A 57,671-nucleotide genomic window follows, 5' to 3' on the forward strand; every position below is an offset into this window, starting at 1 on the left:
TTTGACAAACGAGCCAAGGACCAGAGATTTCTCTCCCGTTTCGGGATGAACGCGCACAACCGGATGCTCCGTCTCATAAACCGTTGACGCAAACGTTTGCTGATAATGTTTGACTGCCTCCGGAGTAGCCCCCGGCTGCCTTGCGGCATAATCGTAAAGATTCGTATGTACCGCCCATAGCTTATCGGCAAGCTCCTGCAATTCAGGAGGGAGACTGTCATAGGCGGCCGCCGTATTGGCCCAAACGGTATCGCCGCCCGAGGCTGGGATCGTTACAGAGCGTAGAATAGAGGCGCTTGGGTACGCATCGATAAATGTAATATCCGTATGCCACGCATTCGCGCGCCCTCCATGATGGGAGTCCAGTTCCAATATGTACCGGCTTCCCTCTTTCGTTTTTACCGTTGGATGGGCGAACGGCTCGCCAAGCAAATCCGCAAACGCCTCTTGCCCGTTGTCGTCCAAATGGTTCTGATTGCGGAAAAATAACACTTTATGCTTCAAAAGCGCGCTGCGAATGACGCCAATCTCTTCGTCGCTAATCGCCCCCGATAATTGAATTCCTTTTACTTCCGCCCCGACACGACCTCCGATTTGAACAACCTCCAAAGACTTAGCGTCTTGCTCTACCTTTGCACTCATCATTACCCTCTCCTCTTCTATTGAAATTGTAAGATTTACTTAAAATCGCATGCGAATAGTAGGAATTAAAGAATAAAAAAAGATTCTTCCAGCCGCTGCGCGCAAGCTGCCGAAGAATCTCTGGTGGACCAGTTCATCCTTATTCCGTTATCGCATTCACAAACTGACTTTTCAATCAGGTTGTTCCTGTGTTACGATCATAACTGTTACCCCTCTAGCTGTCAACCATTTTTTTCTATTTTAGGAATGATGGCTGCAAAAGCTTAAGCAGCGGCCCAACAACCGTAACTTCCGGCTTGCCAAAGCCGCGAATCGGCCATAACGCCATATTGTGAAACGCCGTAATAAAAATGGTAGCGAGCTCGGTAGAGTCCCATTCGGCGATACATCCTGCCTTCTGCCCTTCCTCAATCACTTCGATAATTAAATCCCGATTGGCAAGCACGTTCCTTTGAATTTGTTCCCGCACCCCCGAAGAAAGCACATCCGTCGCCTGTGCCTGCAAAACGACCCAATAAGTCATATCCGATTTTTCTCTCAGCAAAAACTTATGGATCAGCCACTTCAACTTTTCAATAGCATCTCCCGGCTGGAGCTTCATCTCACGCAATAAAAGAGTGTAACCGCTTTGTCCTTGAAGCACCATCGCGCTAAGCAATTCTTCTTTCGAAGCAAAATAAGTATAAACGCTGCCGTGGCTAACCCCCGCATGAGCCGCTATATCGCTCATTTTGGCTGCAGCGACTCCCCTTAGCGTAAAGATTTCTTTGGCGGCATCCAATATTTGCTGCTGCCTTTCCACGCGCTGGATTCTGTCCCGTTCGGCATTTCTAGCCATATGTCCGCTCCCTTCACGCATTCATGACATCCTCTTATTTTAGCAAAACATGTCAATATACGCTATGAAGCGGCCGGTAGATGAAAGGATTAGATAATGCCGAGAGAGCATGCCTCTCCTAAATGGGTGCCCTGCCTTTATGTGAGGCCGTTAAATGACAAAATCCCGCAACAGGGGATTAATTCCCCCCGTTACGGGATGATTATCAATTATTTGCCGCCAGTGCGCGCGAGTTCGCGCTTGTTCGCTTCGAAAGCTGCAAGCAAAGCGTCTCCGCCTTGCAAACCGCTGTCTTCCGCTTTACGGATTTGCTCCAGCATCCGCTTGTAATCTTTAGGGATGATTTTTACAAATTTCGCAAGCGACGCTTCCCAATCGTTCAAGATGCGCTCACCAACCGCGCTTTCTGTATATTGAACATGGCTTTCAATCATGCCGCGAAGCTCCCCGATATCAGACTCCTCTTCCACACGCTCCAGAAGAATCATTTCCAAATTCGTATGGTTGTAGAATTCGCCCTTATCGTCATAAACGTAAGCGACGCCGCCCGACATGCCCGCACCGAAGTTGCGGCCCGTCGAACCGAGAATGACAACGCGTCCGCCCGTCATATATTCGCAGCCGTGATCGCCCACGCCCTCAACGACAACGCTCGCGCCGCTGTTCCGCACCGCAAACCGCTCGCCCGCGATGCCGCGGATATACGCCTGACCGCCAGTTGCGCCATACAGGGCCGTGTTGCCGGTAATGATGTTTTCCTCAGCTGCAAAAGTCGCTTTAGGCGACGGAGCAACAATGATCTTGCCGCCGGATAAGCCTTTGCCGAAGTAGTCGTTGGAATCGCCTTCGATGGACAAGGTAATTCCTTTTGGCACGAATGCGCCAAAGCTTTGTCCCGCCGTACCAACGAAGTGATACCAAATCGTATCCTCCGGCAATCCTTTTGCCCCGTATCGGCTTGTCACCTCATAGCCAAGAATGGTGCCGACTACGCGGTTTGTATTCAAGATCGGGAACGAGCCGCGAACGCTCTCGCCCTTCTCAAGCGCAGGCTGCGCAAGAGGAACGAGCTGCTGCATGTCAATCGAAAGCTCCAGCCCATGGTTTTGCTGCTGGACTTTGTAGCGTTTAGCGCCCTCTTCCACATCCGCTTCGTACAAGAGGCTGGAAAGATCAAGTCCTTTAGCTTTGTAATGATCCTTAAGCTGCTTCATTTCCAGACGATCGACGCGTCCTACCATCTCCTCGATCGTACGGAAGCCAAGCTCTGCCATAATTTCGCGCATTTCCTCCGCAATAAAGCGCAGGTAGTTCACGACATGGGACGGATCGCCCATAAATTTGCTGCGAAGCTCTGGATTTTGCGTCGCAACGCCAACCGGACAAGTATCCAATTGACATACGCGCATCATGATACAGCCAAGCACGATAAGCGGAGCCGTCGAGAAGCCGTATTCTTCCGCGCCGAGCAGTGCCGCAATAGCGACGTCGCGGCCGTTCATCATTTTACCGTCGGTTTCGAGAGTAACCCGGTCGCGCAAATTGTTCAGCATCAGCGTTTGATGCGTCTCTGCAAGTCCAAGCTCCCACGGAAGTCCCGCATGACGGATCGAGCCCATCGGGGATGCGCCCGTGCCGCCGTCGTAACCGCTGACCATAATAATGTCCGCGCGTCCTTTTGCAACGCCTGCCGCAATTGTGCCTACGCCTACCTCGGACACAAGCTTGACGTTGATGCTTGCGCGAGGGTTGGCATTTTTCAAGTCATGAATAAGTTCAGCCAAATCTTCAATCGAATAAATATCATGATGCGGTGGAGGCGAAATGAGACCTACGCCAGGCGTCGATCCGCGCACTTCCGCAACCCAAGGGTATACTTTCAGGCCAGGCAGCTGTCCGCCTTCGCCCGGTTTTGCGCCTTGCGCCATTTTGATTTGAATCTCGTCCGCGTTGACCAAATAATGGCTCGTTACGCCGAAACGTCCCGAAGCGACCTGCTTGATCGCGCTGCGGCGGGAATCGCCGTTGCTGTCCAAAATAAAGCGCGCCGGATCTTCGCCGCCTTCGCCCGTATTGGATCTTCCGCCCAAACGGTTCATCGCAATCGCAAGGCTCTCATGCGCTTCCTTGCTGATGGAGCCGAACGACATCGCACCCGTTTTGAACCGTTTCACGATGGATTCAATCGATTCCACTTCTTCAAGCGGCACGGATACTCCATCTTTTTTGAAATCGATCAAAGAACGAAGCGTAAGATGTTTTTTGTTTTCCCCTTGGATAAGGGACGAAAACTTTTTGTACAGTTTATAGTCATTGGCACGGGATGCCATTTGCAGCGTATGAATCGTTTGCGGCGTATACAGATGGTCTTCGCCGTCTTTGCGCCATTGATAATCGCCGCCGGAGTCCAGTTCCTTCTCGGAGCCCTCTTGCTCGGCAAAAGCACGGTTATGCGCCTTAAGCGCTTCTTCCGCGATTACGTCGAGGCCGATGCCGCCGATGCGGGACTGAGTCCACGTAAAGTATTCGTTGATCACGTCTTCGCGCAAGCCGACCGCTTCGAAAATTTGAGCGCCGCGATAAGACTGGATCGTGGAGATGCCCATTTTGGACAATACTTTTACGACGCCTTTGGTAGCCGCTTTAATAAAGTTTTTGACCGCTTTGTCATGCGTTACGCCTCTGAGCATTCCTTGCTTGATCATGTCGTCAAGCGATTCGAACGCCAGATACGGATTGATAGCATTGACGCCGTAACCGAGAAGCAGAGCAAAGTGATGCACTTCGCGCGGCTCGCCGGATTCCAGCATGATGCCTACTTTCGTACGCGTGCCTTGGCGAATCAAATGGTGATGCAGCGCCGATACAGCCAGCAGCGCCGGAATAGCCGCATTCTCCTTGTCGACGCCGCGGTCGGACAAGATTAGAATGTTGTGGCCTTTCGCAATGACACGGTCCGCCGCCTCGCACATGCCTTTCAGCGCAGAGCGCAAACCTTCTTCCCCTTCGCTTGCCGTGAAGAAAATAGGCAGCGTAATGGACTTGAAGCCTTCGCGGCGAATGTGGCGCAATTTCGCAAATTGCTCGTTGGACAAAATTGGAGTTTCCAGCTTGATATGACGGCAGCTCTCCGGCTCCGGATTCAGCAAGTTGCGCTCCGGTCCGATTGTCGTTGCGGTCGACGTAATGATTTCCTCGCGGATCGCGTCGATCGGCGGGTTCGTTACTTGCGCAAACAGCTGCTTGAAATAGTTGTACAAGCGCTGCGGTCTCTCCGACAATACCGCCAGCGGAGCGTCGTAGCCCATGGAAGCGATCGGTTCCATCCCGCTGCCCGCCATCGGCTCCAGCACTTTGCGAATGTCTTCGAACGTGTAGCCGAAAGCTTGCTGGCGCTGCTGTACCGTATCGTGGCTCGGGTCCGGCAGCTCCTTCGCTTCCGGCAAATCATCGAGGCCGACCAGATGCTCGTCAAGCCAATCGCGGTACGGATGTTCAGCCGCAATCGCCGCTTTTACTTCCTCGTCGGAAATGATCCGGCCTTGCGCCGTATCGACCAGAAGCATCCGACCCGGACGCAGGCGGTCCTTGTACAGGATATCCTCCGGAGGAATAACAACCGTGCCAGCCTCAGAGCCCAAAATAATATGATCGTCTTTGGTTACGTAGTAGCGCGCCGGACGAAGACCGTTACGGTCGAGTGTCGCACCGATTTGCGTACCGTCCGTAAAGCCCATCGCTGCCGGTCCGTCCCATGGCTCCATTAGCGTGCTGTGGTATTCGTAAAACGCCTTGCGCTCATCGCTCATGCTCTCATGGTTTGACCAAGGCTCTGGAACCATCATCATAGCGACATGCGGCAAAGAACGGCCCGACAAATGAAGGAATTCCAGCGTGTTGTCGAACATCGCCGTATCAGAGCCGTCCGGGTTAATAACCGGCTTTATTTTTTCAAGATCGTCTCCAAACAATTCTGTCGCAAACAAAGTTTGGCGCGCATGCATCCAGTTAACGTTGCCGCGCAGCGTATTGATCTCGCCGTTATGGATCAAGTAGTGGAACGGGTGAGCTCTCTCCCAGCTTGGGAACGTGTTCGTACTAAAACGGGAATGCACTAAAGCAATAGCAGAAACAACAGATTCCTGCTGCAGGTCCAAATAAAAGTCATTGACTTGCTCCGTCGTAAGCATTCCTTTGTACACGATCTTTTTCGTAGACAGGCTGGAGAAATAGAACATGTTTCCGCCTTCTTTGCCAGCATAGCGAATAGCCAGTTCAGCGCGCTTGCGGATGACGTACAGCTTGCGCTCAAAAGCAAGCGTATCTTTCAGCTCTCCGTTTTTGCCGATAAACACTTGGCGAACATATGGCTTAACAGCAAGAGCAGATTTGCCCAGTTTGGCATCGTTTGTCGGGACGGTGCGCCATCCGATCAACGACTGTTTCTCCTCCGCAATGATGCTCGCAAGCTCGCGTTCAATCGCGACTCTTGCAGCTTCCTCTTGCGGCATAAAGATCATGCCTACGGCATATTCCCCTTCAGCCGGAAGCTGAATACCCTGTTCTTTCAATTCTGCAGAGAAAAACGCATGTGGGATTTGAAGCAGAATACCCGCTCCGTCCCCGGTGTTCGGCTCGCTGCCTTGACCGCCGCGATGCTCCATATTTTCGAGCAAAGACAACGCCTGACGGATCACCTTATGAGATTTTACTCCTTTAATACTGGCTACAAAGCCCATTCCGCAAGCATCTTTCTCGTTTTGCGGGTCATAAAGTCCTTGCTTAGGCGGCAATCCCAAAATATTTTCTTTCATTGTGCGCAACCTTTCTATCAGAAGATTTTTGGGTAAGCAATGTAGAATTGAAAATAAACCGGCTTGATCACTTAATTGGCTTCATTTTTGGCTAGTATTATCATAGAATGGTAGGGGGCGAGGCACTGCGGCCTGCTCCTTGCCGTTCCTTATGCCATCTACCGTTGCTAAGCGATTATTATATGATTTTAACATTAGGGCAAATCGGAATCAATTTAATATTTTTATAATTGCGATAAGGATTGTTTCGCGGGCGGCAGATCGTGTGCAGAGGAATCGAAAGGACAAGTCTTTCATTTTTATCTATTTTATCAAAAGGATGTGTTGGCATTGTATAGTAATTTAAGGAAAACGCTAGGACGAGCTGCGGCAGCCGCCGTCATCGCCGGCTGTTTGCTGCAAGCCACGAGCGTATCGCTCGTTAAAGCGGAAGCGCCTGCGGCCGGAGCGAGCAGCAGCTATGATATCGTCGTATTGGGAGATTCCATCGCCGCGGGTTATGAGCATGGTTTTACGGAGAAGTCCGTCCCTTACGGCTTCGGCGAGCATGTGTATGAGCAGGCATTGTTTCAAGGCTATCGCGCCGAATACAGCAATTTCGGCATTTTGGGGCTGAAGTCCGAAGGGCTGAGCAAATGGCTCCTGGCTGCGGAAGCCGGTAAAACGGTCACGAAGTCCGATATTCAAGCCAGCCTTGCAGATCCTCGCGCGGAATCGTTTTTTAAGGCAACGGATAAGCTCGGATCAGAAATGAGGGAGGCTGAGCTCGTACTCGTTTCCATCGGCGGCAATGACTTTTTGCAATTGCTGGCCAAAATGAACGCGAATACGGATTTCGCCGCATCTCCCAAAGCTGCACAAGATGAACTTTCCGTTTTTTTCTCTGATCTGATCGCCAACTACGCCAAACAATTGGATTCCACTTTTGCTGCGATTCAGAAGCTTCAGCCTAAAGCCGAAGTCGTCATTGCCAATCAATATTTGCCGGTGCCGTTTCTGACCGTAAACGGACAAATTACATATCTGATTCCGAATTCAACGGCTCAGTTTCTAGTCAACGGGCAGAAGAATCTGCTCGCACAGCTTCAGGATGTCGTGAGCAAATACGCAAAGCAAGGGCTGGACGTCAAAATCGCCGACGCGGCATCCGCCATCGAAAAAAGCATTCTTTCCTATACAAGCATCAATGCAACAGACAGCGAGGGCAAGCCGGATCCTGACTCTCATCCGACGCGTGCAGGCTACGCGCAGCTTGGCGCAGCTTACACGGAGCCGCTTTGGGGCGCTTACAAAAAGGTGCAAGAGCGCAAGCCGAATGTACCGATTTCCGTCGTAGTCGGCGGCAAAGAAATTGTAACCAAGTATGCGCCGACCATTCGCAAAGGGCGCACGTTCATTTCGATTGCGGACATTACCGACGCCATCGGAGCGAAGCGGACTTGGAACGCCAAGACGCAAACGGCTTCTATTCAATTAGACGGACGGACCGTTGACATTACAATCGGCGCCAAGACGATTCGCATCGACGGAAAAACGGTTCCGCTCAATGCGGACCCCGCTTTCTTGAACCAGTTCCCCGGGGAGAAAAAGACCTACATTCCGCTAGCCGCTTTATCCGAAGGGCTTGGTCTTCAAGTCGTTTACCGGGATACGTTAAAAACCGCTTTTATCAACCGATAATCGATAATTAAAGAACCAACTATTGATAATCTTTCTGCAAATGTCTTAACAGCTCCAGTCCTTGGGCCGACCATCTATTCAATCGGTCAAGCGACTCGATCTCCGCTGCTATCGCGGCGCGAAGCGATTCCTTGTAATCCGGCACCTCGCCGACATATCGCTTTACGTCGCGCAGCAGCACATTTGTTTTTTCCGTATAGCTTAAAGCCCGGCGCTCATGGAACATAGCTGCATCCGGATTGTAAGGCTGATGCAAATCACCCTGCTCCGGATGCTTGAGCACCGCAACGACTTTTACAAGCGCACGGGGGCCGTTCAGCTCAAGCAGTTCCGCTGCATATTGACCAGACCGCACCTCAACTTTCACAATATCTCCAGGCTTCAAATCAAAAGACTCTGTGTTCGTATTCATCATGGCTCTAGCCCCTCCGTTATTTTCTTTATGATGGCAATCCGTATATTTGCTTTTACCATTTATGAGAATACTGTAAATGAACCTTATTTTATTGGCAACCCTCACTTATAAGCTTGTGTTCACCTGACATGCGAAGTAATATGGAAATAGAAAAGTAGGTGAGAATATGCGCAAGAAGAGAGTGCTGTTGCTCTCGGAGGGGTTTGGCGCAGGCCATACCCAAGCTGCCTATGCGCTTGCAATGGGACTTAAACAGCTATGTCCGACTATTTCCGCCAAGGTGATCGAATTAGGAAAATTTTTGAACCCCGTGCTCGGTCCCTTGATCGTATCCGCCTATCGCAAGACGGTTAGTTCTCAGCCTAAAATGGTAGGGTTTATGTATCGCAGCAATTACAAAAGGCCGACTAACCGTTTGGCACAGTATGCGCTTCACCGGGTGTTCTATATGCAGACTGCGCAGGTCATCGCCCAGCTTAAACCGGAATTGATCGTCTGCACGCATCCCGTCCCGAATATGGTGGTGGCAAGGCTGAAGAGGCTCGGTCTCGACGTTCCTTTATATACGCTTATCACCGATTACGACGCGCACGGCTCTTGGGTCAGCCCTAATGTGAATCAATATTTGGTTTCCTCTTCGGTCGTCAAAGCCCGGCTCGAGGAAAAAGGCATTGCTCCCGGCCGCGTGGAAGTGACGGGCATTCCGATCCATCCAAACTTTTGGAAGCCTAGTCCCAAGGAGACGGTTCGCGAGGAATACGGCTTGTCCGACATGCCGACCGTGCTTGTGATGGGTGGCGGCTGGGGCATTTTATATGAAGACAATGCTTTATCCTACATGACCAAATGGCGGGAGAGCACGCAGCTCATTTTTTGCGTCGGCTCCAACGAGGCCATGAAGGAAAAGATGCTCGCCGACCCTATGTTCCAGCATCCGAACATTCGAATTATGGGCTACACTCGCGATGTACATAAGCTGATGGATGCAGCCGACCTGTTAGTAACCAAACCTGGGGGAATGACTTGCACCGAAGGCATGAGCAAAGGACTGCCTATGCTGTTTTACGAGCCGATTCCGGGTCAGGAAGAAGAAAATTGCGAATACTTCATACATAACGGATTTGGGGAAATGCTGGATTCCAACGATACCGTAGACAGATGGTTTCAGCTCATTCACAACAGGGAGCAAATGGCTTTATTTAGAGAACAGCTCCTACAAAAGCGCAATGAGCAATACGACCCTCTAAAATGTCCAAAGGCCGTTCTGCAGCTTATGCAGTGACGGCTTTGCTTTTTGGATACTCGGGCAAGGTGAGCTTTTCAGACATATACACTTGAAGGGAGATTGACATCATGCAAACACATATGACTGACGGGAAAACGATTATTATAAGGCTCGAAATCGACACGGCGCTGGCTCAATTCAGCAAAGCCGCGACCGCGATCGAAGCGTTAAAAGGCGACGTTGTAGCGATTGACGTTATACATACGGATAAGAACAAAAGCATCCGGGACATCACGGTTAAAATAACAGAACCAGGCGCGGCGGAGCGTCTGTCGGAGGCGATCGCTACGCTTCCGGGAATAAAGGTTCTTCACATATCCGACCGAACATTCCTTCTTCACCTGGGCGGTAAAATTACGATCCAGCCCAAAACGCCGATCCAAAACCGCGACGACTTGTCCAGAGTTTATACTCCGGATGTCGCCCGGGTTTGCCAAGCCATTGCTGCGGAGCCGTCCAAAGCTCATACGCTAACCATTAAACGGAATACGGTCGCCGTCGTCTCCGACGGAAGCGCCGTTCTCGGACTCGGCAATATCGGCCCTTACGCCGCAATGCCGGTAATGGAAGGCAAAGCGCTGCTGTTCAAGCAATTTGCCGATGTCGACGCTTTCCCTATCTGCCTGGATACACAAGATACCGAAGAAGTCATCGCCGCTGTGAAGCAGATCGCTCCAGCTTTCGGCGGCATCAATCTGGAGGACATCTCCGCTCCGCGCTGCTTCGAAATCGAACAGCGTCTGCGTGCCGAGCTGGACATTCCAGTATTCCACGACGACCAGCATGGAACAGCCGTCGTTCTTTACGCAGGTTTGCTTAATGCGCTCAAGGTAACGGGCCGCAACCTTAGCGATGCGCGAATCGTTGTATGCGGGATCGGCGCTGCGGGTACAGCCTGTACGAAAATGCTGCTTGCCGGAGGAGCGCAACATATTGTAGGGGTCGACAGAGCTGGCATTTTGAATGCGGACGAGACGTATGAAAACGCGATGTGGCAATGGTATGCGGACAACACAAACTCTGAAAAGCAAAAAGGCGGTTTGAAAGAAGCGCTGGAGGGTGCGGACGTCTTTATCGGTGTTTCGGCAGGACGCTTGTTGACACGCGAGCATGTGCTCAGCATGGCCCCGGAGCCGATTGTATTTGCGATGGCGAATCCTGAGCCGGAAATCCGTCCGGAGCTGATTGAAGATATCGTCGGCGTATTTGCGACCGGCCGATCCGATTATCCGAACCAAATCAATAACGTCCTCTGCTTCCCGGGCATTTTCCGGGGTGCGCTCGACGCCAGAGCTTCCTATATTAACGAAGAGATGAAGCTGGCCGCTGCCGAAGCCATCGCCTCCGTTATTAGCGAAGACGAGCTTAATCGCATGTATATTATTCCAAGCGTATTCAATGCGAAAGTGGTCGATGAAGTGAAGCGGAGAGTAATCGCCGCCGCACAGCAAAGCGGAGTTTCCCGCCGTAAAATACGCGATTAAATGGCAAACAGCCGCAAGCCCATTCAAGGCTTGCGGCTGTTTTATGCTCTGCATCGGCATCATTTTTTTGAAACCATCGCCCTTTTCGTCCGTACTTCTAGTTATGGGTGTTGCTAGCCCTTTTTACTGACTCATCCAGACGCCACACTTACGAAATGTGACTTACGTCCTATTCCTCAAGACGACGAACCATCAACTGTGTGCTATACTTACTTAACGGGTAAGTTGAACAAAAAGGAGCCTACTTAATGTTTCAAGCTATCATCGATTTTTTGAAGGATTATGGCCCCTGGGGATTGGTCATTCATTCTTTTCTGGACGCAGTCATCTTCCCGATTCCGGCTTTTTTCCTACAAGTAACGCTAAGCATTGCGAATCCTGCCACAGCCCTCTGGCTGGCAACCATTGGATATATTGCCTGTTTGATAGGAACTCCTGTAGGCTACTTTTTAGGCAAAGTCATGGGCAAGTCGGTGTTGTACCGTTTCCTTAAGCCGGAATGGATCGACGCCGCAACGCAAAGGTTTCAGAAAAATGGCGAAGCCGCCATATTAATCGGGTCTTTTACCCCTATTCCATTTAAAGTATTTACGATTTTGTCCGGCTGCTTGAACTTTCCGCTCTGGCGGCTCATGGCTTATGCCGCTCTCGGCCGCGCCGTTAAGTTTTACGCGGTGGGCGCGTTGTTTTATTTTTACGGCCGCGCTGCCGAATCGATGGTGAAAGATGTTTCGCTTTATATTTTTGCCGGCGGAGTTCCGTTGATCATTCTGTTTCTATTTATCCGGAGCCGAATACGCAAAAGAAAACAAGCACAAGAGGCGGAGAATGATACAACGAAAGCTGCTCCCGTCCTTGCATCGGATGCTGCCGAAGTTAGAAGCGATATCTAAAACATGCATACCGCAATTATTAAGCCAGTCGTTGACTTTGAGTCATTGGCTGGTTTTTTTAATGCCATCATCAAAATGAGATGGCCCTAATCCAAAGAAACTTTGGACTAGGGCCATTACTTGTTCAACCTATTAAGTTTAGAATCATCGCTCTAAAGGGCACTTCCGCCGAAGAGGAAACGTTTCTCCCAATGAGTGCCTGCGATGCTGTTTGTTCTTACGCCGCCGCTTTCTTTGGAGTACGTATGAAGAATTTGCCCGTCTCCGAGGTAAATGCCGACATGCGTAATTTTAGCGTTGGCTTTATTTGCGCTGCTGTAAGCGGAAGAGCTTGTCCCGTTATAAGACATAAAGAACATAAGGTCTCCGCGCTTAAGCTTGCTAATATCCGTCGTGACGTTACCTTTTTTCTTGACATAGTCGCCCTGCTGCCTAGAATCGGCAGGCAGTGTAATGCCAAGCGCATCTTTAAATGCCGTTCTTATAAAATCGGAGCAGTCAAACGTTGTAGTTGTGTTTCGGTTGGAGCCAAACTCATATGGCGTACCTAAATATTTCATGCCAGCCGCAATCACCTTCTCCACAGATGCATTTGTTGAAGTAGAAGGATTCCCTTGCTCAGTTGAGGAATTGCCGGAACCGGAAGAGCTAGTACCGCCCCCTGTGGAGCCGTTGCCGCCGCTTCCCGAGCCGGAGCCGCCAGTGCCGCCTGTTACCTCGCCGCTAACGGTTACATATTGCGCGGAGCTCGATACAAAGCCTTTAACGCCTTTGGAATCTTGCACCTCATACCAGCTTCCGCTTGGCTTCCCTAAAATTTGAACGGTTTCTCCCGCTTTCAAATAACGCATTCTTTCCGCCGAAGTCGACGGACCTGTGCGGAACGAAACCGACTTTTTGACCACTCCCGTTTGAGCTGACACTTCTGGAGTCGAAGGAGTGGAGCCAGTCCCCGCGGAGCCCCCGCCGCTTGTAGCAGCATTCACTTTTGTATATTTGGACGAGGAAGAAATATAACCCGTTTTGCCGCTTGCATCGCTTACTTTATACCAGCCGCTGGACGCTTCTTCCATAATCGATATGCTTTCGCCTTTTTTGAGCATGCGGACGACTGTGCTGCTTGCAGACGGAGCGGTTCGCATGTTGACTCCCCACGTCACTTCCGCAGATTGTGCGGCATAAGCTGCCGGTGCCGGCAATACGGCTGCAGAGCTTAATAATAGAGCTGCCGTAATCGTGACGGTTGCGACTTTGTTTTTCATCGTATTTTTCATCGAATACGCCTCCCATGATGTAGTTGCTGTTTCTGTGCCGGTTATCGGCGCTGAACCCATTGTAAGCTTGCCGGTTAGGACAAGCATCGACCGTTGTTCCTAAATGGGAAACCGCAACTTGGGAGTATGGAATTACATAAAAATGCTAAGAAAAAATTAATAAAAGGCGCCTCCAACGATGGAGACGCCTCATTTTGTTTAGTTAAATATTCAATTTTCCAGCTTCCGCTTGGATTGGTAAGATGAGCATCCTCTCATCTGTCATTAACTCTTTCTCATAAGGGGATCGGGACTAAAGACTCATTTTCGTAAAACAGCCTTGCGATTGGTGTCAATTACCAACTGCCGGAACAGCCTTTTTTGCGATTAAGAGCCGGTTTATGTAGCCGGAATCGGTCCGTCCAGCGGCTCCACATGGACATGCACGCTCATAATATTATGCTTCCGTCCCATTCTCCGCTCGATTTCGTCGCATATTCGATGGCTTTCGATCAGCGTAAGCTCAGGGTCCACTTGCACGATAACATCTACAAGCACGTGGCTGCCGTGAACCCGTGCCTTAATGTCTTTAATTGTTTGTACGCCTTTTGTTTTGGCGATGGTCGCCCTAAGTGTCGTAAGCTCCTTTTCGTCGAAGCCGTCTGTCAAAGCATGAGTGGAGCTATAAAAGATTTCCCACGCCGTTTTGCAAATAATGACGCCAACGACTAACGCCGCCACGGGATCAAGCCATGGCATGCCGAACTGCGCTCCAATAATGCCGACTGCTGCGCCTGTACTGACAAGCGCATCGGAGAGATTGTCCTTGGACGCCGCAAGCAATGCTTGGTTGTTAATTTTGCGGGCCAGCCTGCTATTGTAGACGTAAACGCCAGCCATACACACAGCTGCAAATAAAGCGACCCAAGCCGTTATCAGGTTCGGCGTCGCATGATTATCCGCAAACAACGATTTCACCGCCGAAATAAGCACCTGCAAGCCTACGCTCGCCATAATAAAAGAAGCGACTAACGCTGCAATCGTCTCCGCGCGAAAATGGCCGTATGGATGGTCTTTGTCGGGTGGTTTTTGCGAAATGCGCAGCCCGATAAGGACCGCCACCGATGCGACGATATCCGTTAAATTGTTATAGCCGTCTGCGACGAGCGCTCCTGAAACAAACCAATAACCGATTCCAAGCTTCAGTGCGGATAGGACCAGATAAGCGGCAATGCTTACCCAAGCGCCTTTTTCACCCTGTTTAATATCATCATACTGTGTCAAGTCATGCCCTCCTGCCAACTACTAGAAAACGTCTATCGGTATCATACCCGACCGATCCCGTGTGGGTCTAGAGAAACAGTGTTGACCCTATGCGCACTTTTATGCACAAGGGCAAAAGAGTAGGACAAGAGCCAAAATAAGCGGCTAAGCCACAAAACGCCAAATCATCAAGCGGTTGCAAAACCGAAGTTCCCTTATCTAGATCATTATCTCCGCCTGACGCCCAGTCCTATACCTAAAAAAAGAACGCTCCAGGATTTCTCCCGAAACGTTCTTTAGCTCCATTCACTGAAACGATGGCTTATACGGAGTACAAGCGCTCGCGAATTTCTTTCACTTCGGCGCTCTCCAAATATTCATCGTATGTCATCATACGGTCAATGACTCCACCGTTAGGAGTAAATTCGATAATGCGGTTTGCAACCGTTTGAACGAACTGATGGTCATGCGAAGTGAACAGAATCGTACATTCCGTATCGATCAGACCATTGTTCAGCGCCGTAATGGACTCAAGATCCAAATGGTTCGTCGGCTCATCCAAAATAAACACGTTTGCGCCTTCCAGCATCATTTTGGAAAGCATGCAGCGAACTTTCTCGCCACCGGACAATACGCTCGCCTTTTTCATCGCGTCGTCGCCGGAGAACAGCATGCGGCCAAGGAAGCCGCGCAGGAACGTTTCGTCCGGGTCTTTGGAATATTGGCGCAGCCACTCTACCAAGTTCATATCAACGCCTTCAAAATAAGCGGTGTTGTCTTTCGGGAAATATGCGCGAGTTGTAGTTACGCCCCACGAATACGTGCCCGCGTCGGCTTCCACTTCGCCTGCTATGAGTTGGAAAAACGTCGTTTTCGGCAAGCCGTTAGGACCGACAAAAGCGATTTTGTCGCCTTTATTGATCGTAATCGTCAAGTTGTCAAACAGCTTTTCGCCTTCGATCGATTTCGTTAGCCCTTCAACAAGGAGAAGCTGCTTGCCCGCCTCGCGCTCGCCTTTGAACAGGATGAACGGATATTTGCGGTTGGACGGACGAATGTCGTCCAGCGTAATTTTGTCCAGAAGCTTCTTACGGGAAGTCGCTTGCTTGGATTTCGATTTGTTGGCGCTGAAGCGCTGAATAAACGCTTGAAGCTCTTTAATTTTGTCTTCCTTTTTCTTGTTCTCGGAACGCATAAGCGTAAGAGCAAGCTGGCTGGACTCGTACCAGAAGTCGTAGTTGCCGACATACATTTGAATTTTGCCAAAGTCGATGTCCGCGATATGCGTACAAACCGTATTCAAGAAGTGACGGTCATGGCTGACTACGACAACGGTGCCTTCATATTTAGCTAAGAAATCTTCCAGCCAGCGAATCGATTCGATGTCCAAATGGTTGGTAGGCTCATCGAGCAGCAAAATGTGAGGAGAACCAAACAAAGCTTGCGCAAGCAAAACGCGTACCTTTTCGTTGCCGCCCAGTTCCGACATATGCTTATCATGCAAATCCGTGCCGATACCGAGACCGTTCAGCATTTCCGCCGCTTCCGACTCCGCTTCCCAGCCGTTCATGTCGGCAAACTCAGCTTCAAGCTCGCCCGCACGCATGCCGTCTTCATCGGTAAAGTCTGCTTTAGCGTAAAGCGCATCTTTCTCTTTCATAACTTCATACAGCTTTTTGTGGCCCATAATGACCGTTTCCAACACTTTGAACCCGTCGTATTCATAATGGTTCTGCTTGAGCACAGCAAGGCGCTCGCCCGGCGTAATATGAACGTCTCCCGACGATTGCTCCACTTCGCCGGAAAGAATTTTCAGGAAAGTCGATTTGCCGGCGCCGTTCGCACCGATAAGGCCGTAGCAGTTGCCCGGCGTAAATTTAATATTTACATCTTCAAAAAGCGCTCGCTTCCCGTAACGAAGCGTAATGCCACTTGTGCTAATCATGTTCAATATCCCGTCCTTTATACCAAAATCGCATATTCTCGAACTATTATATCACAGGTTGCCGCCAGAAGTTGAACTTAATCTCATCTTTGTACCTGCCAAAGGGGCAATGCCGCAAAAAAACTCCGGGAGCAAGAGACCAGTCCGCTTTCCCGGAGTTTTGTTCACTCTATAGCATTTTGACGCGATGTCCCACGGCTCCGCTTGCTACCGCCAGCTCAGCTTCACTTCGCCGCCCGTGCGCGACGACTCGTAGATTGCATCCAAAATACGGTTGTTCGTATAGCCGGACATCGCCGAAGCGATAGGTTCCTTCCCTTCCAGAACGCAGGATACAAAGTGCTCCGCCATCAAAACGCGATCTTCTTCGCCATCCAGCGGCTCGATTTCGCTTTCCGTCACTCCCTCTTCCGTATGAGTGACGTAAAAGGCTTTTTCGCCAACAATGGCGACGCCGCCTCTAGTTCCCATCAAATGAATAAACGGAGCTTCCGGCAAACCTGCGGAATGGGCCGCCCAGCTGACGTCTAGCGACAACGTTGCTCCGTCCTCCAGCTTGATCAAAGCGGATGCAAGGTCCTCCACATCATATCGGCCCTCCCAATTCGGAGTTCCCCAGGTGCCGATCCCTTCCTTATTCGGCCCAAACTCCGCATAAGTGGAGCCGTATACCGATACCGGCTTCGGATTGCCCATCAAATAGAGGGACAAGTCCAGCATATGAACGCCAATATCGATCAGCGGGCCGCCTCCGGATTGATCCTTTTGCGTAAACCAGGAGCCCCAGCCTGGAATGCCTTTTTTCCGCATCCAGCCTGTTTTGGCGTTGTAAATGCGCCCGACATCCCCATTTTGGATACGCTGCAAAACAGCGCGGCTTAGCCCTCTCCATCTCATCTGATGGGCCAGCATTACGACTTTGCCGGATTGCTCCGCCTGCGCAACGATAGCACGGGCGGATTCGGAATCGATGGCCATCGGCTTCTCCAGCAGCACATGCTTGCCGCGCTTAAGCGCTTCTATCGCAAGCGGCGCATGATATTGATTTGGGACGCATATGGAAACGGCGTCGATGCTGTCGTCCTCCAGCAGCTTTTGCGGGTCAGCATATACAGTTGCAATAGAGTGCTCCTCCGCTCTCTGCTGCGCCAGCGGTAAATATGCGTCCGCGACAGCTCTTACTTCGACTCCCTCCACTTTGGCGAATGTCTCAATATGCACATTGCCTATGCCTCCCGCTCCGATAATGCCGATCGATAACTTGTTCTTGCTCATTGTAATCCTCCTAGTATCAACAAAAGATGAACGTTGCTGCGGCTTAATGCCATTGTTTCCCGCCTAACTAAAACTCGATTTAAAGCCGATCCAGCTTCCACGTCTCCCCTAAAGGAAGCACCATTAGGCGGTCTTCCTCCATACATCTGCGGCAGCGCTCCGCCTCCAGCCGATCAAGCGCTTCGCGCGGCGTATCGTCCGCCAGTTTGAATGCGCCGTAATGCATAGGCACGAACCGCTTGGCCCCGATATCCTCAAAAGCTTGCAACGCTTGTTCCGGCGTCACATGCTGGGGTCCCATAAACCATTCCGGCTCATAGGCGCCGATAGGCATGAGCGCCACATCAATGTCAAAGCGACGGCCAATTTCTTTAAATCCGGGAAAATAGCCGCTGTCTCCCGCAAAATAGACGGTCGGAGCAGCAGCCATCCCCGAATGGCCGATTTCCTTCGCCTCCGCTTCCGCAGGCGCGCCTTGCCCCGCATCGCCGGACGAAGCGTCGGTCGAAAATGCCGCAGCCGACGATGCCGCAGCCGTCTCACGGGCAGCGAGCGCTGCGGCATCGACACTATTGCCCACGAGCCCTCCGCCGTGTTTGCCCGAGGCGGATGCGTTAGACGCTTCGCCTGCCGCCGCACTGGCTGCGGCTTCAACAATCCACCCGCCCCAATGGGACCTGTTCGTATCCCACGGGTTGCGCCGAGTCCAGTGCTGAGAGGGAACAAACGTAAAAGTGGCGCCTTTGACCGTCACCGACTCCCACCAATGCAATTCCTTCACTCGCGTGAAACCTTTCAGCTTAAGCTTGCCGCTAAGTCCGGCGGGCACCAGAAGCTGCTTTTGCCCCGGCAATCGTCTTAACGACTGGATATTCAAATGATCGTAGTGGGAATGCGAAATTAATATAATGTCGACGGGGGGCATCTCTTCGAGCGGAATGCCTGGCGCCGACAGCCTTTTTTGAAATGCCATCTGGCCCGCCCATACGGGGTCCGTCACAATATTGAGGCCCGCTAGTTGGATCAGAAAGGTGGAATGCCCGATCCAGGTTATCGTGGGACAGCTTCGATTGCCTTGCAAATAAGGGACGTCCGGCTCTACGCTCGGAACTCGGTAAGAATAATCCTTAAGCTTCAGCTTACGGACTCTCTCCTGCCGCCATCTCTTGAATTGCTTCAAAGAATTGTGCTGCTCGACCTGTTCTTGGTTCGAAAATCTTTTGATCCGCAAAACGAGTCTGCCTCCTCACATGTTCCTGTCCTACCTATTAAAGATACCAAGTTGGCGGGATGCAATGCAAATAACGGCCCCTATCCCGGAGCTCAAAGCCGTCTTTCCATTGTACTCACCAAAAGGCGGAGGGACATCGTTCGCTGGGATTATCCGCATCTGTCATGGTATAGTAGAAGCAGCGCCTAGGGAGAAACGCTTGCAGAACTTGCAGCCCGATGACTGCCAGAGGCCACTTCTATTTTTACAATCAAGGAGGCAACTTCCGATGAAGCTACTATCGATAGAGCCGACGCCAAGCCCCAACTCCATGAAACTTAATTTGGACGAGTCGCTGCCGCGCGGACGAAGACTGACCTATAAATCAAACGAGGCCGAAAGCGCGCCGGAACCGCTTAATGGACTGCTTTCAATTGACGGAGTGCGGAGCGTCTTTAGAACGGCGGATTTTATCGCGCTAGACAGAAAGCCGGGCGCGGACTGGGCCCGTATTTTGGCTGACGCCAGAGCGCTGCTGCAAGGGGACAGCGAGGGAGAACATAAAAACGAGGAGGGCCTCTCCACCGGATTCGGCGAAGCCGAAGTGCTCGTCCAGATGTTTAGAGGCATTCCTATCCAAGTTAGAGTGCGGATGGACGGCGGCGAAGTCCGCTCCGCCCTGCCGGCTAAATTTGTAGATGCCGTCACGCAAGCGGCAGGCTCTTCCATGATCCGGGAGCGCAAGCTGGAGGAATTCGGCATCCGTTACGGAGAGCCGGAAGAAATCGCCGCTGAAATCGTGTCCGAGCTGGATGCGTCCTATACGGACGAGAGACTTGCGGCTCTGATCGCGGCGGCTCGCGAAGCTGGGTCAGAAGAACAGGCGGTTCCCGCAGCCGTTAGGCCGCCAGCCATTTCGCTGGAGGAGGCGCTTGCGGCCTTCCATTCGGATGATTGGCAAACGCGTTATGCCGCGCTTGAGCGGTATGTCAGCGCTCCAGAAGGGATAACGCTGCTGGCCAAAGCGATCCGCGACGACAATGCCTCCATCCGCCGGCTCGGAGTCGTTTATTTGGGCGATCTTCGTTCGGCGGAAGCGATGCCGCTGCTATTTGAGGCGTTGAGGGATTCTTCTTCCTCTGTGAGAAGGACGGCCGGAGATACGTTGTCGGATTGGGGCGACCCTGCTGCAACAGGCCCGATGATCGAAGCGCTGACGGACAAAAACAAGCTTGTCCGCTGGAGAGCAGCCCGATTCCTGTACGAAGCGGGCGACGAGTCCGCCGTTCAAGCATTGGAGGAAGCGGCGAAGGACGGCGAGTTTGAAGTGATGCTGCAAGCACAGATTGCGCTGGAGAGAATTTTGCGCGGCGAAGAGGCTGCCGGTTCGGTTTGGCAGCAGATGACCGCAGCACGAGGTCAGAAGCCGCAAGGATAAGAGGCCGCCTCTGCAACACGACAATTGGCCCGATGGACAGAAGCCCGGTATGAACCGCCAATATGCGGCTCGTACCGGGCTTCCTTTTTTTTGCTGCAACGATTAAGGGTAGTTAAGATGAATATTGACGATCAGCGATTGTCCGCCGCCAAACGGCTCGTAGCTCGCTCTATAGCCAACCGCCACCCCAATTCCTTCAAACGCCGCTTTGAGCTCATCGGGGAACGACTCCCCGTCGGGATAACGGAATTGCAAATGGCTGGTGCGGGAGCGGACCGCCGAATGAATCGACTCTCGAAGCTCAGTGCTGTCCGCCACGGTATGAGCGTCCTCAAGCCAGTGGAGCCCTAGCGACAGCTTCAGCTTATTGTAGCGCAGCGCTTCCTGCTCGCCGCTTTGCTGCTCTAAAACGTTAAGCGTTTCAGAGTAGGTTGTGCTCGCAGCAGGATATGTTCTGGTCCAATTATGATCGGCGCGCAGTTCCTCGTCCGTTTTTAAATAATAAGTATATCGAATGCGATTGTCCTTCGCTCCAACCGGATCATCCCATGTGAGGTCAAGGTGATACCATTTTCCGTCCAGCTGCACCATGTTCCAAGCATGCTCGCCTGTATTGACCGAGCCTTCCGCTATTCGCACTGTAATGCCCGCTTCCTTCAGCATACGATAGCCAAGCAGAGAGTAGCCCTGACATACCGCCTTGCCTAAAGAAACCGCATTATAAGCCGTATAATAGCTTAACGATTGGTCGTATTCGACTTTAGTGACGATCCAGTCGTGAATCGCTTTTACTTTTTCATGATCGTTCATGCCGGGCCTTAAGATGTCCGCCAGCGCTTTCCCTACTGCGGCATCCACCTGCGCCGTTTCTTCTATCGTTTCTCTGTAGCGGGCCTCCACCGTCACGGTTGATTTGTTGCCCCAGCTTCTAATCGTGTAAACATACGACTCCAGCACATAAGCGGAGTAGTCGTCATGCGTAAGCGCGGCTCGAATAATCGATGTCATATTGTCCGACAGCTTCGACTTGTCGCCTGTATAGGAGGCAGAAAACCGGTCCGAACGCGCTTTGAAGCCTTCCGCCAGCTTCAGCTCCAGCTCGCTGTACGGCCCTTGAACCTCGGTTGGACCTTCCAACTTCTCCCTCATAGTCTCGTCCCCCTGGACAAGCTGAGAGGCTTCCTTCGTTTCCGCTGTCGCCGGAAACAGGTCCAGCTTCAACTCCAAGCTATATGCCGCCGCAATGATGACAAGCAATATAAGCAGCCTTGCCGCAACTTTTCGCATACGTGCCTCCTCGCCATGAATAAACCGCTCCAATACAAGCGATTATTCCTACCATCATATGCTTGTATCAAAGAATGATGCCAGTGGCCCTATCTTTAGCCGCGCACCGTTCCTTTGCCGATGGTCGCTTTCAAATAAGGCAGCACAGCTCCCCAGAAAGCAGGCTCCGTCTCGGAGGAGCTGTGTCCTTCCGTATGGACATAAACGGTTGGCACCAGTCCTTTTGGAAGCTGCCGCTCAAGACCATGCAAATCCTCGGCAGGAATGAAGTCGTCCCGCTCCGAATGAATCATAAGTACAGGCTGCTTGCCCTCATCTGCCGGGCCGGCATTGCCGGAAAGAATGGCGGGAATGTCCGCTTTGCGATATTCCTCAGTCGTAATCCCAGCTCTGATCAGCCAAATAGGCGGAATCAGATAGGCGAGCGGGAATAGCGGAAGCTTTTTGCGATTCAACTCCGCGCGCAGCATCGTCTCAAACCGGACAGGCATAGAATCGGTTACGACGGCGCCGACACGCAAGCCTTTATCCAAAGCAAGCAAAGTGCCGAAGCCTCCCATAGAATGGCCTAACACCGCGATTCGGCCGGCTTCCGCTCCAGGAAGCTTGCGCACTTCCTCGACAGCAGCCAGCACATCGTCACGAAACATTAATGCGGAAGGAGCTTTAATCCTCTCGCTATCGCCGTGGCTTCGAGCGTCGTACATCCATACGCGATACCCCGCTTCAAGCAGCGGAGCGGCATAACGCAGCACTTTGGTCCGATTGGAGCCCCATCCATGAGCGATTACAACAATCGGACAATCGTCCCGCCGCGTTCCGTCTGGCGTCGATCCCGCTGCCGCCGGCTCCAGAAGCCAACCTTCTATTTTCGAGCCGTCGCTCGTAAAAGAAACCGGCTTACATACCGCCGCATCGCCAACCTCCGGCATTCTTTCGTTCGGAATCATTTTCGGCTGCTGGCTTTTCGCGCTGACTTGCCAAATCGCTATGGCTGCCAAAGCGAATACGGCTATTGCAATCAACCCAATGATCATCACAGTCCCGCCTTTCTTTAAAGTTCCTTAACGGCATCCGTAAACGCACGGGCTCTTTCCGTCACAGCGTCGAAGCGGCCCTGCCTTACCCATTCCAAATCAACGAGCTTGCCACCCATGCCGACCGCGTTAGCCCCGGCGCGGAAATAGTCCGCAATATTATGAAGGTCGACCCCGCCCGTTGCCAAAATCGGAATATCGTTCAGCGGCCCGCGAATTTCTTTCAAATAGCCTGTCCCGAGCGTCCCCATAGGGAAAAGCTTAACGGCGTCCGCCCCCGCCTTCACCGCTTTCACAATCTCCGTCGGCGTCATAACGCCCGGCCAGACGGAAACTCCGCTCTCGCGACCGAGCGCGATTACATCTTCGTCCAGATTGGGCGAAATGAGAAACTGCGCTCCCGCCGCAATCGCTTCTTTCGCCAATTCCGTATCGATGACCGTCCCGGCACCGACAGCCGCCGCATCGCCAAACTTTTCCCGCCAGCGATAAATCATCCCGGCCGCGCCTTCCGTATTCATCGTAATTTCCATCATTCTGACTCCGCCGTCGATTAAAGCCCGAGCGGTATCATCAGCTTGTCCATCCTCAATGCCTCGCAAAATGGCTACTATTTTGTGCCGCAGCAGCTTGTTCAGCATATCGCTCATTTCCGCCAACCCCCAAAATCGTTTAAAATTTTTAAAAACAAATTAGGAAAAGGCAGCTGCTCCATCTCCTCCGGGGCAATCCACCGATAAAGCATTCCGTCCTCACTTCCCGTTTGATACGCGGCTGCCGATTCAGCGGCCATTAAAGACTCTGAACTGGCAATCATATCGCCGAGATCAGCGGTGTATACACGCATTTTCCAATGAATATGGCTGAAAATATGGTCGGCGTCGAGCAGCCAGCCTTTGGGGCGGACAAGCAGGCCCGTTTCCTGCTCCATCATTCGAACCAGGCTTTCCGCGAGCTCGGCCTGTTCCTTCGGGGCTTCCGGCGCATACCATACGCTCTTGTCGCTAGGCAGAAGCAAATGCGGCAGCTCCCACATTTGGGCAAGCAGACCTTTGTCCGGGCGTTGTCTGACGAGAATTTTCCCCTCATTGTCCCCGCTTCCTTGGACGATAACCGCCGCTCTGTATTCTTGACGGGGAGCCTTCGCTTTTGTTTTAATTGGCAGCTCCGTTTCCCTGCCCGCCATTCTCGCCTCGCAATGCTCCATGACGGGACATGGCAAGCAGCTTGGCGACTTAGGCGTACATACCATAGCTCCGAGCTCCATCAGAGCTTGATTGAAATCGCCCGCCGCTCCTTCCGGGATAAGCGACTTGGCCAACTTTTCAATGCCGACTCTTGTAGATGGCTTCGCTATATCTTCCTCTAGGCAAAAGTACCGGGAAAGCACCCGCATCACATTCCCGTCCACAGCCGGTTCAGGGCGGTCGAAAGCAATGCTCATAATCGCGCCTGTCGTATACGGGCCTACTCCTTTCAGTTTGGATACCGACTCCGTGTCGTCCGGAATGATTCCGCCGTACAGTTCCATTACCATTTTGGCCCCGGCTTGCAAGTTTCTAGCCCTGGAGTAGTAGCCCAGTCCCTCCCAGCTTTTCAGCACCTCTTCCTCAGGTGCCTCCGCGAGCGCTTGTACAGTCGGAAACTTCGTCATAAACGCCAAATAATAAGGGATGACCGTATCCACTCTAGTTTGTTGAAGCATAATTTCCGATACCCAAATCCGGTACGGGTTTTTGTTTTCCCTCCATGGCAAATTTCGGTTTCCCCGTCTGTACCACGTCAGCAGTTCTTTGCTGAAATAGGTTTTAGCCTGTTGCTGTGTCATTTCGTCTTTCCTTTCCGAATAACCACTCGTCCATTTATTTGTCGATTGTTTGTCGTTGTTTGTTGTCTCGCTTTATTCTATTATACGAATTATATCGGGATATGCCTATGAACAGTATATGAATGTGTAAGGAGGGACTGAATTGCCAAACCACGTCTATGCAAATAAAGCTTTGAAGCTGACCGCGGCGGGAGCCGTTGTTTTGCTGCTTGCCGGATGCGGCGGCGGCACCGGGGCGCCAGCCAAAGGCAATGCGCTTAAAGACGCTCCCAAAGAAGTCGCTGCTTTGTACAAGGCCAGATGCATAAGCTGCCACGGCAGCGAGCTTCAAGGCAAAGTGGGCGCGAATACCGATTTGACTAAGGTAGGCTCGCGAATGAGCGCAGAGCAAATCGCCGAACAAATCCGAAGCGGCAAAGGACTAATGCCGGCATTTGAAAGCTCGCTTTCCGACGAAGAGATAAAAGGATTGTCCGATTGGCTGGCGGCAAAAAAATAAGCGCGGGGATGCGCGGAATAGTAAAAAAGCTGCCGTAGCCGGCAGCTTTTTAATATTAATAGCCTATATAATGTCCGTTCGTTTTAGGAGATTTGGCCATAGAAATCGGGCTGGCCGCAGGACCGGCATAGTTCCAGTTCGTCTCTCCCATTTGCGGATGGGCGGGAAACAAATCTCCTTGCACAAGCAGCAGATCGTCCCCCCAATCGTTGGAATAAAGTCCGTCATACTGAACCCATTGTCCCGTCTTGAAGCGCCGCTTTGAGCCTTGCCCTTTTCCTCTGCTCATGGCCATTCTCCTTTCGCCGCATACCTGCTATTATTACATTCAAGTATGGGCCAAAGGTTACAACTTTATCCTTTCAACAACGGCAAAAGCCGAAGCAAGCTCTCTCTCATGCGAAATCGTAATATGAATGGATGTTTCCTCCCGCGACAAACGGAGCCTGCCCCACGCCTCGCTGGACAGCTCGCAAACCGGCTTTCCGGAACAATCTCTGCCGACTCCAATATCCGTGAACCAGAGCTGGGAGCCTAGCCCGCAGCCGAATGCTTTTGCAACCGCCTCTTTCGCCGCGAACCGTCCCGCTACATACTGATGCAGCCGAACGCCCTCGTAACTGAGGGCCGTCTCCAGCTCCTTCTCCGCCAAAATTCGTCTCAAAAACCGGTCGCCCAGCTTGCCTTCCAAAATGCCAGCTATCCGTTTAATATCCGTAAGATCCTGACCAATCCCGATAATCAAGTCCGTCCCCCCTCTGTCAAGGAGACATTAGCATTTGGCTAGGCGTAAGTCAAGAATTACCGCTATCCTGCGGAGACAGAGTTTTTTCATAATTAAATGTTTCCCCGCTTTGGTTTGTAATTTCCACTTGCAGCATCCCTTCGAATTCAGCGTTCAAATAATCGCCTTCCGCCAAATACGTATACTTCGTAAATCCAGGGAAGCTGAACGGATCTTTTTCCAAAGGCTGAAGACTAATCGGAATTTCCAGACCAGACGGCGTGAGCCGAAGAGATGCGGAGGCGGGCTCGCCCGATGCTTCGGGGAGCCATACGTACAAGCGGACTAGTTCCTCGCCTTTCTTTTCCCCCGGATCGATTTTTAAAGTCATATGGGCTTTGTCGCCCATCACATGCCAATAGATCGGTTCCGCCGCAAGGACTGCCTTCTCGGGTGGCGGCGGCGAAGTGGTCGATAGCCATCCAGCCACTGCAAACAAAGCTACTGCAAGCACAATTTCTGCCCGCACCCCGATGACTGCCGCTTTACTGCCGCTGTTTTTGTTTCTGAGCAAACGATGAGCAGCGGCGATGACGACAACGAGAAGAAGAAGGGCCGATTTGGCAATGGCAAGCTTGCCGTACTGGCTGCTCCATAGAGAAGACCATGAAGGAAGCTGCGTTGCAGTCAGCCAAATACCGCTAATGACAATAACGGTGATGCTTGGCAAAGCATATAGCGAAAAACGGTTCGCAACCGGCATAAGCCGCCCGGATAAGCTTGATCTGCAAGACATGGACCAAAGTCCCGCGAGCCCGCCAAACCATATCGCCGCCGTCGCCATATGGATCGAATGCGCAGCAATCGCGGCAGATACACCTTGAGATAGAGCATAAGCGTGACCCGTAATCGGGAATGTTATCACCACCCCTATGGCTAGCAGACCATTAACCGGAACCGCCCAGTCCTGCTCCCTTTGCGGCGCAAACGCCAGCAAAAGCATAACGATGAACGCCGCGGGCCGAAGAACCGCCATTTTGCCGACCATAGTCGAAGAAGCGATGTCGCTCCACGGCACTCCTTCGAATTGATCGGCGAGCATATCCAAACGGCTGAGACCCGTAATGGCAAAAATAAGTACAGCGGCCGCAAGTACGATTCTTTCCCCATTTTGCGTGAATCCTATTGGAGGGGCTTCCTGCTCCTTCCTCCAAAGCGCATACCGGAAAAAGAAGACGGCTCCCACCGCAATAATGGTAACCACCTCAATTATTCGCAAAACAACCATTAAACGCTGGCCGCCATCATGATCGTGCTCGAAATCATCGCTAGGCAACGCCGAAGCGTCATTATCGTTCTTTGCTTTCCCGGAAGACTTGGAATCGGTAGACGTTTCGTGGCCCTCATGGCCTTCATGACCGCCCGCGAGCAATAGCTCATTCGGATTTGAATAAGCCAAAGCCGATGGTACCGCTAAACCTGATGATACTATGAACAATACTATAATTGCGGCAATAACGGTCTTGATTACAGACCTGTAAGGCCGTCCGCAACGTTCAGATTCTGTTCGATAAGACATGCCGATATCAGCCTCCATTTCTGTTTTTTGAACTGACCACATTGTAACAGCGGCCTACTGATCTTACATGACTCGATAGGGCTATCCCTTGTGTACGAAATGTGAAGCGGCCCCGGCACTCACAGCAAAAAAAGACCGTCTACAGACATGAAGGAACAGAATCCTTAAATCTGACAAACGGTCTTTCTCACTCTAAAAAAGCTTGTTTTTTAAATTCCCGGAATCGGCGAGCGCTTATGCTCTGTTTTTAAATATTGCCGCTCCAGCTTATCGCGAGTTTCGGCGGCAATTTCTTTGCCTTCCAGATAATCGCTGTTTTCATCGTATTTAATGCCAAGCTCGTCTTCGTCCGTTTGACCTTCCCAAAGACCGGCCGTCGGAGCCTTTTTCAAAACGCTGTCCGGCACTCCAAGATGAGCGGCCAGCAAGCGAACCTGACGTTTGTTCAGCGTGCTGAGCGGAGTAATATCGACCGCGCCGTCTCCCCACTTCGTGTAGAAGCCGGTAATCGCTTCGGAGGCATGATCCGTCCCCACAACAAGCAAATTCAGATCGAACGCCAGCGCGTATTGCGTAACCATACGTGTTCTCGCTTTTACATTGCCTTTACCGCCGCGGCTTATATGACGGTGAATACCAAGCGATTTGAGGCTATGCTCCACTTCAAGCGCGATTTCGTCTACCGCTTCGCCAATATTCGTTTCTACCTTATGCGTAAGCTTAAAAGCTTCCGCCACCGCATAGCTGTCTGCAATATCGGATTGTTCTCCATAAGGCTGAAACACTCCGAGCGTTATAAACTCCTTGCCGCTTTCCACGCTAAGCTCATCGGTAGCCAGTTTGCAAAGTCCGACTGCTACAGCGCTATCGATTCCGCCGCTTATCGCAATAAGCAAGCCGGTAGTTCCCGAGCTTGTCACATATTGCTTCAAGAAATCGACCCGTTTGCGAACTTCCTCCGCCGGATCTATGCTTGGCTTCACGCCAAGCCGCTCAATAATTTGTTGTTGTAAGGTCATAGTCCGCTCCCGTTAGTTGCAGTACTTGTCGAATGCTTCCGTCAAATCGGCAGCGATCTCCGCTGCGGAACGATTCTCAATTTGATGGCGCTCGATAAAATGAACGAGCTCTCCGTCTTTCATCAAAGCGATCGATGGAGACGATGGCGGGTATGGCGCAAAATATTCGCGAGCCTTCGCCGTCGCTTCTTTATCTTGCCCAGCGAATACGGTAAATAAATGGGTCGGAAGGTTTTCGTTTTGCAAAGCTTGCGCTACGCCTGGACGGCATTGGCCCGCAGCGCATCCGCAAACGGAATTGATCACGATAAGAGCCGTTCCTTCTGCACCCGGAACGTTAGCCTCAACCTCATCAGCCGTTCTTAATTCTTGAATCCCCAGCTTCGTTAGATCGTCGCGCATAGGTTGAACCATATCCAACATATATCTTTCAAATGACATCGACATTTCAACACACTCCTTGTAAAGCATTATTTTTGCTATTATTATAACGTCCCTTACGAAAATAAAGCAACCAGGGACATAGCTCCGGTTGCTCTCTTTTACAGGTTTTATTGCGGCTCTGGCTTCTCCATGCCGGAGGAAGCATTTTTTTCGGGATGAGAAAACGTTCCCGCCTCCGGGGCTATGCCCTTTTCAAACCAATCTCGATTCTCTGCTGTGTGAAAGCCAATATCTTTGAAAGGATGCACCCACTGCTCTCCTGCCATAACAGCGGGATCCGTCTCCGTGCTCCATTGCTCCAGCGGAGAATTTGCCGATTCGTAGTGATGGTCGCCAATGACGACACCAAATTTGTTAACAAATGGCGCCCTGTCGCCTCTTCCCTTGCGGAACTGAGGCAAAAACTCAATTTCATAGGGGTCGAGCTCAGGATCGTCCCTGCCGGTTCCAGAAGGATTCAAAACATACAACTCCCTTATGTTGAAGGCCGGTTAGGTCCATTTAACTTTTTGTCGATCCCATTTTGGCCAGCTTCACTTTCTTTCGTCTTTGCTTTATTGCGAGCTGCTTGCTCTTTTTGCTCAATTGAGCTGCCGTTTCCTTGCTCATTACCCATATCGATTGCCTCCCTTTGAACGGCTAATTGGCTATACGCAGCCTTTTGCCTCATCATGATCAAAGGTTATTATGCACAAACATTTCTTCCCTTATGTTAAAGGTGACAACAAAAGTTGTCCCTTCGCCTTCCTTGCTCTGGACATCAATTCTGCCGTGATGGCGCTCCGCGATGCTTAGGCAAAGCGGCAGGCCAAGCCCCGTTCCACGGGTTTTCGTCGTAAAAAACGGCTCGAACAAATGCTTCATTTTCTCTTGCGTAATGCCTACGCCTTCATCCGAAATATGGACGCTGATTTCTCCATCCTCGTAAGCCGTTTTAATACGAAGAACCCCTTTTTCCTCCATCGCTTCCATACCGTTTCGTGCCAAATTAAGCAGCATCTGCTTCACTTCCCGATCATTGAGCATCATGTCTGGAAGCTCCTTGCACAGTTCAACCTCAAGCGATTGTCCACGCAAGTTGGCGTCCGCGCTGAGAAGCGGCACCAAATCGTTAATACTGTTGTTAAGCGAAGCGGCCTCCATCTTGAGCTCCCGGTTTTGGGCAAGCGACAAAAAGTCGCTAATAATGAGATTGGCTCGATCAAGCTCCTCCATAATAATGCGGAAATATTCATATTGGCTTTGAGGGCTTCGCTCCTGAATCAGTTGAACAAACCCTCGAATGACCGCCATTGGGTTGCGAATTTCGTGCGTAATGCTGGCTGCCATCTGTCCAACAAGGCTCAGACGCTCCATTCTCCCCAGTTCGTCGCGTAGTTGTCTTAATTCGGTTACATCCTGTGCGATTAACGCAGCCCCTATCACGTAATGATTGGCTACATCACGAAGCGTTACGGTAGTAAAAAGGTGTACGCCGCCGTCTTTCATTTCCATAACCGTCGATTCCGACTCCCCTTGCAGAGCCAATTCAAGCAAGTGGATGCAAGTGTCCCCCATCTCCGACAGAAATACGGCACGAAAGCTGGACAGCTTCAATTTATCGATGCTTTCCGGGCCAGGCTGCATGCCGAGCAGATTTAGACATTCATCATTTACTTGAGTAATCATGCCATCTCTATCAACCATCATAACGGCAATAGGAGCTTTGCCAATAAACTGATGCAGCTTCTCTACCTCGTTTCGATAGCTGGCCGAAAGCTGGATGACTTTATAGTGCAAAAGCTGCTTCTCTTTAATACTCTCGATAATATAAATAGAAAGCCACACGCCAAGCATCATACCGATCGCCGCCATCGCCGCATCCATAATGAGCGCAAATGACATTAAAACATCGTTTTTCATCATCAGCACACCCATAAACCCGTAAGAGCATGCCAGCAAAACGCCGATAATCAACAAACCGATCTTTTCTTTTTTTGCTGTCGCCGCCAACTGAAACGGACGGATGGATACCCACAAAAGCAATATAAAAAGGAAGAGAAAAATAAGAAATCCTATTATTTCTTCCGAGTGGTCCAAAAATGGGATACGAACAAATATGTAAAGCAGCGTAAGGCCCGCCATAGCGCGGTATCCCCCGTATAGGGAACCTATTAAGTAAGGAACGATTTGAAAATTGATTTCATACTGCTGAAAAGTAGCCGTTGTCAGCAAACATAATATAATCGATATACTGCTCGTGATGGCAATGAAGGGCTTAAAGCCCTTCCAGCCCCTTTCTTTGTCATGCCAAAGCAAAAATGTGAACACTGGAAGTACAGATAAAAAGAATTGGAGCAGCATATCCTTCAGCACAGAAAATTGGGCCTCCTTCATGAAGCATGATAGGCTATGTTAAAGAAGTTGTCGTTCCATCCAATCTACAACCAAAGCCACTCTTTCTCTTCCTCCCGCATCATTGTGAAGCTCATGCAATCCGTCGTCCATTGAATGCCACTCGCACTTTCCTGGCAAGCTTTCGGCAAGCTCTTTACTTGCGCTGTAAGAGGTGACCCTATCGCTCGTTCCATGCATGAGCAACAAGGGGACATGCAGCTCTTTTCCATGACGGAGTGCCCATTCTCCAGCGGCTTGAACTTCCAAATACGTTCTAGGAGTAATTGTGGTATGGTTTAGCGGGTCCTCATGAAGAGGGCGGATTCCAAGATCGCTTGGACGGAACAAATCATCCGGCTTCAGGCCCGAAGACATCGGAAGCGATGGAAAAACAGCGGCCACTCCTCGGCCGAGCCATTCTTTGATCGCGTTCGGCTTAAAAGCGAGACGAAGCCAAGGACTTGTCAAAATAAGCCCCTTTATTTCCGGCTTGCGCCTAATCGCACAGTTTAGAGCGATGTTGCCTCCCATGCTGTGTCCGTACAAAAAGAACGGCAGGCCCGGATGCCTTTCGACCGCTTCGTCCATAATTCTAATCACATCGTCTATTGCGGCGCTCATCGCGCTCATATGTCCCCGTTTTCCTTCCGAACGCCCATGACCCAATTGGTCTAACGCAACCACTGCAAAATCGGCTGCCGTAAGCTGCTCCGCCACATACTGATAGCGCTCTCCATGCTCTCCATGCCCATGTACAATCAACACTACAGCTTTTGGACGAGTGCTCTCTGGCAGCCATTCCCTAACGTAAATATTTTTTGCTTCCGTGCCTAATGCTACCCATTGTTCGCGCAACATAGTGCAATCGCCTCCTTGCTCCGAGTATACTAATTAAATTATACTGTAAACCATGAATTTGAATAGAGAGAATGTTTTATGCTATATTTTCAACTTTTTTGAGAAATTATTAATGATTTGGGAGTTTGAATAAAATGAACTATGATGTAATTGTAGTGGGCGCAGGCTCATCCGGCCTTATGGCAGGCGTGTCGGCAGCAGAAAACGGGGCAAAAGTGCTTCTTCTCGATAAAGGGGACAAGCTTGGTCGCAAGCTAGGTATTTCCGGCGGGGGGCGCTGCAATGTCACCAATGCAAAAGAATTGGACGAGCTGATTAAACATATTCCGGGCAATGGAAGGTATTTGCACAGCGCCCTGGCAACGTTCAATAACAGACATATTATTGCCTTCTTTGAGGAGCTTGGCATTGCGCTCAAGGAGGAAGATAACGGCAGAATGTTTCCTGTCAGCGATAAAGCGAAAACCGTTGTCGACGCTTTAGTCGGCAAGGTGCGGTCGCTTGGCGCAACTATCCGAACCAACAGCCCAGTAAAGCGCGTCCTGTATGAAAATGGGGCTGCAGCGGGAGTCGTTCTCGCCTCTGGCGAAACGATCCGGGCCAAATCGGTTATAGTCGCTGTCGGCGGAAAGTCCGTTCCGCATACCGGCTCTACAGGAGACGGCTACGCTTGGGCGGAAGATGCCGGACATTCGATAACGGAGCTTTTCCCGACCGAGGTGCCGCTAACTTCAAAGGAGTCGTTCATCCGCAGCAAAGAGCTGCAAGGGCTCTCCTTGCGATCGGTTTCCCTGTCGGTATGGAACGCCAAAGGAAAACGTGTAATCGAGCATGAAGGGGATATGATTTTTACCCATTTCGGTCTGTCTGGACCCATCGCACTGCGATGCAGCCAATTTGTTGTAAAAGGATTGAAGCAGTCCGGAGCGGGTTCCGTCCTTGTAACCATCGATTTGCTGCCGCAATTGTCTACCGATGAGGTTTATTCGCAATCTCTGACACTGTGCAAAAACGAATCGCGCAAAACAATTAAAAATGCGCTAAAAGGATTTTTCCCAGAACGTCTTATTCCGCTTCTGCTGCAAAAGGCGGGGCTTTCGGAAGACATCACCTTCGACAACATTCCAAAGCAGGAATGGCTGGAGCTTGCCAAGCTTGCCAAAGTGTTTCCGGTTCAAGTATCCGGAACTCTTTCCATCGAAGAAGCTTTTGTGACAGGCGGCGGAGTCAACCTGAAAGAAATCGACCCAAAAACGATGCAATCCAAATTTATGAACGGCTTATATTTTTGCGGCGAAATATTGGACATTCACGGATATACCGGCGGCTACAACATTACCGCCGCCTTTACAACCGGCTACAGCGCTGGTAAACATGCTGCGGAAGGCCGCTTTATGTAAGCCAGGCATACGCAGCTTTTTCCTCAGAATTGATTTTAGATTTTTAGGAAAAAGACAAAAGGCGCTCCCAAGAGGGGGCGCCTTTTGTCAAAAGCGGTGTTACAAAAAGCTCAACTAAATGTGTACATCACCCGAAAAATGATTGTACTCCTCCTGGCCGGGAATCCACCGCTCACCTTCCGCCGCCTCTACGGTGTCATTGTTTAAAACCTGCTGTTCTTGCCGTTCTTCCTTATCAATCCAATCCTCGTTTACGACATGGGCGGGAATGGTGATCGCTTGCAAGGCGTAAGCGGAATTTGTAATCGCTTCTTCCGCTATTTGCGATTGCTCGATGAGCCTGCCCCCATGGGATTGAGCGATTTCGAGCGCCGATGTCAGATCATTGCGATCCACATGAATGTGCAGTAGATTATCGTTGTGCATAACAGGATCATACCCAAGCTCTTGAAGCATATCGCGTGCCAGATCGGTGCTCCGATTGTCCAGAAACTCGAACATGATAGCCGAATGATGTGTCAAACCCATCTTCCTTTCTCAGCCCAATTTGGTTCATGCTTATAGCATGCCAATATTGGTGAGCTTTCATGATATTTCTAGAAGCAATGTTATTTGACGCGATGAACGCCGATCATTTGGGAGACTCTTCCCAGTACTTCAATTTCAACTTCCGATTTTTTAACAGTTCCGTTATTGTAATAAGCACTAAATGTGAAGACAGCAGAGCCGTCCTTCAGCTTTTCAAATGATTCGTCCCACAGCTCTCCGCCCCATTTTGAACGGTTGGCGTCAAGTGGAGATAAGACAACCGTATGTTTCCCAAACTCGACTTCAACCCGATCGGCACGAGTCAATGAATTGGTTACGGTCGTATCAGCCTTAAATAAAAACTTCTCTCCTGCCCAAAATACATGGTAACTGCGAGGGGTTTCCGCATTCCCTGATTTTTTCAAATTGTAATTCCGACGATGCTCATTCCATAGCTCTGTGTGCAAAACGGATCCCACAACATAAAGCTCATTCACCTTGATTGTTTTAATTGCTGTTACAGGAGCTGCTTTCCCGTCACTCACCGTCAGCTTCATTTGCCAAGAGCCAATTTCATTTAATCGAATACGAAGATCGGGCTGGACGTATGGAGGATGAAGAGTGTAGGTGCGATACTCCTTGTCTCCGCTAGGACTGATTAATTCGTAGCGCGCATGGAGCTGATCCCCATCCGGGTCGCCAGCAGCAGCTATAAAGCTAACCGTATCTCCCTCAAATACCGGTTGCGGCTCCCAATGAAAATCGGCATGAGGCGGACGATTGCTGGATAAGGTCACTTCCTGAACAACGGTTTCAACATTTCCGTTTGGAGTTCTAGACCTCCATTCAAATTTATAACGCCCATCCGGCACGCCAGAGGCTGAAAACATCCCGTGCCAGTTTTTTTGCCCAAAACCTTCAGTGGACACGGTTGTAGAGGTGAGCGTGACCGTTCTTTGATACGCCGTTCCTTTAAATAAAGTGACGGTCGCCGCATCGGGATTGACAGCTTGATCGGGATATTTGCTTGTCGTCGCTTCAAGCCGATACAACTTCCCTGCTATAATGTCTTTCGTGTTCGTTTCAGAGCCATCGGCTGCATTTATCGACCCTTTTAAAGTGATAGGCGTTGCGACACGTATTTGAAATGACTTCGTTTCTAGCGAGCCATCCACTGATCCCATTCCAGTAACGGTAAACGTATAGGCCCCATCCGGCATCGTATTCGGAATAATAAACGATTCGTCATGCCAAAAAATATCGTTTCCTTTTTTTACTCCCGTATAATAGGGAACGGCTCTATTGAATAGTCCGTTTATTTTTAAATGGAGAGAAATAGCATACGGATACCTCGTCCAAAGCTCGTGCGCAATAATGCTTTCGCTAGCTGGAAGGCTTGCTAAAGAGAATCCGCTGTAAGCGGGCTTCAATTTGGATTTCATTTGGACGGGAACGGAACTCGGCAGCACGTACGTTTTCCTCAAAGGTTCTGACCATGCCCCCTCCAAATCTTGAACAATGTAATCCAACACGTATGTACCCGAATCTAACGATTGAGGGATTTTTGTATATACTTCCCCCGTTTCCTGATTGGAAAGTTTAATAGAGCGGGCCTGAATGCCCCTGTCTGTCGCGGCACGAGTGATATTATGATCCAGATCATAGCTTAGATCGGTCCATTTCGTCTGATAGCGATTCGACATCAACAGATAGTCAAAGTCCAGTTCTATGTCAGGAATCGGTTTTCGATGAACGAGCACTTGAACGGCGGACACATTTGAAAAATAGCGGTATTGTTCAAAATGGAGATCGGAAACCGGCAAATCTTTAATAACCCGATAGAAGGTATATTTGCCCGGCTTGTCAAAAACCAATTTTGCTTGAAATGGGTGCCAGTTTCCACTCGTTTTTTCGGATATTAATGGCTTGCCGCCAAACGATTCAAAACCGAAAGAGTTATCGAAATGGTAGGGATCTTGAACCACTTGGAGCAAATGATCTTCTACCGGTAGCATGTCCCCTTCCGCATCAAAAGAAGCCGTTCTTAATTCGATTTCTTCTCCCGCTAATCTGACCGTCTTGGGTACGGCTGGATTCCCTTCCGCCATATACTCAATCGCTTTATCTATCATTTCTTTTATCGGGCGGTTGTTCAAAATAAACTTTTCATGGTCGATTTGTTCTTTCATACTCTCACTGCCGATTAAGATTACTTTTGCATGATGCTTATCCATAACTTGCAGCAAATCTGTCAATCCGGATATAGAAGTGTTCGTGTCCGCAACATAAACAACATATTTAACTGGTGCCGTTGACAAAAATGAAGGATCGTATGGCTGTCGTACGTCTTTATAGATAGTCCCGCTATAATAACCTGTATAATTATTTACAATCCGAATATCCGGTACCCAAACCTCACGGGTCCAATAAACCGTTCCTGCATAATGAGCCGTCCAGTTTCCTGTGCATGAACTGTTTGGAGTAGATTTGGCAGGGCATCCGCTTCCGGTCTCGCCTGTTCGATTCAAAGTACCCGCATATTTTCCGTCGCTATAAGCTACTGCCCCCGGACAATTGCCGCTGTCGGATACCAGTCTGTAATTGCCTTTGCTGTCGTAACTATATCGTTTGGTGTGATTGCATGAGTCCGTTTTGGTTGCGGAGTCTGTTTTGGTTTGGTATTGTCCCTCATCATAAGAATAAGGAGCATTGGTTACCCGTTCTCGTTGCAGCGTTCCGGCGTAGCCGCTTGAATGATAGTTAATGGACGTGTCGGGATAACTGGAGCCTGTATTTCTTAAGGTGTTTGCCGACTGGCTATGCCTATACGTTTTCATATCCCAAATATCCAAATTTGCGAGGACGTTCGACTGGGTCAATTGGTTGGTCAAACTAATTCTGTTGTGCCTTATATAATCGGTTGCAGCTTGTTCCAGCTTCGCATCCAGCATCATAAAAACATCGACGCGCTGCTTCTCTGCAGGTACATCCACATATAAATCACTGGAAGGAGCATAATTGTCTACAAAAAAGTATGACTCTATTTGATGCTTTTGATCATCATTGGGGGCGCTATGCTCCAATAGCTTTTCTTCATTTGTTCCTTCTAGCGCGCTCGCTATGATTTTGTATTGACCTAATTTCGAAAAAAGCGGCAGCTCCGTGACATCCCCGTCCGATTGAAATACAATCTGATCCATCGCTCCATCATTATTGGAATCGTAATAAATTTCCAGTTTTTGATTTGCAATAAAATCTCCGTCCGTACTTTGAACATCGTAATAAAGCTGAAGCGGATCAAGACGGCTAATTTGGGCGTTATATGCGTGAGCAATAATAGCCGGGCGGTGATCAGGCATAATTTCGTATTCAATTAGATAAGGGTCGGAATAACGGACGATTGATTGGCCGTCTCCATAGTGAATGACTCGTTTGGCGGCTATGCTCATTTTGTATACGCCCGGTTGTTTGTACATAAACATTTTTTCAGAGAGATTGTTTTCACAGTAGCCGGTTCTACACTTTAGATGTTGATCGTCCGGGTCAACGAAACTGAAAGTCGTAATTTCCAAAGGGGCTTTTTCCTCAACCCATCTGTCATTGCTTTCAGCCGAGCGGTCGAAGGCGGACATTTTGCGATTTTGCTTAAATAATCCTTCCAGCTTAATGGACACACGCGGTTTAGAGTCATGTACCACAATATGCTGAATTTTATAGGATTCAGAGCCATCCGGTGCTGTAAAAGTCGCTTTGACCTCCCTTAATCCTATGAGCGCTTCTCCAAATGTATAGGAGCCCGAATAAAAAGCAGCCGCATCAATTTCTACTCCGTCAATGTAAACCCGCTTGTCGAATTCCGCATAGCTCGGTGCTTCCTCGCAGTTTCTGCTTGGAATCCGTTCAGGCTCCTCCTCCGATACGGGCAAAGGAACAACGTCATACCAGTCCAGCGGCCAATCCGCCTTAGGTGAAATGTATTGCTTGGGCCTCTGCAAGGACGAATCCGATGGCTTACAGGAAGCGGGCGGAGTTTGAACGACCGTTACACGTTTGCTGGATTCAGACGAGCGGTTAACGTCGGCGTCACGATCGACTATTTTTTGTATAATCGAAAAGGTTTTAGTAACCGACTCTCCTCTAAGCTCTTCTTCTGCAAATGCTGATGCCATAAAGTTAAATAAATAGGAATTGACTGCATTTTGATCTAAAAAACCTTTTTTGGGAGCTTTTATTTCCGGAATAGCCGGATCAAATTTTTTGACTAAAGAGGTGCCGTCTTGTTCATTTGTAATGACGAACTCGTAAAAATCGGCATCTTGTCCGTATGAAAAGTCTTCATAGCCCACATTCGCTGCGGTAAATTGCGACTTTTTCTCAAATTGAATAGCGGGAACGATACCGAAGCTGCTTAACATTGACTGCTTTTGCGTGGGTTCAAACGGAATGGTGAGGTTGCAATATTTCATGGAAAATGCCGGATTGCTCGAGGTGTGATCGTTAAAGTAAGTAAATACACCGGCATTGCTTGTGTAGGTCCAAACTTTATCGCTTGAGCGGTCTAATTTGCTAAGATCGACTTCAATTGTAAATTCAGCAGAGGCTTCATTGCCTGCCCGAACAATTCCATCCTTGCCGCTCGCTGACGACTGTTTGATGTATTGTCCGGTTTTTGGATCGATTAAATCAAATCGCCATTCTTTAATATCTTTGCGATGATAATATTTGCTTTCGGAAAGCCGATCCCCAAAGACCAGGGAATCCTTAAGCATTCCTTGCACTTTTACATCCACCGATAATTTAGTACTTTTGCCGATTGGAATGGGCTTTGAGCTAACCGGCTCGACGATACAAGCAGCTTCCACAGGCTGCTTTCCTTTTAATTTTGGCAATGAAAAAGTATGATACCAAATAGAATGAGTTTCCCAACTATAATGGTAAAGGTTGCCGAAGCCTCCTTCTCTGGTCGTCGGTTCTTGGTCTATGGACATGTAGTTTCGGGGGTCTTGAAATCTGCGCTCATTCGGCAGCACAGTATATTTATCCTCATATTTAACACCTTGTGTAATCTTAAATCCTAAACCTTGGTTTATCCATTTTTCTAAATGATCAAATTGTGGCGACATGACGTCGGGTCTTGGATTTTTATAGACTGCACCTGGTGTTTTCGGCTTATATTTATAATTTAACGGTAGTTCCATCCATGGTTGATAAATCCAATGTTTTGTACCAAGTTCATTCCCTGACCAAGAATCTACAATAAAATGAATATTTGAAAATGGATTACCGTCTCTTGTAAATCCCAAATATCTCCATTCACCTCTTGATATTTCACCCGAAGAAGAATCCTTACCCTTAAAGTGACCTTCATTTAAGATTTTGCTGTCGACATTTTCTGATTGCCATCCCTTTTTAAATTGTTGGATAGAGCCAACCTTACTTGGCTCTCCATAAACCACTAGGAAGCGCTGACCAACGGTTTTAGTGCCACTATCATTTAATGGCCATATTTTTCGTGAGAAAAATTCACTATTAAATTTATATCCATTGGTTGAGCAAGGGGGGATTCCTTCTGGAATATAACCGTCTACTGTGGGGCTATAACCACACTTATTAATAAATCCGTTAATGTTTGCCGGTGGTTTGCTTAAAATCGATGCATCGATTTTCGTGACAGACCAAACGTTACACCAATCAATAAAAATGATAACAATTAACGCTAATGCTATATGCTTTAACTTCAAAACATTAATCACCTCTACTCAAATTAAACTAGTAATTTAGATGTAAATAATATCTTTCGGTGGCAGCCATAAAAGTAAACTTTTTTCCATTGAAAATAAAATCTTTTGTATTTCCTTCTTCAATTAATGAAAGCAGTTTCTTCTTCAATTCGTTTCCTTTACCTACTCCGGCAAGAAGTTCATATAACGCATTTGTATATCCTTCACTAACTTCAAATTTTGATTGCACCGGAAAACTAAAACCAACAGCTCGATGATTACCGTAAGAAACATCAACTGCTAACTGATCTTCAGGACGTGATTCGTAATCTCCTACCAGACTAAAATAGTTAAATTTCTCGTAATCAACTTTGTTTTTAAATATTAAAATCGCATGACCACCCTGCTGAAAAATATGTCCTTTAGTCACATTTTTTTTTGCAAGCTCCAAAAATTTTAAATACATCTCATGCTTGAACTTATCAGAGTGGAGATAAATTCGATCATTGTTTTCTATGTAATACTTCCCTTTCAAACTAGGCTTAAAGGGCTTGCGCAACGTTTTGTCTCTTAATCTGAGCACCATAGTAAGCGCTTCGGCTCGTGTTACGTATCTTTGAGGATAAAAATACTGGTTTGGATACCCGTTCATAAGACCCGACAACAACACAGTAGCGCGATAAATGCCTGACGTTGTTTTCATCTGGCTAAAATCTTTTAACCCGCTGTTTTTAATTGCTAATGCCTCGTATTCACCGTCATAAGGATCTTCTACTTTTGAAATCCAAGCTCCCAACAAATAAGAAGCTTCCTCGCGCTTGATTTGCTTCTGGAATACCTTGTATTCCTTAGGAAACACTTCGTCGTAGGATAATAGAAACGGAATCTCGTATATAAAATCGATATAAGGCTTGGCCCAATATCCGCTGGAGGCGTTCTGGAATTGGAACTTTTCGCTGCTGACGGCAAACTTGATCGCTTTTAGATGGCCCGGCCGTTCTTTTTCCAATTGGGCGAACCAGGCGGGGTCAAACTGCGTTTTCCCATCCTTCGTCACACTGTGGGCGCGCAGCATCATCACTACAAATTGATCGGCTCTAACGACATCGTCCGGCCGAAACTCCCCTCCGGGAAAACCTTCTGCCAACCCGGTTTCATAGGCTTTAATAATGTTGTCCTTTGCCCAATGATTCCCAATATCTGAAAAAGGAAGCTCTTGTCCCCCTCCCTTCTCATTGACCTCCATTGCTGTAGCGCCGTTTGAAAAAATACCGAAAAACAACAAAATTGAAATACAGATAGCCATTCCTCGCTTCATTTTCTACTCTCCCGTCTTATAGTGACTTCATATATTGTTCAAGCTGGCTAACAGCTTTGACCGCCTCAGCTCGTGTAACCTCTTTCTCTGGTTTGAATGTACCGTCAGCGTAACCGGAAAATACCGATTTATTTGCTACGATATCAATGGAGTTCCGATATTTCTCTCCCAATTCTCGCGTATCAATAAACTCCAAATGGTTTGGCTTTTGGGCGTCCACCAGCTTTACTAGATCGGAAAAGAATACAGCAGCGTCCTTGCGGAGTACCGAATCTCTCCTAGCTGCTTCTATCCCGGTTTCGTCCATCCCTAAATGAACGGCAGCTTGTAAAAAGGGAGCAAACCACTCCATTGGATCGGTCGTATAAAAGCTATAATTTTCCCATCCCAACTTCATTGCTAGCTGCTCGTCCAGCACCTTCCATTTCAATGCCCGCAGCCATTGCCGCTTTCCATTCGGCTGTTCTTCCGTCAACGCGAATACGGACATTTTCACAAGTGCTTCAAACGAAACGAAGTCATCGGGACGGAATGTCCCATTGCCATACCCGGAAACGATGCCTCGCTTGGCATAATCCTCAATCCATTCTTTCGCCCAATGGCCGTTCATATCGCTAAATAGAGATATCTCAACCTGAAGATTGAAGTAGCCCGCCTTCGCTGCCGTTATTTCAAAACGATACTTTCCTTTTGGAGCCGGTGATACTGAATACGTGCTGCTCCAAACCTTTCCACCGTCGCTTTCCTGTCTAACGACTCTGGTCATATTGCCGAGGATGACATGACCGCTTGGCAATATCAACTTCGACTCAAGAGAAGCTTGACGGCTTTCCAGCGAAAACACAATTTGTGCGGCCGGTTCCTTCAAATCAAATGTTTTAGTCGAGGCAGCCTTTTCCTGGGCTTGTACCGGCACTCCTGCTAAAAGAAACAACAAGATGCAGCAGCACGCCATTCCAACTCTTTTGCCAAAAAACATGATTCTCACTCCCACCCCTTAAAATGTGGCACCGCGTCAGCTTCAGAACAACAAAAAAAGCACGCATCTCCCTGTTTCCAAGGAGTCCGCGTGCTTCGCTCAACTCAATCTTTAATCATTATTCGTCTATGTTACTCCAACATTTTGCAAACTGTCAACTATTTGTTAAAACGAGCTTGTTCAAAAATCCGCCCGCGCCACACGCCAGCTCACCGCCGATCAAAGCTAAACGGCTTCTCCCGCCTGGCTCGCTTGAATTGCAGGTTTATGTTTGAACAGCGGCACCAGAAGAAGCATGCCCAAAAACATCAATCCCCCGGCAGCGCAATAAATGCCTACCAGCGGATAATAAACTTTCAGCTTGCCCGCAACAAGCGTCATCACTAGCATCGTTCCCATAAACATAGGGGACAGCACGCCATTGACGCGGCCAACAAACTTCTCTTCCGTCCATTGCAAAATGAGAGTGCTGATGCCGATCTGAATACATGGCATGCCAAGGCCGCTAATAAACTGTAAAACCAAAGTGAGCGGCACGCTGGTAGACAGCCCCATTCCCGCCATCGTCAACGAGCTGACCAGCATGCCGAGCGCAAGAAGCTTCTGAGGAGCGATTTTTTTCGCAATGGTCATCACAATTCCCCCGCCCAGCAGCATTGCGGCACCATTGACCATAAGCAAATATTGCAAAAACTCCTTTTGTTGCCCTAACCGTTCAATGACGACGAACAGACCGAGCGTCTGAGCGATCCCAACGGCGATGCCCGCCAGCGCAAACGTTCCTCCCAGCGACTTCAAAACGGGACTGCGCCATACGTATTTGAGACCGTCGCCAAGCTCTCCCCAAAAATTGCGTTTCTCCGCTTCGCTTTTTTCCACTGGACGATCGCGAGGGATGCGGTACAGAACAAGTGCCGACAGCAAAAAGGCTACGCCCATCACTCCGACTGATACTTCGATGCCATAACGCTGATAAACGATGACGCCAAGCGATGGACCTACGACCATAAAAATCGCAATGAGCGACTGGAACATCGCCATAGCCCCTTGAAGCTGCTCCGGCTCAATATGCTGTTTGAACAGCTTCATGGCCGACGGCTGCGAAAATTGCGACAAAATAGCCGATATAAAGGTGACTAAATAAACCATGTGCCAAGAGCCGACCATAATGGTAATTAACACGGCAAATACGGATACGGCTGACAGCAGATCGCACCAAATCATCGTCAGCCTTGGCCGCCAACGATCCGCAAAAGTCCCCCCGATAAAGGAGAATACAAAAATAGGCAGCAACTCGACAAATCCCATTAAGCCTACGGCAAAAGGATCGTCATTCGTCATATCCGTTACATACATCAAAATGGCGAAATTGCGAACCCAAATACCGATTTGAAGCAGCACATTGGACAAAATGATCGTTTGAAAAAACTTGTTTCGCAACAATGAATTCGGCTTAACCGATTCTACTTCCGTAGACACTTTAGAACCCTCGCTTTCTTAAAATAAGCTGTTAATGATAACCCCGTTCACCGTAAGGATTCAGCTCGAGCAGCCATTTCTCCTTCAGCTTCTCCACTTCCCGCTTATAGTTTTTAGCTATGCCAGGCAGCTCCTTTCCGTCCTCGTCATGAACATCGTTATAATCATATCGAATCGGATTTTCCAATTTAACGGTCTCCAGAACGAGATAAGAAAATTGTTCAGCCCCATATTCCTTCCACTCCCGCTGCAATTCCTTGTTTTGATGGGAGCCGAGGTTCAGCATAAACGTTTCTTTATTCCACAGCCCCTCCAGATGGGTAGAGCCTCCGATAAAAATGCGCCCGTTCGTTTTGTTGCGAATTTCGTAGACGCCCATTGTTCTCTCTTTTTCTTGATATTCCGCCGTTAACGCTTTGCGAGCCGCCTTATCGGGTTTTGCCGAAGACTTGCTTGTTTTTGTTACGGCCTCCGTCGTTTCGGCCTCTTTTTTCTTATTAGCTTCCATAGCCGCATCATCCTTCCTCTTTACTGGAACCCAATATTCCGAGCCGTCATTTTTTCGGTCCAAGTATCCGTATTCAATCAAATACCTTCTTATCGTGACGTAATCCGTATCGGAAAAGCTTTTTAGCCGCTCATTTATTTCCGCTTCCGTATATGACTCTCCTAGTTTGAAAAAAGTAGAAATGTGGCGGAGCACCGCTATTTTTCTTTTTTCCTTGCTCGGAAAAGAATCCAGCGGGCCTTCGGGACCATCCGGCAAATATTGCTCAATCAAACTCTCGTATTCTTCCTCGGTCAAAGCAAATCGCTCATCGATTTTAGTCGCCGTACGATGTATCGGCACAAATTCCGGATCGTTCCGGACCCCCTTCTCCATTAGCTCCGTTATGGCTAGCAGCAATTTGGCCTGCTTCGCCTTTTCCTTCAGCACAAAGCGATGGTTGCGTATCGTAGAGGAGCTCCCGCCTGTTCGCTTCACGATATCTTGATCGGACCGCCCTGCGGCGAAATCCTGAATCAGCTCTTTTTGCAAATCGGTCAGACCTGTCGCCTTTTTGTCTAGGCCAAGCAAATAGTCCAGCATGGAGCCATGCTTTTCGGCAACGTGGAAGCCGGCATACTTTTTCGCATCATAAAATCGGCCCGAATCGGCCGCTCTAAACACTTCTCCATTTTGAAATTGTTCTCCGCACAGCAAGCAGCAGTAGCTTTCCTCTGCTTCGTCATACAGGAAGCCTTGCTTCGTTTCTTCAATCGAAGCTCCCCAGAAACGTTCGTCCAGATGAACGGACATGTTCAACACCCCTTTATTTCAAACAAAAATCGGATTCGTTTGCTTATTAATCAAACATAATAAACATTCGTTTACTTATATAACAAACATAATATCACTTCGTTTGGTTTTTTACAACCATTGCCTAATCAATATCTAATCCGCAGTACTCAAAATAATGAGACCCTAAGGAGGCTATCACCTCCGGTTGAACACCGAGTGGCGATAGCCTCATATTCACTTTATCTGATTAGCTCACTACCATTTTGCAGTTACTGAATTACAACTAAATACGTGTTTGGTGAATACGGCCCAATTTGATTGCTTATCTCAATGTTGGCAAATGCACCAGGGTCCAATATGATATCAAATCGATAGAAGCCATAATCCTGAATAACCGGAATTATCCTTCCATTTCCTCTTATGCTTATGTGCGAAGGCATATAGTTAGTTCCATCCGGGCTATCGACAATTAAAGAGTACGCTCTAGAGTATGAGAACGTGTTTGTAACTTTGAAATAGTCCGTATCTCCTGGTGTCAAAGTAGGGAAAGACCAATCGCCAGCATTAAAAATATGAGGATTGGACGGACTGTCTGTTTCAAACGGTGGAATATACGATGCTGCGCTTACACTTGATGGAATGATTAGTGCTGCAATTAGAAGAAATGCGCTTAAAAGAGCAATAGAGCTTCTTTTTAATCCTTTAATAACCATTGTTAATCTCCTCCTAAATTGTTAGTTGCAATCCTCTTGATTAACCTTCTAAATATGGTAATAATTAGTTAAGGGCCCTTGCTTTCTATAATAAGAGATTCTATTCCCCATTTACATAGACTCGTGAAAGTAATTGTTACATTTTACTTTAGCCATGAAAGGGAGTAAAAATATGATTGACCATATTGATCTAGAGATTATTAGCTTGCTTCGGCAAAATGCTCGAATGCAATGGAAGCAAATCGGAGAAGTCGTTCATATGACTGGAGCAGCAGTAGCCAATCGCATACAGCGGCTTGAAGATTTCGGAATAATAGAAGGATATTCGGTAAAGATCGACGAGAAAAAGATCGGAAATATTTACACCGCTTTTGTCATCGTCATGATGAAGGACTATCAGCACACAAAGTTTCAGGAATTCATAAAGGAACGGGAAGAGATTAAAGAGGCGCATCGCGTGAGCGGAGATCCTTGCTTTATTTTGAAAGTGGAGGTAGCCGAGCACCTTCAGCTCAGCAGACTGCTTGATGAAATATTGATTTACGGAAACTACAGAATAAACATTTCAATGGGAAAGTTCAAATAAAGCACTATACGCATTTTATTTTATAAATAGAAAGAGGGACTTCCAATAGTCATCAATTGATAACTTTTAGGATAGCCCCTTCAACATTTAGTGAAATTTTCCGATTATTCCCGCCGATCCTTCGGCAAAAAGATCGCGAGCGTGCCAATGAGAGGCAAAAAGCTCGCAAGCAACATGACAAAACCCATCCCTTCGGTATCCGCTATGCTGCCGAATACGACGGAGCCGAGCGCGCCCATGCCGAACGCAAGCCCGGTAATAAGTCCCGATGCTGTTCCTACTTTGCCAGGCATTAATTCCTGGGCGTATACGACGCTGACCGAAAAGCCCGATTGCAAAATAAAGCCCATGACGGAGATGACGGGATACACCCAAAACAACGGAAGATGAGGAAGCAGCAGAGCGAACGGTGTCGCACCCAAAATAGAAATGAGCATCATATTTTTACGGCCGAACCGATCCGCCATAATCCCGCCCATAAATGTGCCCAGTACTCCAAATACCATAAACAAAAAGAGGGGGACTTGGGCAGCCGCTACCGATATGTCATACGTTTCTTTGGCAAAAAATTGATAGAAGCTGCTAATTGCCGCTCCATACCAGGAACGAGCAGTCACAACAATAAGCAGCAGTGTCAGCGCAAACGCCACAACTTTGCGATCGATGACCGGCGCTGAGCTTGATGCCGCTCCGGCCTTCTTTTTCGCTGGGGCGCCATGACTAGCGAGACCTGCCGCATACCAAGGCACCACTTTAATAAGAATGGCAATAGCCGCCACCCCAAGCAGCATCCCCCATACCGCCCCTCGCTGACCGAGCGGAATAAAGATAAACATCGTCATAAGCGGGGCAAGCGCCTGCCCAAAATTGCCGCCAACCTGGTAAATCGACTGGGAGAACGCTCGGCGATTTCCTGCCGCCAGATGAACGACTCGCGACCCTTCCGGGTGAAAAACCGCCGAACCCAATCCAACAAACATAACGGCCAGCAGCAGGAGCGGATAACTTGGCGCATAGGCGAGTCCCGCCATTCCAAGCGTACTGCTGATCATTCCCGCTATAAGCATCCACGGTGTGGGCCGCTTATCCGACCAAAGCCCGACGACCGGCTGCATAACGGATGAAGTCATATAAAGGGTAAAGGTAATCCAGCCCACTTGTGCAAACGATAGGTTTAAAGACTCGTGAAAAACCGGAAGCATGCCCGATACGACCGATTGCATGGAATCATTTAAAAGATGGACCGCACTAATGGCGATAAGCATGCTGTATACGGTAACCGTACGCATATCGTTAGCTGAACTCGCCGACAATGCTTTAGCTTTCACGATGCAGGACCTGCCTTTCCTTACTTCATCATAAAGCTTGATGCGCAAATCTACTCTTGATGGGCAAACCGAATGCAAACAGGGATTTTTATTTTCAAGTGATGATCCGTTGCCGTTAGCGTGCCTTTTTCCTGATCTCTACGGAATACGACAATATTGTTGCTGTTTCCATTGGCCGCGAGCAAAAAATTTCCGTCAGGCGTGATGCCAAAGTTACGAGGCAGCTCGCCGCCTGAGCTGATATGTTGAATAGGTGTCAGCGTCCCGTTGCTCTCATCTACCGAATAGACGGCAATGCTGTCGTGTCCTCGATTAGAGGTGTACAAAAACTTTCCGTCAGAAGAAAAATGAATATCAGCGGAATCGTTGTATTTTGAATAGCCAATTGGCAATGTGGAATAGGTTTCGCCCGGAGTAATAAGCCCCGTTTCTCTGTCCAGGTTCAGACGCGTTATGCTGGAAGCCAGCTCATTGGTCACATATGCGACGGCAAGCCTTGGATGAAAGGCAATATGCCTCGGTCCCGTTCCGCCTTGCAGCGATGCTTCCTGCTTTTTGACAAGGGTTTGCGACTCCTCGCTGTGCTCATAGACGACAACAGCGTCCATTCCAAGGTCGGCCGCATAAACAAACGGCGTTCCCGGCCATGAAGCCACGAAGTGTGCATGCGGCTTTTGTTGACGATCCTCCACCGGTCCCGGCTCGCTTTCATGCTGCATCACAGCAACGGCTTCCGCCACGCTGCCATCTTTAAGCAAAGGTAAAAGTGCGATGTTGCCTCCTTTTTTTCCTCCTGAATAATTGGCTGCGTATAGTGCGGTTCCCTTTTCGTTCACGCTGACATAACACGGATGAGCTCCAACTGTGGAAGCGATGCTAGTAACCTCGCCAAGCAATCCGCTTTCCGGATCGACAGCTACCGCTGCAATTTTGCCACCTGCCGTTCCATCCGCTTTTCCGATTTCTTTAGCCGCGTACAATGTTTTTCCGTTCGGATGGAGCGCCAAAAATGAAGCATTGTCCACCCCTCTTACCTTTTGGACAATGCTAAGCTCACCTGTCTCCTTATTCATCTGAGCCGTATAAAGGGTTATTCTCGCCCGGTTGCCATAACATCCTATATAAAAGATGCCTTGTTCCCATCCGGCAAATCGCTCGCTCATGCCATGATCCCAACCTTCCGTTCCTTTTTTCTTAAGTCTGTTCCGTTCACAATAATGTGAACATAGCATAAGCCGGCGAGTCAGACAACGACTTTTTTGTATACGGGCTTCACAGGACCATACGGCCATGCTATAATGTAAGCGCTAACATTGAATATTCACATTTCTAAGGGGGATTCGGAATGATGAATGTTTTACTAGACGAACGCAATGTGTATGAAGATTTTGATATGGAGAACAATGTCCTCTACTTCAAAATTGGCGTGCAAGGCCTCGTCAGCTTCCATGGCAGAAACTATAATAGAAAAAAAAGAATGACTGCCGAAGAAATTCAAACGTTAACGACGAACGCAGCCTTTTACCCAATCAACTCCCACTGTTACATCAATCTTGCCAAGATCAAATCCGTCTCCGGCGGAACTGTTTACTTCGGTTCGGAAAATAGCTTCGACTCCAAGCATCTTCCCGTCAATCGCCGCAAGCAGGCCTTGATCGAGCAAAAGTTTCTGCAGTTGACCAAACGATCGGGCTGAACAACCTGCAGCCGCTCGGCTCTCTAACGGGAGCCGGGCGGTTGTTCATTTTCCAAAGCCCTGTTATTCTAGTGGCATGCCGCATTTCAACTACGCTTTTACATACAGGAGGATTTACAATGACAGCGCAGAGACAAGCCGCTTATGAAGGCAGCTTTTACGATGAGAGAGCCGTCTGGCTGCAATGGGGCTCATACGAAGCTGCTATGCTCCCCAAATTAGGAGCCAATTTAATTGCATTCCGCGATCTCGATCGCGGCATCTCTATGTTGAGAGAGCCTTCGGCAAAAGGGATGGACGACTTGCGCCTTAATCCCGTCGTGTACGGCATTCCCGTTCTATTCCCTCCTAATCGCTACGAGGACGGCACCTTCAACTGGAACGGGCGGACATATGCTTTTCCTATTAATGAGCCGCATACCGGAAATCATATTCACGGCTTCCTTCATTCGTCTGAATGGGAAGTAGAGCAATATGGCGTTCTGGAGCATGAAAGCTTTGCGGTTATGAACATAACCATCGATGAAACCCATCCTATCTACGCTTATTTTCCTCACCGTTTCACTATAAAGCTCCGGTACTCGCTTAGCGCTAAGGGGCTGGCGCAGCATGTCACCGTTCAAAATGAGGGCCAGGAGGCGATGCCTTGCCTGCTTGGATTCCATACGACGATCAACGCTCCCTTCGTTCCAGGCAGCGGGCCTGAACATTGCCGCTTTACGTTGACCATGGACAAAAGATGGGAACTAAATGACCGGATGCTGCCGACAGGCCGCACGGTGCCGCTGAGCCCGGACGAACAAGCGATGAGGACAGAAGGCATTTCCCCATTCCGCTCGCCGCTTGACCATCATTACAAAAGCGCGGCTCTAGACGGACATAACCGAATGGTGCTGACCGATACGCGGACGGGAATCGAGCTGGTTTATGAGGCGGGAGCCGCCTACCGGCAATGGATGATTTGGAACAATGGCGGGACGCCGGGCTTTATTTGCCCCGAACCGCAAATTAATATGGTGAACGCCCCGAACGTCGCCTTGCCGCCTGAAGAAACAGGACTCCTATCGCTCGCGCCGGGCGAACTATGGGAGGAAACGAGCCGGTTATTTTTACGGCAAACGAATTAGATTAACCGTACAAAAAAAAGGGACTGAGCCAACCGGCCAGTCCCTTCCTCGTGGAGCGGGATAAAAACTAATATGCCGTTGTTAATTGCTCTCGCCTTCCTCGGGAGGCAAAATGACGATTTTGCCATCGATTAGCTCCAGCCGCACTTTGTTGCTGTTTTTTAACCCGATCGTCTCCAAGTAGTTTGAAGGCACTTGCAGCCGTCCCGCTTTATCCAAAATGGCGTATTCCACATGCGATTCGCCGGCCAGCTCAAGCTCCGCGAGTTCTTCCGCATAAGAGCGCCTGCGCAACATTTCCGAGGAAATTTTCCCATCGCGTATAGCTGCCACTCGGTCCACCTTTTTGGCTAGCTCGGGGTCATGCGTGACAATGACGATCGTAATGCCAATAGAACGGTTCAATTCGCGGAACAAATCCAAAATTTGATTGGACATATTGCTATCGACCGATCCCGTAGGCTCGTCCGCGAGCAGCAGCTTAGGATGGTTCGCAAGCGCAATGGCAATGGCTACCCTCTGCTGCTCGCCGCCGGACAGCTGATACAGCTTGTTGTTCGCACGGTGGCTTAGGCCAACCGCCTCCAGCAGCTCCTTCGCTCTCCAACGCTTCCGGCTGCCCGTGAGCAGAATGGGAAGCTCAACATTTTCTTGCGCAGTCAAATAAGGAATCAAGTTTCTGGCGTTGTTTTGCCAGACGAATCCGACGCTTTTTCTTTTGTAGTCGACCAAATCGCGCTCTTTAAACTTCAGCATATCTTTGCCGTCTACCATTAGTTTGCCTGCCGTCGGACGATCCAGACCACCAAGCATGTTAAGCAGCGTCGATTTGCCGCTGCCGCTGTTGCCGATAATCGCCATCAGCTCGCCAGACTCAATTTGAAGATCAAGTCCTTGCAGCGCAAATACTTCCAAATCCGCCGTTTTGTATATTTTGACTAGTCCTTCGCAATGAATCATCGTTTAATCCTCCCCGAGCTTGAGAGCCTGATGTACACGCAGCTTCGACAGCATATAGGCCAAAATACCGATCCCTACGGTCAGCATAATGCCCACCATCCAATAAATGCGCGTTAGGTCGCCCTCATCGATCTGGACAAGGAACGGCGGAACGAGGCTGTTCGGATTAAACACGATTTGGAAATTGGGCACATACAGCAAGCTGGTTACATTTCCGACAATAATGCCGAGAACAACCGCAATGCCGGAGGTTAGCGCTTGTTCGATGGCCAGCATCGCAATCAAATTGCCTACCGACAAGCCAATGGCGCGCAATATGCCGTTTTGCAGCGTTCGGCCGCGCAGCGACAAAACCCAATACAACAGGAAGCCAATAAAGCTGACTATAAGCGAAATGACAAATCCCAATGTCAATAGGCCGTTTAAAGCGAGCAGGAACGGATCGTTTTTGGCCAGTGCCAGCTCTTCTTTTGTATTTATAATTTTGTTTACGGACACGCCGCTTTCCTCTATACCATTGTACAGCTCGGCTGTTGTCGCTTCAGGCTTCAGCTTCAGCCAAACTTGATAAGGCTCAAGCGCAAGCTTCAATTGAATTTGCGGCAAATGGCCGACAATAAGCATGGGATCTTTGTTGGCGCTTTTGAAATTAGCCAAGCCTTCCTCCGGCAACGGATTAAACGTTGGGAAATAATCTATAATGCCAAATACGCGGAACGGCTGATGAGTAACCCCCTCCCAGCCTACCTGCAACGTGTCGCCGACTTTTACGTTTTTTTGTTCGGCGAGCGTTCGGGAAATAAGGACCGCATCCAAATGGGTCGCCATTACATTTAAATAATCATTTAGCGGATAATCGAGCAGCGTATCCCTAAACCAAGTCGTCATGCCAAATTGGTCCGAGTCTATGCCGATCAGTGTGGCGGGACCAGTATCTTTTTCCGTGCTGAAGGTCACTTCATTTTTTGTAAATACTTTTGCGGCATAATCGACCCCAGGCAGCTTCTGAAACGGATCAAACGGAGGCTCCAAATAATTAATTTTGCTGTTAGTAACGGGAGCGGCTTGCGGCGCTCCACTGCCGAATACGGGCGGCGGAGCGTCGCTGACCCAATTTACATTCAGCACAACGTCCGCTCCATTGCTATAGCGAATTCGATCCTCCGAATTGATATTGATCGTTCGAGCAGCCGAAGCGCTAAATACACCCGTCGAAATGGTCATAATGAGAAATATCATTAAAAACTGATATTGATTGCTTGATCGGCCTACTTGAATAAGCGTCGCATAGGCGGCAGGAGGCCACCATTTTTTCCCGAGCCAGTAAACAAGCCGGAGTATCCATGGATATAACCTGAGTAGGAGCAGTCCTGCGCCGATCGTAAATAAAGCCGGTACAACAAACTGCAGCGGATCAATATTTAAATCTGTCGACCCCAGCCCAAGAGACTGCAAATCGGCCAGCTTCTTTTTGAAAGCATACAGTCCGTAAAACGCTGCCGCCAAAGCGATGACATCCAGAAACAGCTTATGCCAAAGCGGCGTTTTTACAAGCCGGGCCATCTGCTGCTTATGATCGACAATAGAAACTCTTGTAGCGAAGACAATCGGGATCATCACAAGAAGCAAACAAACAGCTCCAGCCAGCACCCCATACAAGTAAGACTGTTCCGTTATTCGAACGGGGAGCGAAACGCGCTGAACAAATTGCATAAATCCGCTCGACGCCCCAAGCACTTTAGTCAGCATTGCGCCAAGGAAAGGCCCCGACACTACAGCCGCTGCGCACAGAATGAGCGCCTCTACCAAATAAGCGGCGATGACCTGCCATCTTGCGGCGCCTCGGCTTCGCAGCACGGCAATTTCGGTTTTTTGGCGGCTCGCAATCAAATTCGCTACCATAAACATATAAAACGCCATCATAATTAAGACGGGCACGTTCAAAGCCCACATAAACAAGTTCAAATTAGCAGCTTTAATCAAATAATATTCGATTGTATCGAAAGCAACGGCTTCCACTTTCATTTGATACAGGGTCACCTGGCTTAGCATTGCGTTCCGTATTTGATCATGCGTTTTCAAAAAGGCATCGACATGGCGGAACTCCATTTTTGAATAATCCAGCACTAGATACCAACCGGCGCTTGCAACGGGAATACTCTGATCCTTCAACATATGCTGCATGGCTGTTTCATACGGCAAAATAAAGCTGGCGCTCATATCATTCAAACTGCCGGATCGGAAGTACGTATCGTCATCCACGCTTTTTTCAATGATGCCAACCGGCTTGAATCTCATTTCGCCATTCGTTTTGCTGTTGCTCGCAACAAACTCCGTCCCGAGCACCGATCGGTACTGGATCAGCGTTTTTTCCGTGACAAGCACCTCATAAACGCCATCAACAGGAGCTTTGGCCGGCATTCGGCCATCCTTCAGCTTTACATGCTTCTCCAAATTCGAAAAAGCTTTAACAGTCATCGTTTGCGAGTTGTTATCCGTGATAGGCTCAGGATCGCTGGCCAGCTTCATTCGAAGTTGCCCAGAAGCCACATCCTTGACTAATTGCTGAATCGGAAGCTGAAAGTTTTGCGAGCCCTCTCCTTTCATCAAGCTATCGATATTGTTAAACATTCCGTTATGTTTACCCGGAGAGCTTGAAGGAAAAGAAAACATCGAATACACTCCGCCGGGATATTGACCCGAAACCGTCTGCCATCTTTCTAAGTCCTTTTTGAGCATCCTCGACAAAATAGCCTCAGAATAGATCGGCATGCTGCTGACGAGAGCCACAGACATAACTATGCCAAGCAGCAAGCTGAACACTAACCATTTGTTCTGTATCATTTTGCGGACTATCATGACAAACAAAGCCATGCAACTAACCCCCCAAATCCAAGGCATTCCGTATCGGCCGATCCCCTTTAATGCTCGCTCATGTCCGTTATAACTACTGCAACACGATTAATTGGCCTTCTTCCAAACCTTTCGCAATTTCGACTTCGGTTGAGCTAATAATGCCCGTCTCTACGTCAACCTCGCGCATTTTGTCTCCATCCTCCAAAATGCGGACGAAGTTGCGGCCCAAATAATTTCTAAGCCCGCTCCGCGGAATGACAAGCGCCTCCGCTCTTTCCTGCAACCGAATGGAGACGTCGATACGATCTCCGATTTCTGCGCCTGCCGGAATTTTATCCGTTTCAACAAATACTTGGGTGGCATATTTTTGAGCGAGCACCTCATCATCGGTTTTTGGCGCGCTAAGCGGCGTTTGGGTCACATTCCCTTCAAACTCCCCGCCGGAAGCCTTTAAAGAGGCTTTAAATCCAACCTCGATTTTGCTGGCATCGGAAGAAGTGTCGATCAGGAACGAAACTCTCAGCTTGGACGGATCGGAAATCATAACAATCGTCTCAAATGCCGGTACCGGATCTCCCTCTTCAAGCGAAGCGACAAACGTAACCGTGCCGCTCATTCCGGCAACCAACTGCTTGCTATTGTAAGACTCCAGCAGTCTATTGTATTTAATTTGGTCAATTTCATATTGCAGCTCGGCAACACGAAGTATATCGTCGTTTTCCGACAGCTTCGCCTCCCGCAGCTTCACTCTTGAATTCAGCATGTTCAGCTCCAGCTCGCGCAGCTTAATATCCATATCGCCAACGTCAAGCTGGACAAGAACGTCGCCTTTTTTAACCTCGTCACCCGCCCGGACCAGCATCTTTTTGATTCGGCCGCCCTCGGATTTGAACTCCGCCGCTTCGGAATAATAGGATTCCAAAATGCCGTTTCCTTTGATCTCTTGTGCAATCGGACCTTTTTTGACCGGAGTCGTTTGATAGATTTGTTGCGGCGGTTTGACTAGAGGTGGCTTAAGCGGCTCCTCCTCCTGCGGAAGCAGAGAGCAGCCCGTCAACGCTGCCGTCAGCACGAGCATCATCGTCCATATCGCTTTGGATTTAAGTCGAAGCCACAATTTGTCCATCCTCCAATTCATAGACGCGGTCTACAATCTCCATAATGGCGGGATCGTGAGTCGTCATAATAATGGTCATGCCAGCCGTCTCAACCAAATGGCGGAATACTTTCATAATGTGCAGCCCCGTCTTGCTGTCCAGCTCTGCGGTTGGCTCGTCAGCGAGCAGCAGGCTCGGCTTATGCGCAATAGCTCTGGCGATGGCGGTACGCTGCTGTTCTCCGCCTGACATTTCAAACGGACGGTGATGCATGCGCGGCTTAAGCCCCACTTGATCGAGGGCGGAGATAGCAGCCGCTTTGCGTTCGGAAGCCGGATAGCCGGAAACTCTCAATATAAACTCGACGTTCTCATATGCGGACATTAACGGGATAAGAGCAAAAGATTGAAAGATTAAGCCCATTCTCGTTCTTCTGACCCCATCGCGCTCTCGGTTCGACAATTCCGATAGATTCCGGTTTTCGAAAAGAATAGAGCCTTCTGTAGGGCGGTCAAGCGCGCTTAGAAGATTAATGAGTGTCGTTTTGCCCGAACCCGACCTGCCTTTAAACGCAACCAGCCCTCCCGAAGGAATTTCAAGGTCAACTCCCTTGAGTACATGAACGGCGCCCGTCCCTTTGCCGAAAGATCGCTTGATACCGCTTGCAACAATAATGCTTGAAGATGCTGGCTCCACCGCTTTCGCCTCCGTCTCTTGGGGAAAAACGTTTACAAATCATGATCTTTTTTCCATTCTACCTGCGCGCTATCCGTTAAACAAGGCATCTAATAACTGGTTATTAGCAGAAATAATCTACGTTAAAACGACCGTTAGTATAAGAAAAGAACGATAAATATCAATTTATCGTTCTTCATTATCACTTATGTTATATTTTACGTTACTGGAAACTGAAGATCGTATAATTTCCGGTAGCGTCCCCTTTGTTCCAGCAAAAAAGGATGGGTGCCGCGCTCTGCGATTCCTCCGTTTTCCAGCACGTAAATTTGATCCGCCTGATGGATGGTAGAGAGGCGATGCGCTATGACCAGACAGGTTCGACCTTTAAGCAGCCTCGCCAAAGCCGCTTGAATGAGCCCTTCCGATTCCGTATCTAGCGATGCCGTCGCTTCGTCCAAAATGATGATGCGAGGGTCCTTCAAAATGGCACGTGCAATGGACAGCCGTTGCTTCTGTCCTCCAGACAGCTTGACCCCGCGCTCTCCGATTTGCGTATTGTATCCGTGCTTGAATTGTTGGATAAAATCGTCGGCATTTGCAGCCTTCGCCGCAGCCATCACCTCTTCATCGGTCGCGCTCCGATTGCCGTAGCGGATGTTTTCCTCAATCGTGCCGTTAAACAAAATAATGTCTTGCGAGACGATTCCGATCTGGCCCCTTAGCGAATCGAGCGTCACCTCTCTTATATCATAGCCGTCAATGGTGACGCTGCCTTCATGAACATCGTAAAATCGCGTAATCAAATGCGCAATCGTCGTTTTTCCGGAGCCCGACGAGCCGACAAGCGCCGTCATTTCGCCAGGCTTCAATTCCATATCGAAGTGCTGCAGCACTTCTCCTTCCTCTGAACCAGAGTAGGAAAAGGACACTTGCTGAAATTGAATATGTCCCCTCGCCGGAGGCAAAGGAGAGGCATCTTCGCGGTCCGCTACTTCCGCTTTTACATTCATCACTTCCGTTATTCTCTCGTAAGCGGCAGCCGCTTGCTGAATCGTATTCAAAATGCGGCTGAAATGCCGAATCGGATTTTGCAGCAGCCGCAAATAAGCGATAAAGGCCACGATAGCGCCTACCGTCATTTGTTCTTTCATTACGAGCCATGCCCCAAACACAAGCACGATAGCGAAGCCGATAAAATTAATCAAATCGATAATCGGCTCGTAGGCGGATCTAAGCCGAACCACTTGAATATTCGCTTCCATATTGCGCTTCGTTTTTTCCGCGAAACGTTCCGCCTCGTGTTCCTCAGCCGTAAAGGACTTGATGAGTCGAATGCCGGTAAGCGAATTTTGCAAATGGTCGCTCACGTCGGCTAGCGATTCCTGTACCTTGCGAAACGAGGAGCGAATTCGCTTCCCAAACAAGCGAGTGGTCAAAATCATTAACGGGAAAGTGGCCAGCAGCAGCAAAGTCAGCTTCCAATCCATAACCATCATATAAGAGGCAATGGCGATAAAAGTAATCATATCGGTAAGCAACTGCATCATGCTGGACGAAATGAGCTGCTGAAGCACACCGACATCGCTTGTCACTCGGGACATTAAATCGCCTGTTCTTGTCCGGTCGTAATAGGCGACATCGAGCCGCTGCATATGGTTGTAGAGGTCATTCCGCAGTTTGAAAAGCACCCTCTGGCCGATGGCCGCCATGAAGGCGGCACTCAAAAAACGAAGCGCTCCAAGCGCAATAGCCGCCGCGATAATTCCGGCTCCGATCATCGCAAGCTGCCCATACAGCTTCTCTGCAATAACCGTATCAATCGTATATTTGGTCAACTG

The 57,671-nt window shown here is 49.2% G+C and carries 46 protein-coding genes (2 of these 46 cut by a window edge); 10 read left to right on the forward strand and 36 right to left on the reverse strand.

The features are described from left to right. The 3 genes from ACFQZE_RS17715 to gltB form a co-directional block, all read right to left on the reverse strand. Window positions 1-642: the 5' portion of a TauD/TfdA dioxygenase family protein gene (locus ACFQZE_RS17715; protein ID WP_379360099.1), read on the reverse strand. 270 nt of this gene lie to the left of the window's left edge; 642 of the gene's 912 nt are visible here — the first part of the coding sequence; the start codon lies at window positions 640-642; its stop codon lies beyond the left edge, outside the window. 235 nt (window positions 643-877) lie between these two features. Then, on the reverse strand, window positions 878-1,501 hold the full coding sequence (locus ACFQZE_RS17720; protein WP_379359418.1) for a TetR/AcrR family transcriptional regulator: 624 nt from the start codon (window positions 1,499-1,501) through the stop codon (window positions 878-880). 188 nt (window positions 1,502-1,689) lie between these two features. Beyond that, the gene (gene gltB / locus ACFQZE_RS17725; RefSeq protein ID WP_379359420.1) at window positions 1,690-6,294 is read right to left on the reverse strand and encodes a glutamate synthase large subunit; all 4,605 of its coding nucleotides are present in this window, start codon (window positions 6,292-6,294) and stop codon (window positions 1,690-1,692) included. Window positions 6,295-6,624: 330 nt separating this feature from the next. On the opposite strand from gltB, the gene ACFQZE_RS17730 reads away from it, so the two are divergent. Beyond that, window positions 6,625-7,974, forward strand: a complete 1,350-nt coding sequence (locus ACFQZE_RS17730; RefSeq protein ID WP_379359422.1) for a stalk domain-containing protein — start codon at window positions 6,625-6,627, stop codon at window positions 7,972-7,974. A gap of 19 nt (window positions 7,975-7,993) precedes the next feature. On the opposite strand, the gene kapB is transcribed toward ACFQZE_RS17730, so the two are convergent. Then, the gene (gene kapB, locus ACFQZE_RS17735; protein WP_379359424.1) at window positions 7,994-8,389 is read right to left on the reverse strand and encodes a sporulation phosphorelay system protein KapB; all 396 of its coding nucleotides are present in this window, start codon (window positions 8,387-8,389) and stop codon (window positions 7,994-7,996) included. Window positions 8,390-8,555: 166 nt separating this feature from the next. Between kapB and ACFQZE_RS17740 the strand changes: the two genes are divergently transcribed. The 3 genes from ACFQZE_RS17740 (at window position 8,556) to ACFQZE_RS17750 (ending at window position 12,051) form a co-directional block, all read left to right on the forward strand. Continuing rightward, on the forward strand, window positions 8,556-9,671 hold the full coding sequence (locus tag ACFQZE_RS17740) for an MGDG synthase family glycosyltransferase (RefSeq protein ID WP_379359426.1): 1,116 nt from the start codon (window positions 8,556-8,558) through the stop codon (window positions 9,669-9,671). A gap of 71 nt (window positions 9,672-9,742) precedes the next feature. Beyond that, window positions 9,743-11,158 (forward strand): NAD-dependent malic enzyme, encoded by a 1,416-nt coding sequence (locus ACFQZE_RS17745; RefSeq protein ID WP_379359428.1) that lies wholly within the window; start codon window positions 9,743-9,745, stop codon window positions 11,156-11,158. Window positions 11,159-11,406: 248 nt separating this feature from the next. Then, complete coding sequence (locus ACFQZE_RS17750; RefSeq protein WP_379359430.1) at window positions 11,407-12,051, forward strand: YqaA family protein; 645 nt, start codon at window positions 11,407-11,409, stop codon at window positions 12,049-12,051. A gap of 152 nt (window positions 12,052-12,203) precedes the next feature. Here ACFQZE_RS17750 and ACFQZE_RS17755 read toward each other — a convergent pair whose 3' ends face one another. The 5 genes from ACFQZE_RS17755 to ACFQZE_RS17775 form a co-directional block, all read right to left on the reverse strand. Beyond that, complete coding sequence (locus tag ACFQZE_RS17755) at window positions 12,204-13,325, reverse strand: C40 family peptidase (RefSeq protein WP_379359432.1); 1,122 nt, start codon at window positions 13,323-13,325, stop codon at window positions 12,204-12,206. 378 nt (window positions 13,326-13,703) lie between these two features. Next, window positions 13,704-14,588 carry a cation diffusion facilitator family transporter gene (locus tag ACFQZE_RS17760; protein ID WP_379359434.1) on the reverse strand — a complete coding sequence of 295 codons (885 nt, stop codon included), beginning with the start codon at window positions 14,586-14,588 and terminating at the stop codon, window positions 13,704-13,706. Between the two features lie 301 nt (window positions 14,589-14,889). Continuing rightward, on the reverse strand, window positions 14,890-16,512 hold the full coding sequence (locus ACFQZE_RS17765) for an ABC-F family ATP-binding cassette domain-containing protein (protein WP_379359436.1): 1,623 nt from the start codon (window positions 16,510-16,512) through the stop codon (window positions 14,890-14,892). A gap of 207 nt (window positions 16,513-16,719) precedes the next feature. Continuing rightward, on the reverse strand, window positions 16,720-17,787 hold the full coding sequence (locus ACFQZE_RS17770) for a Gfo/Idh/MocA family protein (RefSeq protein ID WP_379359438.1): 1,068 nt from the start codon (window positions 17,785-17,787) through the stop codon (window positions 16,720-16,722). A gap of 79 nt (window positions 17,788-17,866) precedes the next feature. Next, window positions 17,867-19,018 carry an MBL fold metallo-hydrolase gene (locus ACFQZE_RS17775; protein ID WP_379359440.1) on the reverse strand — a complete coding sequence of 384 codons (1,152 nt, stop codon included), beginning with the start codon at window positions 19,016-19,018 and terminating at the stop codon, window positions 17,867-17,869. A gap of 268 nt (window positions 19,019-19,286) precedes the next feature. Here ACFQZE_RS17775 and ACFQZE_RS17780 point away from each other — a divergent pair, with 268 nt between their 5' ends. Further along, window positions 19,287-20,435, forward strand: a complete 1,149-nt coding sequence (locus ACFQZE_RS17780) for a virulence factor (protein WP_379359442.1) — start codon at window positions 19,287-19,289, stop codon at window positions 20,433-20,435. A gap of 102 nt (window positions 20,436-20,537) precedes the next feature. On the opposite strand, the gene ACFQZE_RS17785 is transcribed toward ACFQZE_RS17780, so the two are convergent. The 4 genes from ACFQZE_RS17785 to mutY all read right to left on the reverse strand — a co-directional run bounded on the left by ACFQZE_RS17785 (window position 20,538) and on the right by mutY (window position 24,587). Further along, the gene (locus ACFQZE_RS17785) at window positions 20,538-21,722 is read right to left on the reverse strand and encodes a transglutaminase domain-containing protein (protein ID WP_379359444.1); all 1,185 of its coding nucleotides are present in this window, start codon (window positions 21,720-21,722) and stop codon (window positions 20,538-20,540) included. 95 nt (window positions 21,723-21,817) lie between these two features. After that, window positions 21,818-22,759: an alpha/beta hydrolase gene (locus ACFQZE_RS17790; protein WP_379359446.1), complete on the reverse strand. Its 942-nt coding sequence runs from the start codon at window positions 22,757-22,759 to the stop codon at window positions 21,818-21,820. Window positions 22,760-22,776: 17 nt separating this feature from the next. After that, entirely contained in the window at window positions 22,777-23,409 is a 633-nt protein-coding gene (locus ACFQZE_RS17795; RefSeq protein ID WP_379359448.1) for a bifunctional 4-hydroxy-2-oxoglutarate aldolase/2-dehydro-3-deoxy-phosphogluconate aldolase, read from the reverse strand. Next, complete coding sequence (mutY, locus tag ACFQZE_RS17800) at window positions 23,406-24,587, reverse strand: A/G-specific adenine glycosylase (RefSeq protein ID WP_379359450.1); 1,182 nt, start codon at window positions 24,585-24,587, stop codon at window positions 23,406-23,408. The genes ACFQZE_RS17795 and mutY overlap by 4 nt, the downstream gene beginning before the upstream one ends. A 142-nt stretch (window positions 24,588-24,729) precedes the next feature. Here mutY and ACFQZE_RS17805 point away from each other — a divergent pair, with 142 nt between their 5' ends. Next, window positions 24,730-25,086, forward strand: a complete 357-nt coding sequence (locus ACFQZE_RS17805; protein WP_379359452.1) for a c-type cytochrome — start codon at window positions 24,730-24,732, stop codon at window positions 25,084-25,086. Between the two features lie 55 nt (window positions 25,087-25,141). Here the strand turns inward: ACFQZE_RS17805 and ACFQZE_RS17810 are convergent, their stop codons facing one another. The 9 genes from ACFQZE_RS17810 to ACFQZE_RS17850 form a co-directional block, all read right to left on the reverse strand. Next, entirely contained in the window at window positions 25,142-25,375 is a 234-nt protein-coding gene (locus ACFQZE_RS17810) for a hypothetical protein (protein ID WP_379359454.1), read from the reverse strand. A 57-nt stretch (window positions 25,376-25,432) separates the two neighbouring features. Continuing rightward, on the reverse strand, window positions 25,433-25,831 hold the full coding sequence (acpS, locus tag ACFQZE_RS17815; protein WP_379359456.1) for a holo-ACP synthase: 399 nt from the start codon (window positions 25,829-25,831) through the stop codon (window positions 25,433-25,435). Between the two features lie 49 nt (window positions 25,832-25,880). After that, entirely contained in the window at window positions 25,881-27,389 is a 1,509-nt protein-coding gene (locus tag ACFQZE_RS17820; RefSeq protein ID WP_379359458.1) for a copper resistance D family protein, read from the reverse strand. A 209-nt stretch (window positions 27,390-27,598) separates the two neighbouring features. After that, the gene (nadE, locus tag ACFQZE_RS17825) at window positions 27,599-28,408 is read right to left on the reverse strand and encodes an ammonia-dependent NAD(+) synthetase (protein WP_379359460.1); all 810 of its coding nucleotides are present in this window, start codon (window positions 28,406-28,408) and stop codon (window positions 27,599-27,601) included. Between the two features lie 12 nt (window positions 28,409-28,420). After that, window positions 28,421-28,855 carry a BrxA/BrxB family bacilliredoxin gene (locus ACFQZE_RS17830; RefSeq protein WP_379359462.1) on the reverse strand — a complete coding sequence of 145 codons (435 nt, stop codon included), beginning with the start codon at window positions 28,853-28,855 and terminating at the stop codon, window positions 28,421-28,423. A 104-nt stretch (window positions 28,856-28,959) separates the two neighbouring features. Further along, window positions 28,960-29,313 (reverse strand): DUF3905 domain-containing protein, encoded by a 354-nt coding sequence (locus tag ACFQZE_RS17835; RefSeq protein WP_379359464.1) that lies wholly within the window; start codon window positions 29,311-29,313, stop codon window positions 28,960-28,962. Window positions 29,314-29,327: 14 nt separating this feature from the next. Next, entirely contained in the window at window positions 29,328-29,468 is a 141-nt protein-coding gene (locus ACFQZE_RS17840) for a hypothetical protein (RefSeq protein ID WP_379359466.1), read from the reverse strand. Window positions 29,469-29,527: 59 nt separating this feature from the next. Further along, window positions 29,528-31,207: a two-component system sensor histidine kinase NtrB gene (locus ACFQZE_RS17845; RefSeq protein ID WP_379359468.1), complete on the reverse strand. Its 1,680-nt coding sequence runs from the start codon at window positions 31,205-31,207 to the stop codon at window positions 29,528-29,530. 39 nt (window positions 31,208-31,246) lie between these two features. Further along, complete coding sequence (locus tag ACFQZE_RS17850; RefSeq protein ID WP_379359470.1) at window positions 31,247-32,086, reverse strand: alpha/beta hydrolase; 840 nt, start codon at window positions 32,084-32,086, stop codon at window positions 31,247-31,249. A gap of 134 nt (window positions 32,087-32,220) precedes the next feature. On the opposite strand from ACFQZE_RS17850, the gene ACFQZE_RS17855 reads away from it, so the two are divergent. After that, window positions 32,221-33,486, forward strand: a complete 1,266-nt coding sequence (locus tag ACFQZE_RS17855) for a BaiN/RdsA family NAD(P)/FAD-dependent oxidoreductase (RefSeq protein WP_379359472.1) — start codon at window positions 32,221-32,223, stop codon at window positions 33,484-33,486. 114 nt (window positions 33,487-33,600) lie between these two features. Here ACFQZE_RS17855 and ACFQZE_RS17860 read toward each other — a convergent pair whose 3' ends face one another. The 7 genes from ACFQZE_RS17860 to ACFQZE_RS17890 all read right to left on the reverse strand — a co-directional run bounded on the left by ACFQZE_RS17860 (window position 33,601) and on the right by ACFQZE_RS17890 (window position 45,505). Continuing rightward, window positions 33,601-34,008, reverse strand: a complete 408-nt coding sequence (locus tag ACFQZE_RS17860) for a hypothetical protein (protein WP_379359474.1) — start codon at window positions 34,006-34,008, stop codon at window positions 33,601-33,603. Between the two features lie 86 nt (window positions 34,009-34,094). Next, complete coding sequence (locus ACFQZE_RS17865; protein WP_379359476.1) at window positions 34,095-39,767, reverse strand: Athe_2463 domain-containing protein; 5,673 nt, start codon at window positions 39,765-39,767, stop codon at window positions 34,095-34,097. A 16-nt stretch (window positions 39,768-39,783) separates the two neighbouring features. Further along, window positions 39,784-41,052: an S-layer homology domain-containing protein gene (locus ACFQZE_RS17870; RefSeq protein WP_379359478.1), complete on the reverse strand. Its 1,269-nt coding sequence runs from the start codon at window positions 41,050-41,052 to the stop codon at window positions 39,784-39,786. Window positions 41,053-41,068: 16 nt separating this feature from the next. Then, the gene (locus tag ACFQZE_RS17875) at window positions 41,069-42,031 is read right to left on the reverse strand and encodes an S-layer homology domain-containing protein (RefSeq protein ID WP_379359480.1); all 963 of its coding nucleotides are present in this window, start codon (window positions 42,029-42,031) and stop codon (window positions 41,069-41,071) included. Between the two features lie 225 nt (window positions 42,032-42,256). Further along, window positions 42,257-43,510: an MFS transporter gene (locus ACFQZE_RS17880; protein ID WP_379359482.1), complete on the reverse strand. Its 1,254-nt coding sequence runs from the start codon at window positions 43,508-43,510 to the stop codon at window positions 42,257-42,259. Between the two features lie 31 nt (window positions 43,511-43,541). Then, a complete protein-coding gene (locus ACFQZE_RS17885; RefSeq protein ID WP_379359484.1) occupies window positions 43,542-44,810 on the reverse strand; it encodes a DUF2087 domain-containing protein in 1,269 nt (422 codons plus the stop codon). 251 nt (window positions 44,811-45,061) lie between these two features. Beyond that, entirely contained in the window at window positions 45,062-45,505 is a 444-nt protein-coding gene (locus ACFQZE_RS17890) for a hypothetical protein (RefSeq protein ID WP_379359486.1), read from the reverse strand. Window positions 45,506-45,677: 172 nt separating this feature from the next. Here ACFQZE_RS17890 and ACFQZE_RS17895 point away from each other — a divergent pair, with 172 nt between their 5' ends. Next, on the forward strand, window positions 45,678-46,091 hold the full coding sequence (locus ACFQZE_RS17895; protein ID WP_379359488.1) for an Lrp/AsnC family transcriptional regulator: 414 nt from the start codon (window positions 45,678-45,680) through the stop codon (window positions 46,089-46,091). 104 nt (window positions 46,092-46,195) lie between these two features. Here ACFQZE_RS17895 and ACFQZE_RS17900 read toward each other — a convergent pair whose 3' ends face one another. Together ACFQZE_RS17900 and ACFQZE_RS17905 are read right to left on the reverse strand one after the other, a co-directional pair. Next, window positions 46,196-47,380 carry an MFS transporter gene (locus ACFQZE_RS17900; protein ID WP_379360101.1) on the reverse strand — a complete coding sequence of 395 codons (1,185 nt, stop codon included), beginning with the start codon at window positions 47,378-47,380 and terminating at the stop codon, window positions 46,196-46,198. A gap of 89 nt (window positions 47,381-47,469) precedes the next feature. Next, window positions 47,470-48,582 carry a lactonase family protein gene (locus tag ACFQZE_RS17905; RefSeq protein WP_379359490.1) on the reverse strand — a complete coding sequence of 371 codons (1,113 nt, stop codon included), beginning with the start codon at window positions 48,580-48,582 and terminating at the stop codon, window positions 47,470-47,472. Window positions 48,583-48,764: 182 nt separating this feature from the next. Between ACFQZE_RS17905 and ACFQZE_RS17910 the strand changes: the two genes are divergently transcribed. Together ACFQZE_RS17910 and ACFQZE_RS17915 are read left to right on the forward strand one after the other, a co-directional pair. Further along, entirely contained in the window at window positions 48,765-49,115 is a 351-nt protein-coding gene (locus ACFQZE_RS17910) for a hypothetical protein (protein ID WP_379359492.1), read from the forward strand. Between the two features lie 119 nt (window positions 49,116-49,234). After that, window positions 49,235-50,242: an aldose 1-epimerase gene (locus ACFQZE_RS17915; RefSeq protein ID WP_379359494.1), complete on the forward strand. Its 1,008-nt coding sequence runs from the start codon at window positions 49,235-49,237 to the stop codon at window positions 50,240-50,242. A gap of 81 nt (window positions 50,243-50,323) precedes the next feature. Here ACFQZE_RS17915 and ACFQZE_RS17920 read toward each other — a convergent pair whose 3' ends face one another. The 5 genes from ACFQZE_RS17920 to ACFQZE_RS17940 form a co-directional block, all read right to left on the reverse strand. Beyond that, window positions 50,324-51,202: an ABC transporter ATP-binding protein gene (locus ACFQZE_RS17920; protein WP_379359496.1), complete on the reverse strand. Its 879-nt coding sequence runs from the start codon at window positions 51,200-51,202 to the stop codon at window positions 50,324-50,326. Between the two features lie 3 nt (window positions 51,203-51,205). Continuing rightward, window positions 51,206-54,076, reverse strand: a complete 2,871-nt coding sequence (locus ACFQZE_RS17925; protein WP_379359498.1) for an ABC transporter permease — start codon at window positions 54,074-54,076, stop codon at window positions 51,206-51,208. Window positions 54,077-54,149: 73 nt separating this feature from the next. Then, on the reverse strand, window positions 54,150-55,184 hold the full coding sequence (locus ACFQZE_RS17930) for an efflux RND transporter periplasmic adaptor subunit (protein WP_379359500.1): 1,035 nt from the start codon (window positions 55,182-55,184) through the stop codon (window positions 54,150-54,152). Beyond that, window positions 55,159-55,851 (reverse strand): ABC transporter ATP-binding protein, encoded by a 693-nt coding sequence (locus tag ACFQZE_RS17935; RefSeq protein WP_379359502.1) that lies wholly within the window; start codon window positions 55,849-55,851, stop codon window positions 55,159-55,161. The genes ACFQZE_RS17930 and ACFQZE_RS17935 overlap by 26 nt, the downstream gene beginning before the upstream one ends. A 197-nt stretch (window positions 55,852-56,048) precedes the next feature. Next, on the reverse strand, window positions 56,049-57,671 hold the 3' portion of the coding sequence (locus ACFQZE_RS17940) for an ABC transporter ATP-binding protein (protein WP_379359504.1). 204 nt of this gene lie beyond the right edge of the window; only the last 1,623 of its 1,827 coding nucleotides appear in the window; its start codon lies beyond the right edge, outside the window; the stop codon is at window positions 56,049-56,051.

The sequence above is a fragment of the Paenibacillus sp. GCM10027627 genome, from assembly GCF_042675505.1.
Classification (GTDB): Bacteria; Bacillota; Bacilli; order Paenibacillales; family Paenibacillaceae; genus Pristimantibacillus.

Excerpts from the sequence above, each read along its gene's own strand:
- ACFQZE_RS17830 (WP_379359462.1), bottom strand. The coding sequence starts at position 28,855 with ATGTCGATGTCATTTGAAAGATATATGTTGGATATGGTTCAACCTATG.
- ACFQZE_RS17890 (WP_379359486.1), bottom strand. The coding sequence starts at position 45,505 with ATGGTTATTAAAGGATTAAAAAGAAGCTCTATTGCTCTTTTAAGCGCA.
- ACFQZE_RS17885 (WP_379359484.1), bottom strand. The coding sequence starts at position 44,810 with ATGTCCGTTCATCTGGACGAACGTTTCTGGGGAGCTTCGATTGAAGAA.
- ACFQZE_RS17820 (WP_379359458.1), bottom strand. The coding sequence starts at position 27,389 with ATGTCTTATCGAACAGAATCTGAACGTTGCGGACGGCCTTACAGGTCT.
- ACFQZE_RS17785 (WP_379359444.1), bottom strand. The coding sequence starts at position 21,722 with ATGCGAAAAGTTGCGGCAAGGCTGCTTATATTGCTTGTCATCATTGCG.
- ACFQZE_RS17900 (WP_379360101.1), bottom strand. The coding sequence starts at position 47,380 with ATGCGTACGGTTACCGTATACAGCATGCTTATCGCCATTAGTGCGGTC.
- ACFQZE_RS17810 (WP_379359454.1), bottom strand. The coding sequence starts at position 25,375 with ATGAGCAGAGGAAAAGGGCAAGGCTCAAAGCGGCGCTTCAAGACGGGA.
- ACFQZE_RS17765 (WP_379359436.1), bottom strand. The coding sequence starts at position 16,512 with ATGATTAGCACAAGTGGCATTACGCTTCGTTACGGGAAGCGAGCGCTT.
- ACFQZE_RS17915 (WP_379359494.1), top strand. The coding sequence starts at position 49,235 with ATGACAGCGCAGAGACAAGCCGCTTATGAAGGCAGCTTTTACGATGAG.
- ACFQZE_RS17720 (WP_379359418.1), bottom strand. The coding sequence starts at position 1,501 with ATGCGTGAAGGGAGCGGACATATGGCTAGAAATGCCGAACGGGACAGA.
- ACFQZE_RS17795 (WP_379359448.1), bottom strand. The coding sequence starts at position 23,409 with ATGAGCGATATGCTGAACAAGCTGCTGCGGCACAAAATAGTAGCCATT.
- ACFQZE_RS17855 (WP_379359472.1), top strand. The coding sequence starts at position 32,221 with ATGAACTATGATGTAATTGTAGTGGGCGCAGGCTCATCCGGCCTTATG.
- ACFQZE_RS17770 (WP_379359438.1), bottom strand. The coding sequence starts at position 17,787 with ATGAGCAAGAACAAGTTATCGATCGGCATTATCGGAGCGGGAGGCATA.
- nadE (WP_379359460.1), bottom strand. The coding sequence starts at position 28,408 with ATGACCTTACAACAACAAATTATTGAGCGGCTTGGCGTGAAGCCAAGC.
- gltB (WP_379359420.1), bottom strand. The coding sequence starts at position 6,294 with ATGAAAGAAAATATTTTGGGATTGCCGCCTAAGCAAGGACTTTATGAC.
- ACFQZE_RS17750 (WP_379359430.1), top strand. The coding sequence starts at position 11,407 with ATGTTTCAAGCTATCATCGATTTTTTGAAGGATTATGGCCCCTGGGGA.
- ACFQZE_RS17780 (WP_379359442.1), top strand. The coding sequence starts at position 19,287 with ATGAAGCTACTATCGATAGAGCCGACGCCAAGCCCCAACTCCATGAAA.
- ACFQZE_RS17870 (WP_379359478.1), bottom strand. The coding sequence starts at position 41,052 with ATGAAGCGAGGAATGGCTATCTGTATTTCAATTTTGTTGTTTTTCGGT.
- kapB (WP_379359424.1), bottom strand. The coding sequence starts at position 8,389 with ATGATGAATACGAACACAGAGTCTTTTGATTTGAAGCCTGGAGATATT.
- ACFQZE_RS17875 (WP_379359480.1), bottom strand. The coding sequence starts at position 42,031 with ATGTTTTTTGGCAAAAGAGTTGGAATGGCGTGCTGCTGCATCTTGTTG.
- mutY (WP_379359450.1), bottom strand. The coding sequence starts at position 24,587 with ATGACACAGCAACAGGCTAAAACCTATTTCAGCAAAGAACTGCTGACG.
- ACFQZE_RS17920 (WP_379359496.1), bottom strand. The coding sequence starts at position 51,202 with ATGATTCATTGCGAAGGACTAGTCAAAATATACAAAACGGCGGATTTG.
- ACFQZE_RS17840 (WP_379359466.1), bottom strand. The coding sequence starts at position 29,468 with ATGGGTAATGAGCAAGGAAACGGCAGCTCAATTGAGCAAAAAGAGCAA.
- ACFQZE_RS17745 (WP_379359428.1), top strand. The coding sequence starts at position 9,743 with ATGCAAACACATATGACTGACGGGAAAACGATTATTATAAGGCTCGAA.
- ACFQZE_RS17755 (WP_379359432.1), bottom strand. The coding sequence starts at position 13,325 with ATGAAAAATACGATGAAAAACAAAGTCGCAACCGTCACGATTACGGCA.
- ACFQZE_RS17790 (WP_379359446.1), bottom strand. The coding sequence starts at position 22,759 with ATGATCATTGGGTTGATTGCAATAGCCGTATTCGCTTTGGCAGCCATA.
- ACFQZE_RS17910 (WP_379359492.1), top strand. The coding sequence starts at position 48,765 with ATGATGAATGTTTTACTAGACGAACGCAATGTGTATGAAGATTTTGAT.
- ACFQZE_RS17740 (WP_379359426.1), top strand. The coding sequence starts at position 8,556 with ATGCGCAAGAAGAGAGTGCTGTTGCTCTCGGAGGGGTTTGGCGCAGGC.
- ACFQZE_RS17925 (WP_379359498.1), bottom strand. The coding sequence starts at position 54,076 with ATGGCTTTGTTTGTCATGATAGTCCGCAAAATGATACAGAACAAATGG.
- ACFQZE_RS17930 (WP_379359500.1), bottom strand. The coding sequence starts at position 55,184 with ATGGACAAATTGTGGCTTCGACTTAAATCCAAAGCGATATGGACGATG.
- ACFQZE_RS17905 (WP_379359490.1), bottom strand. The coding sequence starts at position 48,582 with ATGAGCGAGCGATTTGCCGGATGGGAACAAGGCATCTTTTATATAGGA.
- ACFQZE_RS17850 (WP_379359470.1), bottom strand. The coding sequence starts at position 32,086 with ATGTTGCGCGAACAATGGGTAGCATTAGGCACGGAAGCAAAAAATATT.
- ACFQZE_RS17895 (WP_379359488.1), top strand. The coding sequence starts at position 45,678 with ATGATTGACCATATTGATCTAGAGATTATTAGCTTGCTTCGGCAAAAT.